54 protein-coding genes and 1 tRNA gene (2 of these 55 running past the window's edge) are annotated in these 55476 nt (G+C 65.8%); 27 read left to right on the top strand and 28 right to left on the bottom strand.

Features of this window, described 5'->3' with window-relative positions; translation table 11 throughout:
• The 4 genes from gor to AC1DVR_RS08435 all read left to right on the top strand — a co-directional run.
• Positions 1 to 1192, top strand: partial view of a glutathione-disulfide reductase gene (gene gor, locus AC1DVR_RS08450; RefSeq protein WP_478000112.1) — the 3' portion only. The gene continues 176 nt to the left of window position 1, outside the view; 1192 of the gene's 1368 nt are visible here — the last part of the coding sequence; its start codon lies beyond the left edge, outside the window; its stop codon occupies positions 1190 to 1192.
• A 129-nt stretch (positions 1193 to 1321) separates the two neighbouring features.
• Positions 1322 to 2470, top strand: a complete 1149-nt coding sequence (gene hflK / locus AC1DVR_RS08445; RefSeq protein ID WP_478000111.1) for an FtsH protease activity modulator HflK — start codon at positions 1322 to 1324, stop codon at positions 2468 to 2470.
• On the top strand, positions 2470 to 3441 hold the full coding sequence (gene hflC / locus AC1DVR_RS08440; RefSeq protein ID WP_478000110.1) for a protease modulator HflC: 972 nt from the start codon (positions 2470 to 2472) through the stop codon (positions 3439 to 3441). Before hflK ends, hflC begins: the two co-directional genes overlap by 1 nt.
• Positions 3442 to 3661: 220 nt before the next feature.
• Positions 3662 to 5092: a DegQ family serine endoprotease gene (locus AC1DVR_RS08435; protein ID WP_478000342.1), complete on the top strand. Its 1431-nt coding sequence runs from the start codon at positions 3662 to 3664 to the stop codon at positions 5090 to 5092.
• Between the two features lie 58 nt (positions 5093 to 5150).
• On the opposite strand, the gene AC1DVR_RS08430 is transcribed toward AC1DVR_RS08435, so the two are convergent.
• Positions 5151 to 5720 carry a peptidoglycan-binding domain-containing protein gene (locus AC1DVR_RS08430; protein ID WP_478000109.1) on the bottom strand — a complete coding sequence of 190 codons (570 nt, stop codon included), beginning with the start codon at positions 5718 to 5720 and terminating at the stop codon, positions 5151 to 5153.
• Between the two features lie 86 nt (positions 5721 to 5806).
• Complete coding sequence (locus AC1DVR_RS08425; RefSeq protein WP_478000108.1) at positions 5807 to 6208, bottom strand: OB-fold nucleic acid binding domain-containing protein; 402 nt, start codon at positions 6206 to 6208, stop codon at positions 5807 to 5809.
• A 127-nt stretch (positions 6209 to 6335) separates the two neighbouring features.
• Between AC1DVR_RS08425 and AC1DVR_RS08420 the strand changes: the two genes are divergently transcribed.
• A complete protein-coding gene (locus AC1DVR_RS08420) occupies positions 6336 to 6659 on the top strand; it encodes a 2Fe-2S iron-sulfur cluster-binding protein (RefSeq protein ID WP_478000107.1) in 324 nt (107 codons plus the stop codon).
• A 65-nt stretch (positions 6660 to 6724) separates the two neighbouring features.
• On the opposite strand, the gene AC1DVR_RS08415 is transcribed toward AC1DVR_RS08420, so the two are convergent.
• The 10 genes from AC1DVR_RS08415 to AC1DVR_RS08370 form a co-directional block, all read right to left on the bottom strand.
• A complete protein-coding gene (locus tag AC1DVR_RS08415; protein WP_478000106.1) occupies positions 6725 to 7165 on the bottom strand; it encodes a DUF1178 family protein in 441 nt (146 codons plus the stop codon).
• 96 nt (positions 7166 to 7261) lie between these two features.
• Entirely contained in the window at positions 7262 to 7777 is a 516-nt protein-coding gene (locus tag AC1DVR_RS08410) for an NUDIX hydrolase (protein ID WP_478000105.1), read from the bottom strand.
• 117 nt (positions 7778 to 7894) lie between these two features.
• Positions 7895 to 9124, bottom strand: a complete 1230-nt coding sequence (locus AC1DVR_RS08405) for a 3-deoxy-D-manno-octulosonic acid transferase (RefSeq protein ID WP_478000104.1) — start codon at positions 9122 to 9124, stop codon at positions 7895 to 7897.
• 56 nt (positions 9125 to 9180) lie between these two features.
• A complete protein-coding gene (locus AC1DVR_RS08400) occupies positions 9181 to 10593 on the bottom strand; it encodes an amidase (RefSeq protein ID WP_478000103.1) in 1413 nt (470 codons plus the stop codon).
• A gap of 128 nt (positions 10594 to 10721) precedes the next feature.
• On the bottom strand, positions 10722 to 11747 hold the full coding sequence (locus AC1DVR_RS08395; protein ID WP_478000102.1) for an extracellular solute-binding protein: 1026 nt from the start codon (positions 11745 to 11747) through the stop codon (positions 10722 to 10724).
• A gap of 67 nt (positions 11748 to 11814) precedes the next feature.
• Complete coding sequence (locus tag AC1DVR_RS08390; protein ID WP_478000101.1) at positions 11815 to 12648, bottom strand: ABC transporter permease; 834 nt, start codon at positions 12646 to 12648, stop codon at positions 11815 to 11817.
• Positions 12638 to 13549: an ABC transporter permease gene (locus AC1DVR_RS08385; RefSeq protein ID WP_478000100.1), complete on the bottom strand. Its 912-nt coding sequence runs from the start codon at positions 13547 to 13549 to the stop codon at positions 12638 to 12640. Before AC1DVR_RS08385 ends, AC1DVR_RS08390 begins: the two co-directional genes overlap by 11 nt.
• Positions 13550 to 14614 (bottom strand): ABC transporter ATP-binding protein, encoded by a 1065-nt coding sequence (locus AC1DVR_RS08380; protein WP_478000099.1) that lies wholly within the window; start codon positions 14612 to 14614, stop codon positions 13550 to 13552.
• Between the two features lie 68 nt (positions 14615 to 14682).
• A complete protein-coding gene (locus AC1DVR_RS08375) occupies positions 14683 to 16113 on the bottom strand; it encodes an amidase (RefSeq protein ID WP_478000098.1) in 1431 nt (476 codons plus the stop codon).
• Between the two features lie 205 nt (positions 16114 to 16318).
• The gene (locus AC1DVR_RS08370; RefSeq protein ID WP_478000097.1) at positions 16319 to 16648 is read right to left on the bottom strand and encodes a DUF6476 family protein; all 330 of its coding nucleotides are present in this window, start codon (positions 16646 to 16648) and stop codon (positions 16319 to 16321) included.
• On the opposite strand from AC1DVR_RS08370, the gene AC1DVR_RS08365 reads away from it, so the two are divergent.
• Positions 16647 to 17702, top strand: coding sequence for an RluA family pseudouridine synthase (locus tag AC1DVR_RS08365; protein ID WP_478000096.1), 1056 nt, complete (start codon positions 16647 to 16649; stop codon positions 17700 to 17702). The two genes, AC1DVR_RS08370 and AC1DVR_RS08365, sit on opposite strands and share 2 nt — an antisense overlap.
• A gap of 243 nt (positions 17703 to 17945) precedes the next feature.
• Positions 17946 to 18839, top strand: coding sequence for an RNA polymerase sigma factor RpoH (gene rpoH, locus AC1DVR_RS08360; protein WP_478000095.1), 894 nt, complete (start codon positions 17946 to 17948; stop codon positions 18837 to 18839).
• A 16-nt stretch (positions 18840 to 18855) separates the two neighbouring features.
• On the opposite strand, the gene AC1DVR_RS08355 is transcribed toward rpoH, so the two are convergent.
• Positions 18856 to 19812: an alpha/beta fold hydrolase gene (locus AC1DVR_RS08355; RefSeq protein WP_478000094.1), complete on the bottom strand. Its 957-nt coding sequence runs from the start codon at positions 19810 to 19812 to the stop codon at positions 18856 to 18858.
• 8 nt (positions 19813 to 19820) lie between these two features.
• On the opposite strand from AC1DVR_RS08355, the gene AC1DVR_RS08350 reads away from it, so the two are divergent.
• The 3 genes from AC1DVR_RS08350 (at position 19821) to AC1DVR_RS08340 (ending at position 22521) form a co-directional block, all read left to right on the top strand.
• A complete protein-coding gene (locus tag AC1DVR_RS08350) occupies positions 19821 to 20684 on the top strand; it encodes a phosphatidylserine decarboxylase (RefSeq protein ID WP_478000093.1) in 864 nt (287 codons plus the stop codon).
• 1 nt (position 20685) lies between these two features.
• On the top strand, positions 20686 to 21462 hold the full coding sequence (gene pssA / locus AC1DVR_RS08345; protein ID WP_478000092.1) for a CDP-diacylglycerol--serine O-phosphatidyltransferase: 777 nt from the start codon (positions 20686 to 20688) through the stop codon (positions 21460 to 21462).
• A 66-nt stretch (positions 21463 to 21528) separates the two neighbouring features.
• Positions 21529 to 22521 (top strand): Gfo/Idh/MocA family protein, encoded by a 993-nt coding sequence (locus AC1DVR_RS08340; protein ID WP_478000091.1) that lies wholly within the window; start codon positions 21529 to 21531, stop codon positions 22519 to 22521.
• 47 nt (positions 22522 to 22568) lie between these two features.
• Here the strand turns inward: AC1DVR_RS08340 and AC1DVR_RS08335 are convergent, their stop codons facing one another.
• Complete coding sequence (locus tag AC1DVR_RS08335) at positions 22569 to 23114, bottom strand: carbonic anhydrase (protein ID WP_478000090.1); 546 nt, start codon at positions 23112 to 23114, stop codon at positions 22569 to 22571.
• 211 nt (positions 23115 to 23325) lie between these two features.
• On the opposite strand from AC1DVR_RS08335, the gene AC1DVR_RS08330 reads away from it, so the two are divergent.
• On the top strand, positions 23326 to 23718 hold the full coding sequence (locus AC1DVR_RS08330) for a baeRF12 domain-containing protein (protein WP_478000089.1): 393 nt from the start codon (positions 23326 to 23328) through the stop codon (positions 23716 to 23718).
• A gap of 22 nt (positions 23719 to 23740) precedes the next feature.
• Here AC1DVR_RS08330 and AC1DVR_RS08325 read toward each other — a convergent pair whose 3' ends face one another.
• The 3 genes from AC1DVR_RS08325 to AC1DVR_RS08315 form a co-directional block, all read right to left on the bottom strand.
• Entirely contained in the window at positions 23741 to 25573 is a 1833-nt protein-coding gene (locus AC1DVR_RS08325; RefSeq protein ID WP_478000088.1) for a M3 family oligoendopeptidase, read from the bottom strand.
• 104 nt (positions 25574 to 25677) lie between these two features.
• Positions 25678 to 26448, bottom strand: a complete 771-nt coding sequence (locus tag AC1DVR_RS08320; protein WP_478000087.1) for a hypothetical protein — start codon at positions 26446 to 26448, stop codon at positions 25678 to 25680.
• Positions 26445 to 27440 carry a ligase-associated DNA damage response exonuclease gene (locus AC1DVR_RS08315; protein ID WP_478000086.1) on the bottom strand — a complete coding sequence of 332 codons (996 nt, stop codon included), beginning with the start codon at positions 27438 to 27440 and terminating at the stop codon, positions 26445 to 26447. The genes AC1DVR_RS08320 and AC1DVR_RS08315 overlap by 4 nt, the downstream gene beginning before the upstream one ends.
• A 164-nt stretch (positions 27441 to 27604) precedes the next feature.
• Here AC1DVR_RS08315 and AC1DVR_RS08310 point away from each other — a divergent pair, with 164 nt between their 5' ends.
• The 4 genes from AC1DVR_RS08310 to AC1DVR_RS08295 are packed head-to-tail and all read left to right on the top strand — an operon-like array spanning position 27605 to position 31532.
• Positions 27605 to 29017, top strand: a complete 1413-nt coding sequence (locus AC1DVR_RS08310) for a circularly permuted type 2 ATP-grasp protein (RefSeq protein ID WP_478000085.1) — start codon at positions 27605 to 27607, stop codon at positions 29015 to 29017.
• Between the two features lie 3 nt (positions 29018 to 29020).
• Positions 29021 to 29968 carry an alpha-E domain-containing protein gene (locus tag AC1DVR_RS08305; RefSeq protein WP_478000084.1) on the top strand — a complete coding sequence of 316 codons (948 nt, stop codon included), beginning with the start codon at positions 29021 to 29023 and terminating at the stop codon, positions 29966 to 29968.
• Positions 29968 to 30777, top strand: a complete 810-nt coding sequence (locus tag AC1DVR_RS08300) for a transglutaminase family protein (protein ID WP_478000083.1) — start codon at positions 29968 to 29970, stop codon at positions 30775 to 30777. Before AC1DVR_RS08305 ends, AC1DVR_RS08300 begins: the two co-directional genes overlap by 1 nt.
• 29 nt (positions 30778 to 30806) lie before the next feature.
• A complete protein-coding gene (locus AC1DVR_RS08295; RefSeq protein ID WP_478000082.1) occupies positions 30807 to 31532 on the top strand; it encodes a proteasome-type protease in 726 nt (241 codons plus the stop codon).
• 5 nt (positions 31533 to 31537) lie between these two features.
• Here the strand turns inward: AC1DVR_RS08295 and AC1DVR_RS08290 are convergent, their stop codons facing one another.
• Both AC1DVR_RS08290 and AC1DVR_RS08285 read right to left on the bottom strand, forming a co-directional pair.
• Complete coding sequence (locus AC1DVR_RS08290; RefSeq protein WP_478000081.1) at positions 31538 to 32467, bottom strand: alpha/beta fold hydrolase; 930 nt, start codon at positions 32465 to 32467, stop codon at positions 31538 to 31540.
• The gene (locus AC1DVR_RS08285) at positions 32464 to 32760 is read right to left on the bottom strand and encodes an SCP2 sterol-binding domain-containing protein (RefSeq protein ID WP_478000080.1); all 297 of its coding nucleotides are present in this window, start codon (positions 32758 to 32760) and stop codon (positions 32464 to 32466) included. Before AC1DVR_RS08285 ends, AC1DVR_RS08290 begins: the two co-directional genes overlap by 4 nt.
• A 62-nt stretch (positions 32761 to 32822) precedes the next feature.
• Here AC1DVR_RS08285 and AC1DVR_RS08280 point away from each other — a divergent pair, with 62 nt between their 5' ends.
• The 6 genes from AC1DVR_RS08280 (at position 32823) to cobT (ending at position 39120) form a co-directional block, all read left to right on the top strand.
• A complete protein-coding gene (locus AC1DVR_RS08280; protein ID WP_478000079.1) occupies positions 32823 to 33383 on the top strand; it encodes a tetratricopeptide repeat protein in 561 nt (186 codons plus the stop codon).
• The gene (locus AC1DVR_RS08275) at positions 33384 to 36422 is read left to right on the top strand and encodes a helicase-related protein (RefSeq protein WP_478000078.1); all 3039 of its coding nucleotides are present in this window, start codon (positions 33384 to 33386) and stop codon (positions 36420 to 36422) included.
• Complete coding sequence (locus AC1DVR_RS08270; RefSeq protein WP_478000077.1) at positions 36423 to 36752, top strand: RNA-binding S4 domain-containing protein; 330 nt, start codon at positions 36423 to 36425, stop codon at positions 36750 to 36752.
• A gap of 52 nt (positions 36753 to 36804) precedes the next feature.
• On the top strand, positions 36805 to 37143 hold the full coding sequence (fdxA, locus tag AC1DVR_RS08265) for a ferredoxin FdxA (RefSeq protein WP_478000076.1): 339 nt from the start codon (positions 36805 to 36807) through the stop codon (positions 37141 to 37143).
• Between the two features lie 309 nt (positions 37144 to 37452).
• Positions 37453 to 37962, top strand: a complete 510-nt coding sequence (locus tag AC1DVR_RS08260) for a CarD family transcriptional regulator (RefSeq protein ID WP_478000075.1) — start codon at positions 37453 to 37455, stop codon at positions 37960 to 37962.
• 135 nt (positions 37963 to 38097) lie between these two features.
• Positions 38098 to 39120: a nicotinate-nucleotide--dimethylbenzimidazole phosphoribosyltransferase gene (gene cobT, locus AC1DVR_RS08255; RefSeq protein WP_478000341.1), complete on the top strand. Its 1023-nt coding sequence runs from the start codon at positions 38098 to 38100 to the stop codon at positions 39118 to 39120.
• A 27-nt stretch (positions 39121 to 39147) separates the two neighbouring features.
• On the opposite strand, the gene AC1DVR_RS08250 is transcribed toward cobT, so the two are convergent.
• Both AC1DVR_RS08250 and AC1DVR_RS08245 read right to left on the bottom strand, forming a co-directional pair.
• Complete coding sequence (locus AC1DVR_RS08250; RefSeq protein ID WP_478000074.1) at positions 39148 to 41052, bottom strand: cation:proton antiporter domain-containing protein; 1905 nt, start codon at positions 41050 to 41052, stop codon at positions 39148 to 39150.
• A 161-nt stretch (positions 41053 to 41213) separates the two neighbouring features.
• Positions 41214 to 44510, bottom strand: a complete 3297-nt coding sequence (locus tag AC1DVR_RS08245) for a hypothetical protein (RefSeq protein WP_478000073.1) — start codon at positions 44508 to 44510, stop codon at positions 41214 to 41216.
• A 166-nt stretch (positions 44511 to 44676) separates the two neighbouring features.
• On the opposite strand from AC1DVR_RS08245, the gene AC1DVR_RS08240 reads away from it, so the two are divergent.
• On the top strand, positions 44677 to 45366 hold the full coding sequence (locus AC1DVR_RS08240; RefSeq protein WP_478000072.1) for an SIMPL domain-containing protein: 690 nt from the start codon (positions 44677 to 44679) through the stop codon (positions 45364 to 45366).
• A gap of 71 nt (positions 45367 to 45437) precedes the next feature.
• On the opposite strand, the gene AC1DVR_RS08235 is transcribed toward AC1DVR_RS08240, so the two are convergent.
• From AC1DVR_RS08235 to AC1DVR_RS08225, 3 genes are all read right to left on the bottom strand, one after another.
• Positions 45438 to 46739, bottom strand: coding sequence for an O-acetylhomoserine aminocarboxypropyltransferase/cysteine synthase family protein (locus AC1DVR_RS08235; RefSeq protein ID WP_478000071.1), 1302 nt, complete (start codon positions 46737 to 46739; stop codon positions 45438 to 45440).
• A gap of 185 nt (positions 46740 to 46924) precedes the next feature.
• Positions 46925 to 48334: a DUF5939 domain-containing protein gene (locus AC1DVR_RS08230; protein WP_478000070.1), complete on the bottom strand. Its 1410-nt coding sequence runs from the start codon at positions 48332 to 48334 to the stop codon at positions 46925 to 46927.
• A 117-nt stretch (positions 48335 to 48451) separates the two neighbouring features.
• Complete coding sequence (locus tag AC1DVR_RS08225; RefSeq protein WP_478000069.1) at positions 48452 to 48904, bottom strand: Lrp/AsnC family transcriptional regulator; 453 nt, start codon at positions 48902 to 48904, stop codon at positions 48452 to 48454.
• 72 nt (positions 48905 to 48976) lie between these two features.
• Here AC1DVR_RS08225 and AC1DVR_RS08220 point away from each other — a divergent pair, with 72 nt between their 5' ends.
• Positions 48977 to 49573 carry a LysE family translocator gene (locus AC1DVR_RS08220; protein ID WP_478000068.1) on the top strand — a complete coding sequence of 199 codons (597 nt, stop codon included), beginning with the start codon at positions 48977 to 48979 and terminating at the stop codon, positions 49571 to 49573.
• Here AC1DVR_RS08220 and AC1DVR_RS08215 read toward each other — a convergent pair.
• From AC1DVR_RS08215 to AC1DVR_RS08200, 4 genes are all read right to left on the bottom strand, one after another.
• Entirely contained in the window at positions 49570 to 50784 is a 1215-nt protein-coding gene (locus AC1DVR_RS08215) for an alpha-D-ribose 1-methylphosphonate 5-triphosphate diphosphatase (RefSeq protein ID WP_478000067.1), read from the bottom strand. The two genes, AC1DVR_RS08220 and AC1DVR_RS08215, sit on opposite strands and share 4 nt — an antisense overlap.
• 67 nt (positions 50785 to 50851) lie before the next feature.
• Positions 50852 to 51847, bottom strand: a complete 996-nt coding sequence (locus AC1DVR_RS08210) for a hypothetical protein (protein ID WP_478000066.1) — start codon at positions 51845 to 51847, stop codon at positions 50852 to 50854.
• Between the two features lie 72 nt (positions 51848 to 51919).
• Complete coding sequence (locus tag AC1DVR_RS08205) at positions 51920 to 52732, bottom strand: dimethylarginine dimethylaminohydrolase family protein (protein WP_478000065.1); 813 nt, start codon at positions 52730 to 52732, stop codon at positions 51920 to 51922.
• Between the two features lie 69 nt (positions 52733 to 52801).
• Positions 52802 to 52885, bottom strand: a tRNA-Tyr gene (locus tag AC1DVR_RS08200).
• 91 nt (positions 52886 to 52976) lie between these two features.
• Between AC1DVR_RS08200 and rlmB the strand changes: the two genes are divergently transcribed.
• The 4 genes from rlmB to AC1DVR_RS08180 form a co-directional block, all read left to right on the top strand.
• Entirely contained in the window at positions 52977 to 53795 is an 819-nt protein-coding gene (gene rlmB / locus AC1DVR_RS08195) for a 23S rRNA (guanosine(2251)-2'-O)-methyltransferase RlmB (RefSeq protein ID WP_478000064.1), read from the top strand.
• Between the two features lie 217 nt (positions 53796 to 54012).
• Positions 54013 to 54432: a CoA-binding protein gene (locus AC1DVR_RS08190; RefSeq protein WP_478000063.1), complete on the top strand. Its 420-nt coding sequence runs from the start codon at positions 54013 to 54015 to the stop codon at positions 54430 to 54432.
• 137 nt (positions 54433 to 54569) lie between these two features.
• Positions 54570 to 55238, top strand: coding sequence for a phosphoribosylformylglycinamidine synthase subunit PurQ (gene purQ / locus AC1DVR_RS08185; protein WP_478000062.1), 669 nt, complete (start codon positions 54570 to 54572; stop codon positions 55236 to 55238).
• Between the two features lie 56 nt (positions 55239 to 55294).
• A protein-coding gene (locus tag AC1DVR_RS08180) for a sensor histidine kinase (RefSeq protein WP_478000061.1) crosses the window boundary here: on the top strand, positions 55295 to 55476 show its 5' portion. Its footprint extends 1633 nt past the window's final position; the window shows 182 of its 1815 coding nt (coding positions 1-182); the start codon lies at positions 55295 to 55297; the stop codon falls past the right edge of the window.

Below are 55476 nucleotides of genomic sequence, written 5' to 3'. Positions count from 1 at the left end.
CTTTCCGCAGGCGATGCGCGATGCGGTGGCCTATGGCTGGGAGATCGCGCCGGGGCCCTTCGACTGGCCCAAGTTCCGCGCGACGCTGGAATCCGAGCTGGACCGGCTGGAGGGCGCTTATCGCAACACGCTGAAATCGGCCGGGGTGATCGTGCATGACACCCGCGCCGTGGTGCTGGATGCCCATACCGTCCGGCTCGACAGCGGCGAGAGCGTCACCGCGAAACATATCCTGATCGCGACCGGCGGCTGGCCTTTCAAGCCCGAGATTCCGGGCGCCGATCTTGCGGTGACCTCGAACGAGATGTTCCACCTGCCGGCCCTGCCGCGGCGGATGCTGGTGGTGGGCGGTGGCTATATCGCCAGCGAATTCGCCTGCATCCTGAACGGCCTCCGCACCGAGGTCACGCAGGTTTACCGCGGCGACCAGATCCTGCGCGGCTTTGACGACGAGGCGCGCATCCATGTCGCCAATGCCATGCAGGCCAATGGCATCACGATCCGCACCGGCACCGATGTGACGCGGCTGGAGCGGACGGCGGAAGCGATCCGCGCCAGTCTGACCGACGGCAGCAGCGCCGAGTTCGACCTCGTGCTCTATGCCACCGGCCGCCGGCCCAATGCCAAGGGCCTCGGGCTGGAGGCGCTGGGCGTGCAGATGGGCCCTCTGGGCGAGATCATCGTGGACGAATGGAGCCAGACCTCGGTCCCCTCGATCTATGCGGTGGGCGATGTGACCAACCGGGTCAACCTGACCCCGGTCGCGATCCGCGAGGGCCATGCCTTTGCCGATACGGTGTTTCGCGGCGTGCCCGCCAAGGCCGATCACGCCATGGTGGCCTCGGCCGTCTTCACCCAGCCGGAACTGGGTTCTGTCGGCCTGACCGAAGAGCAGGGCAAGGCGCGCGGCGGGGTCGATGTCTATGCTGCGAGCTTCCGCCCGATGAAAAGCCTGTTTGCCGGGCGTCAGGACCGCGTGCTGATGAAGCTCATCGTGGATTGTGCGACCCGCCAGGTGCTGGGCTGCCATATCGTCGGGCCGGATGCCGGCGAGATGATCCAGATCGCGGCGATTGCCGTGAAGATGGGGGCGACCAAGGAGGACTTCGACCGCACGGTCGCGGTGCATCCGACCATCGCCGAAGAGCTGGTCACGATGCGCAAGCCGGCACGGCATCACCCGGCCCATTGATCCGGCCTATTGACCGGGGCGCCCGAACCTGTGACGCCGGGCGCATTAACCCGGGTAGATTGACCCGGGATGTCTTGATTTTCGATGGGCAATGCCCAGTTTACCCATGAACATCAGAGAGGATAACCGATGGCAGGTGGGAATGGCCCCTGGGGCGGCGGAAACGGTCCCGAGGACGAAAAAGGGCGTGGCGAGCGGCGCAAAGAGGAAGAGCGGCGCGGTCAGGGCCCCCAGATTCCCGAACTGGACGAGGTGCTGCGCAAGGGTCAGGAGCGTTTGCGCGTGATCATGGGCGGCGGTGGCAATGGCAACCGCGGCACCGGTGGTCCGTCGGGCGGCGATGGCAACTGGCTGTTCACCCGGCAGGGGCTTCTGGCCTCGGCGATCGGTCTGGGCCTCGTCTGGTCCTACATGTCCTTCTATACGGTGCAGTCGAACGAAACCTCGGTCGAGCTGTTCCTCGGCAAATACTCGCAGCAAAAGGGTCAGGGCCTGCATGTGGCGCCATGGCCTGTGGTGACGGCGGAAATCGTCAACACCAGCCAGCAGCGCACCACCGACATCGGCACCGGCGGCGAACTGGACAACGGGCTGATGCTGACCGGTGATCAGAACATCGTCGATCTGGAGTTTCAGGTGGTCTGGAACATCAACGATCCGGCCAAGTTCCTGTTCAACCTGAAGGACCCCGAGGACACGATCCGCGCCGTGGCGGAATCGGCCGCGCGTGACATCGTGGCGCGCAGCCAGCTGGCGCCGATCCTGAACAAGGACCGCGGCGAGGTCAAAGACGACCTCGAACGCGAGGTGCAGGCGACGCTTGATACCTATGACAGCGGGATTTCGGTCGTGCGCGTCAACCTTCTGAAATCGGACGTGCCGGCCGAAGTGGCCGACAGTTTCCGCGCGGTGCAGGCCGCCCAGCAGGAACGCGACCGCTTGCAGAAAGAGGCCAATGGCTATGCCAACAAGGTGACGGCGCAGGCGCGCGGTCAGGCCTCGCAAACCGGGCAGGAGGCGCAGGCCTATGCCGCCCAGGCCATCAACCAAGCCGAGGGTGACGCCAGCCGCTTCGTCTCGGTCTATGCCGAATATGCCAAGGCCCCCGAAGTCACCCGCAAGCGGCTGTATCTCGAAACGATGGAGCAGGTGCTGGGCGGCAGCAACAAGGTGATCATGGACAATTCCAGTGGTCAGGGCGCCGTGCCCTATCTGCCGCTGAACAGCCTGATCCCGGCCAAGCCGGCCACACCCGCCGCGACCGGAGGAAGCAACTGATGAAGATGGTCTATGTTCTTCCCGTTCTGGCCATCGTGGGGGCTGCGGCCCTGTCCTCGGTCTTCATCGTCGATGTGCGCGAAAAGGTGCTGGTCGTCCAGTTCGGCGAGGTCAAGCAGGTGGTCGACGAGCCCGGCCTCTATTTCAAGGTGCCCTTCATCCAGGAGGTCTTCCGTTACGATGACCGCATCCTGGGTCTGGTGACGGATTCGCAGGAAATCACCTTTGCCGACAACCGGCGTCTGGTGGTGGATGCCTTCGCCCGCTGGCGGATCGTCGATCTGCAGAAGTTCCGTCGTGCCGTGGGCATGGGCGGCATCGAGGCGGCGCGCGACAACCTGTCCAAGATCGTCAGCCCCGAGGTCAAGGACGTGCTGGGCAAGGTGCAGCTGCAGTCGGTGCTGTCGGATGACCGCGTCGGCCTGATGAACAAGATCCGCGACAATGCGCGTCTGAAGGCGGCCACCCTCGGCATCGACGTGATCGACGTGCGGCTGACGCGCACCGACCTGCCCAAGCAGAACCTTGATGCGACCTATTCGCGGATGCAGGCCGAACGGCAGCGCGATGCGACCGACGAGATCGCACGTGGTAACGAGGCGGCCCAGACCCTGCGCGCCGAGGCCGATCGCCAGGCGGTGGAAATCACCTCGGAGGCCAACAAGCAGGCCGAGATCATCCGCGGTCAGGCTGATGCCAAACGCTCGGCGATCTATGCCGAGGCTTACGGCAAGGACCCGGAGTTCTACGCCTTCACCCGCTCGCTTTCCGCCTATGCCACGGCCTTCAAGCCGGGCAACACGGCCTTTGTGATGGCGCCGCAGGGCGAGTTCTTCCAGTACCTCGGCTCCGATCAGGGCGTGGCCGCGACGCCGGGTTCGGCTTCCGTGATGCCGGGCACCTTGCCGAACACCGGGGCGACCGGCAACGGCAGCACGGTGGCTGGCGGGAGTGCGCCGAAACTGCCCTAAGGTCACGGCGGAAAACAGCGCACGGCGGTCTCACGCGGCTTTGACGTATTGCGAGCGGGATTGCATTGCAAAAAACCTCTTGCGGCGTTTGATGGTGCCCATATCACTCCCGGCCCCGCCTCGCGGTGGCCGGGACATCGAGAGGAGTTCGAACGTGTTAGCGACCACCAAGATTACCAGACTTGCCCCGGCGCGCCCGGCTGCGCCCAAGCGCCTGCTGATGGCGCTGGGCATGGGCCTTGCCCTGACGGTCAGTCCCCTGGCCGGGGCCAGCATGGCCCAGACCGCACCTGCCAGCTTTGCCGACCTTGTGCAGAAATTCTCCCCCGCCGTGGTCGACATCACCACCTCCTCGATCGTTGCCGCCAAGGGCGACGGCCAGATGCAGGTGCCGCCCGGCTCGCCCTTCGAGAAGTTCTTCAAGGACTTCAACGACCAGAACGGCGGCGGCGATCAGGCCCCCGATCAGCAGATGCAGCGCTCCGAGGCTCTGGGCTCGGGCTACATCATCTCCGCTGACGGTTATATCGTGACCAACAACCATGTCATCGACGGCGCCGATGACATCGAGGTCGAAACCTTTGGCCACAAGACCTTCAAGGCCAAGCTCGTCGGGCGCGATCTGAAAACCGACGTGGCGCTGCTGAAGGTCGACAGCAAGGACCCGCTGCCCTTCGTCTCTTTCGGCGACAGCGACAAGATGCGCGTCGGCGACTGGGTCGTCGCCATGGGCAACCCCTTGGGCCAGGGCTTCTCGGTTTCGGCCGGGATCGTCTCTGCTCTGGGGCGCGAGCTGAACGGCACCTATGACAACTTCTTCCAGACCGACGCCGCGATCAACAAGGGCAACTCGGGTGGCCCCTTGTTCAACGTGAACGGCGAAGTCATCGGGATGAACACCGCGATCCTGTCGCCCTCGGGCGGGTCGATCGGGATCGGCTTCTCGATGGCGTCGAACGTGGTGTCGAAGGTCGTCGACCAGCTGAAGCAATATGGCGAAACCCGCCGCGGCTGGCTGGGTGTGCGCATCCAGGACGTGAGCCAGGATGTCGCCGATGCGATGGGCCTGCCCGCCGCCAAGGGCGCCCTGGTGACCGATGTTCCGGATGGTCCGGGCAAGGATGCCGGCATCCTCTCGGGTGACGTGATCGTCAGCTTCAACGGCAAAGAGGTCAAGGATTCCAAGGAGCTGGTTCGCGTCGTGGCAGACTCTCCGATTGGCGAGACGGTTCCCGTCGTCGTGCTGCGGGACGGCAAGTCGCAGGATCTGAGCGTCAAGCTGGGTCGCCGCGAGGATGCCGAGGCGCAATCCGAACCGGCGGCGGATAAGTCCACCACGCCCGAAAAGCCGCAAACCGGCATCGTGCTGGGCCTGACCCTGCAACCCTTCACCGATGACATGGCCGCCGATCTGGGCATGAAAGAGGGCGACAAGGGTCTGGTCGTGATGAAGGTCGATGTCGCCTCGGAGGCCTATACCAAGGGGCTGCGCGAAGGGGACGTGATCTCCGAAGCCGGTCAGCAGAAGGTGGCGACGCTGAAGGACCTGAAGGCACAAGTGACCGAGGCCAAGGATGCCGGGCGCAAGTCGCTTCTGCTTCTGGTCCGCACCCAGGGCGATCCGCGCTTCGTGGCGCTGTCGCTGGAATAATCCGGCAAGCCAGACGACAAACAGGCGGCGGGGTCACACCCGCCGCTTTTTTCATGGCCTATTGCAGCGTGCTGCGGTCCACCGGCACCAGCCCCAGCGCCCGTGCGGCCGTCAGGGTCAGGACCGGCGTGTCGAGCCCGTGATCGGCCTGATAGCGCCGCACCGCGAGGCGCGTCGCGCCATCCATCACCCCGGTCAGGGCTGCGGTGAAATAGCCGCGCGCCTTCAGCGCCCGTTGCAGGGTGGCGATGGTGTCGGGGGTCAGGTCCTCGGGGCAGGGGGTGCGCAGCCACAGGGTCTGGCGGTCATGCACCATGCGCTGGTGGGCCACGCTGTCATAGCTTGCCGGCCGGGTGATCTTGCCCGCAGCGTCGCGCACTTCGGCCTGGGCGAGGACGGTTTGCGTCACCGTCTCGATCACCGCGGGGATCGTGTCATGATCCCAGCAGGCGCCGGCAGGCGTGGCGGGCGGCGGGCTGCCCTTGCCATAGGGCACGCCCTCGTGGCTCAGGTCTTCGGTGACGGGGGCCTGCACCGCGATCTGCGGCGCGCAGGCGCCGATCCACAGGCTGGCGGCCAGGGCCGGAAGCAGTTTGGGCGCCAAAGCCGCCCATGTCTCACGTCTCATCCTGCCGTGCCCCGCTTTTGTTGCGGGCAGCATAGGGGCAATCCGTGGCGTGGAAAAGCCTTGGCAAAGGGCCGCGAGACCGGCGTTCAGGGCTGGTCGCCGGCCCGCGCCAGATCGGTGTGGAAGGCGGGTGACAACAGCTCGTCCAGCAGGGGGGACATGTCCTCGATCAGCTCGGCCACGACATGGACCACCTCGCTGTCGCGCTGCAGCCGCCCGGTGACCCGCAACAAGCGCCCGGCAATCACCGCGCGGCGAAAGCGTTCGTAGACCTTGGCCCAGACCACGACATTGGCGACCCCGGTCTCATCCTCCAGCGTCAGGAAAATCACCCCCTTGGCGGTGCCGGGCCTTTGGCGCACCAGAACCAGACCCGCGACACAGACCCGCGCGCCCTGCGACGGCTCGTTCAGCCGCGCGGCCGGCAGGGCCGCGGGCGGGCGCGGCCAAGTGTTGGGCAGGGGCGTGGGGGTCAACCAGTCTGACATGGAACAAATATAGAACATTCCCGCGCGCCGGGCAAGGATCAAAGCCGCGTGGCCCCTGATGCGGAAGGGGTGGAACCCCGCGCCCGCCTGCGCTAGGAAGAGGCGACGCGGCGCACACGAGGGCAAGATGGCGAAGATCACTTATGTCGAATTCGGCGGCAAGGAACACACGATCGAAGTGGCCAATGGCCTGACCGTGATGGAGGGGGCGCGCGACAACGGCATCCCCGGGATCGAGGCCGATTGCGGCGGCGCCTGCGCCTGCTCGACCTGCCATGTCTATGTCGATCCGGACTGGGTCGACAAGCTGCCGAAGAAAGACGCGATGGAGGCCGACATGCTCGACTTCGCCTGGCAGCCCGACCCGGTGCGCTCGCGCCTGACCTGCCAGCTCAAGGTCTCGGCCGCGCTGGACGGGTTGCGCGTCCAGATGCCGCAAAAGCAGATCTGAGCCTTTCATCCAGACTTGAATATCCATCCGCGCGGCCGGCCTCGGGCGCGCGGTGATAGCGCGCCTCAGTTCGTCTTGCGCGACGGCATGAAGGGCAGGGGCGCCACCGGCACGCCGTCCTCCAGAAGCTTGATCACCTCATCGGGCCGCGCCTCGCCATGGATGGCGCGTTCGGGCGCGTTGCCTTCGTGCATGTTGCGCGCTTCGGTGACAAAGCGCGCGCCGACATAATCCGAGTTCTCTTCGACGCGGCGGCGCAGTTCGGCCATGGCGCGCTCCATCTCCGAGGCGGGGGCGCTCAGATCGCCGCGCGCCGGTTCGGGCGCATCCGCCCCGGTCTCGCCATGCGAGACCCGCGGCGCCATCAGCGCCTTTTCGACCTGGGTGGCGCCGCAGACCGGGCAGGCGACATGGCCCGCGCCGGCGAGCGTGTCATAGGCCTCGGCAGACTGGAACCAGCTGTCGAAACCATGGTCGGATGCGCATTTCAGGGTATAGCGGATCATCTTCTGGACTGCCGGAGTTCATGCCACGGGCGAGTGTGGCCGGAGGGCGTGCCAACACCTGGCACAGACTCCTAACTGGCGGGTTTCCGCCAGAAGTCAAGTCGCGGCCTTGGCCCTTTTTGCAAGCGGCGCCAGCAGTTCGGGCGCATCGGACAGGCGCAGGAGCAGATCGGCCAGCTCGGGTTCGGCCACGAGATGGGTGGCCTCCTCGGCCGTGAACCATTTGCGGCGGCGTTCCTTGCGTTCGGGGAAGCTGCCCTTCAGGGTCTGGACGCGCAGCGGAAAGACCTTGACCGAACAGGGCATCGGGTTCCGGTTGCGCAGGATTTTCTGATAGCCATAGCAGCCGATCGCCTCGGGGCTGATCTTGCCCTCGACCCCGGCCTCTTCCCAGGCCTCGCGCTGCGCCGCGATCTCGGGCGCATGGCCCAGCATCGGCCAGCCCTTGGGCAAAACCCAGCGCCCGGTCTCGCGGGAGGTGACCAGAAGCACCTGTGCCCGGCCCTTGCGCAAGCGCCAGCACAGCGCCGCAACCTGACCTGCCGCAAAAGCGGCTGGAGGATTTTGCAATACTGTCCCCTCCGCCAGAGGGGTTGGGTCAGAATAGGTCATGTCCGCCTGCGGGTTCAAAATTGCCCATCCTTGCCTGGTGTTGCGCACCAATGCCGGGGCTGCTGCTGTTCACAAGCCTGCCACAATGGCACCACAAGGCAAGCGGCAATCGTGGGGTCAGGGCCTTTTGACCGTGAGAATATCGTGAATAAGGGCCGCGCCGCTGCCTGTGGTGCGCAGGCGTTGGGCAGCACGCAGCGCAAGCGCATCTTGCCGGTCGGCATCAAGCCCCTGCAGCGCCGGGCCCAGATCGCCCGGGTCCGCCAGCGAAATCGCGCCCTGCGCCGCGGCGAGGTCGGCATAGGGTGCGGCAAAGTTCTCGACCGAGGGGCCATGCAGGATGGCGGCGCCAAAGCGCGCCGGCTCCCAGGGCGTATGGCCGCCGCGCCGGGCAAAGCTGCCGCCGACAAAGCAGGCGCCGGCGGCCGCGTACCACAGGTCCATCTCGCCCATCGTATCGGCCAGCAGCACCTCGGCCGCGCCCAGTTGCGCCCCCGCGGAACGCCGGGCGAGGGTCAGCCCGCGTGCCGTCACCAAGGCCGCCACCGCATCGCCGCGGCGCGGGTGGCGCGGGGCGAGGATCAGCCGGTCGAACTGCCCGCGCGCGGCGAGGAAGGCGTCCAGCACGACCTCCTCCTCGCCCTCATGGGTCGAGGCCGCCAGCAGGACCCGCGCCCGTGCCGCCCGTGGTGGCACCTCGGGCGCGGGCAGGGCGCTGATCGCCACGGCCTTCAGGTCGCAAAGCGCGGCCATCACCCCGGGCTTCAGCCCCAGCGCCTGCAACCGCCTGGCCGAGGCTTCATCCTGCGCCGAGGCGAGGCTGACCGCGCCCAGGGCCCGCGCCATCACCGGCTGCAATTCCATCCAGCCGCGATAGCTGCGCTCCGACATCCGGGCGCCGATCAGGATCAGGGGCACCCCGGCGGCCGCACAGGCGGCAAAGCGGCGCGGGTAGACCTCGCCCTCCACCGTGATCAGCGCCTCGGGCTGCCAGCGGGTGAGCAGGCGCTTCAAAGGCCGGGCCAGATCCAAGGGCGCAAAGGCTGCCGTCACACCAGGCAGCGCCCAGCCCTGCACCATGGCGCGGGCGGTGGCGGTGTTGGTGGTCACCAGAACCGACAAGCCGGGCCTTGCCGCCAGAAGCGCCTCGATCACCCAGCGGGCCGAGGCGAGTTCCCCATTCGACGCGCCATGGAGCCACAGCGCCGGGCCGTTCGGGCCGCGGCCTTGGCCCAGCCGCTCGGCCAGGGCCGCAGCAGGCTCGCGCCCGCTGATCCGGCGCCAGACCGCGATGGCCAGCATGACCAGCGGCACCAAAGGCAGCAAAAGCCGGAACAGATGGCGCATGAACCCTCTCTTTCTGCAGGGTCTTTAGGGCGGCGCGGCTGTCAGGGCAAGCGCGGCTACAGCGCGGGCGGCCGCTGGCCCGGCCAATCGGTCGCCTCATGCCAGGCCTGACCCAGGGCCAGCACCTTGGCATCGGCCCCGACCGGCCCCGCCAGCTGCATCCCCATCGGCAGGCCCTGCGGCCCGAAGCCCACCGGCACCGACAGGGTCGGCAGGCCGATCAGGCTCGCCGGGATCACCACTTCCATCCAGCGGTGGTAGGTGTCCATCTTGCGGCCCGCAATCACGTCTGGCCAGCGCATCTCGACGGCAAAGGGCCAGACCTGCGCCGTGGGCAGCGCCAGCGCGTCAAAGCGAGAAAAGAGCCGCGCCATATGGGCATAATAGCGCGAGCGGATCACGCTGGCCTCATAAACCGCCTGGGCCGAAAGGGTCAGGCCCTGCTCGATCTCCCAGACCGTCTCGGGCTTCAGAAGGGCGCGTTTGGCGGGGTCGTCATACAGCGCCCGAAAGCCATTGGCGTTGAGCATGGCGCGCAGCGTCACCCAAGCGTGCCAGAGCTTCTCGGCCGGGAAGGGCGGCGCGATCTCCTCGACCACGGCGCCCATCGCTTCCATCTGGCGCAGGGCGGCGCGGCAAAGGTCGAGTATCCCCGGCTCCATCGCATAGGCCCCGCCCCAGTCGGCGGCAAAGGCGATGCGCTTGCCTTTCAGGCTGGCGCCCTGCAGCCCGCTGACATAGTCGCCCGCCGGCCGGTCGAAAGGCACCTCCGGGTTGGGCCCGGCCTGGACCTGCAAGAGGCGCGCCACGTCCTCGATGGTCCGGCCCATCGGGCCCTCGGTGGCAAGCGTCGCCAGATAGGTGTCGCCCTCGGCATCCGAAGGCACGAGGCCCCAGGAGGGCCGAAAGCCGTAGACGTTGCAAAACCCCGCCGGGTTGCGCAGCGACCCCATCATGTCCGAGCCATCCGCCACCGGCACCAACCGCGCGGCCAGTGCCGCCGCCGCCCCGCCCGAGGACCCGCCCGCCGTGCGGCCCGGATCGTAGGGGTTGCGCGTCGCCCCGAAGACCGTGTTGAAGGTGTGGCTGCCATGGCCCCATTCGGGGGTGTTGGTCTTGCCGATGAAGATCGCCCCGGCGCCACGCATCCGCGCCGCCAGCAGGTCGTCCTTCGCAGGGATTAAATCTTTGAACAGAGGCGAGCCCCAGGTGGTGCGCAGACCCTTGGTCGCGCAAAGATCCTTCACCGCCAGCGGCATCCCGTGCAGTGAGCCCTTGGGTTCCGCGTCATCCGCCGCCCGCGCCTCGGCCATCAGCGCATCGCCATCGCGCAGCGACACGATCGCATTGACGCCCGGATTGACCGCCGCAATCCTTGCGAGATAGGCAGCCATCACTTCGGAAGGCGCCACTTTCCGCCCCGCGATCAGCCGCGCCAGATCCGATGCCGATAGCTGCCAAAGATCCATTTGCACTTTGTCCAAATACTCTCGGAAGGGGTGTGGGGAGGGCAGACAGCCCTCCCCACGCGTGAGGGGTCCGGGGAGGGGCAAGACCCTCCCCGGCAGGCCCGGGGGAGCAAAGCCCCCGCGCAGGATTACTTGTTCAGCTCGGTCCAGATCGCGGTGATATAGTCCTGGGCCTTGCCGGTGCAGCCCAGCAGGAAATGACCCTTGTCCTTGAACTCGGCCGGAATGACGATCTCCGGCGCGTCCTTCATGTCGGCGGGCATGAAGGCCTCCGATCCGGAAATCCCGTTCGCATAGCGCGCGAAGGCCGAGATCAGGGCGGCATTCTCGGGCTCGGCGATGAAGTTCAGGAACTTGTAGGCCTCATCGACGTGCTTGGCGTCCTTGAGCAGGGCAACCTGGTCCATCCACAGCGGGAAGCCCTCTTTCGGATAGCCGTATTTCACATCCGGGTTGGCCAGACGGGCGCGGAAGATCGCACCGTTCCAGTAGAGCGAGGCCATGACGTCGTTGTTCGACATCTTCTCGGTCATGCCATAGTCCATCGACAGCCATTTCGGCTTGGCTTCCATCAGCTTGTCGCGGACCTTCTTCATCAGTTCGGGGTCTTCCGAACAGGGCTGGCCGCCCATGTACATGGTGGCCATCGACAGGACGTCGTTCATTTCCGGCGTCACGTTGACCTTGCCCACCAGTTCCGGCGGCGGGTCGAGGAAGATGGCCGAAGTGTTGATGTCGCCCGAATAGGCCTTCTGGTTCACCGCCATGCCGGTGGTGCCCCATTGCCACGGAATCGTATAGGCGCGGCCCGGATCATAGGCCACGTCCATCCACTCGGGCGCGATGTTCTTGTGGTTCGGGATCTTCGACAGATCCAGCGGCACGATCAGGCCCTTCTCGACATAGATCTTCACGAAGTTGGCCGAGGGCACCACAAGGTCAAAGCCCGAGCCGCCGGCCTCGACCTTGGCGAGCGCAGTGTCGTTGCTGTCGTAATCGGTGACGGTGACCTTGATGCCGGTCTCGGCCTCGAATTTCTTCAGAAGCTCGGGGTTGGTATAGTCGCCCCAGTTGTAAAGCTGCAGCTCGCCTTCGGCATGGGCAAGGCCCGCGGTCGCCAGCAGCAAGGCCACGGTCGAGAGTAGTTTCTTCATCTCAGTCTCCCTGTGTTTTTTATCGGTTCGTCGTCTTTTGGGTCGTTGGATCAGTCGTCTTTTCGGATCAGTCTTTCTTGCGCGTCATCAGGAAAAACAGCGTCAGCAGCAAGACGGTCAGGGCCAGCAGCACGGTCGAGATCGCGTTGATCTCGGCGGTGACCTGGCGGCGGATCTGGGCCAGCATATAGGTCGGCAGGGTGTCCTGCCCGGCGGATTTGACAAAGACCGTGATCACCACGTCATCGAGCGAGGTGACGAAGGCCAGCATCATCCCGGCAAAGATCCCCGGCAAGAGCAGCGGCAGGGTGACGTAGCGAAAGGTCTGCCAGGAACTGGCGTAAAGATCCGCGGCGGCGGTTTCCAGCGTGGTGTCCATGCCCTCCAGTCGCGCCCGGATCGGCAGATAGGCGAAGGGGATGCAGAAGGCAGCATGGGCGGCGATGAGGTATCCCATGCCCGAATAATCCGTCGCCTGCTTGATCATCGCAAAGAAGATCAGCAAAGCCACGGCCGAGACGATCTCAGGCACCATCAGGGGCTGGTTGATCATCACATAGATGAAGGTCTGGCCCTTGAAGGCCTTCCTGCGCGTTGTACCGAGGGCAGCCAGCGTCGCCACGAAGGTCGAGATCACCGCCGCCGACAAGGCGAGGTAAAGCGAGCGGATCGTGGCATCCTGCACCTCAGCATTGGCCCAGGCGACGCTGTACCATTGCAGAGAGAACCCCTCCCACTGCGACACCGACTTGCCGGCGTTGAAGGAGTAGATCACCAGCATCAGGATCGGCAGGTACAGGGCCACGAAGACCAGCACCGCCACCGTGTTGAACCCCGGAAGGCGCGAGATGACAAAGCCCTTCCGGGGCGCCATCTTCTGGGCCATCACGTCACTGGCCATGTTTGACCTCCCGGTTGGCGTAGCGGACATAGACCAGAAGCGCCCCGGTCACGATCACCAGCAGCGTCACCGACAGGGCGGCGCCCAGCGGCCAGTTGCGGCCCTGGCCGAACTGCAGTTCGATGTAATTGCCGATCATCATGTTCTTGCCACCGCCGAGCAGCCGCGGCGTGACGTAAGCCCCCAGCGAGGGCACGAAGACCAGGATCGAGCCCGCGATGATCCCCGGTTTCACGATCGGCATGATCACCCGGCGCAACACCTGAAACGGGTTGGCGTAAAGATCATAGGCCGCTTCCAAGAGGCGCATGTCGAAACGGTCGAGGGCGGCGAAGAGCGGCAGCACCATCAGGGGCAGGTAGACGTAAGTCATGCCGACAAAGACTGCCATGTCGGTGTAGATCATGTCCAGAGGCTGGCTGATCAGGCCCAGATGCGTGAGGACCGTGTTCAGAAGGCCCTCTTTCCGGATGATCTCGTTGATCGCGAAGGTGCGGATCAGAAGGTTGGTCCAGAAGGGAATCGTGATCAGGAACAGCCACATGGCCCGCGACTTCGGCGACCGCGTCGCGATGAACCAGGCGGTCGGGAAGCCGACCAGAAAGGTGAAGACCGTGGTCAGGATCGACAGTTTGACCGAGCGCCAGAAGATCGTCAGGTTCGCATCGGCCCAGGCCAGCGAATTGTCGAAGATGTCCCGCGTGAACAGGATCCCCTGCCAGGCATCCAGCGAGAACTTCCACTCCACATTGCCATACTTGCCCGGCTGCAGGAAGGAATAGACCACCACGATCAGAAGCGGGCCCACCGCCGCCAGGGTCAGAAGCACCAGCGCCGGGGCCGACAGAAGCCAGCCATTGCGGGTGGATTGGCTTTCCTTGGCCTGTTCAGCGGGGCTCATTCAATCCTCCAGCACTTGGAGGGCTTCGGGCACGAAGCGCAGACCGACCCTTTGGCCGATGGCCAGATCCGCCTCGCCATTGGCCGGGCTTTGCAGCCGGGCCACGACCTCGGTGCCATCGGGCAGCGCCAGGTGGCAATGGGTGTCGGTGCCGAAATAGACCAGGTTGGTGATCTTGGCGGGCAGGGCGTCAGGCTCGTTCTCGGCCACAAGGCGGACCTGTTCGGGCCGCACGGTCAGGGTGACGCGGCCGGTATTGCAGGGCGGGGCCGCGATCAGGATGCCGCAGTCGAGGCGGTAGAGATCGCCCTCGCGCGTGGCGGGCAGAAAGTTCGTCTCGCCGATGAAGCTGGCGACAAAGCGGTTGACCGGTTTGGTATAGATCTCCTTCGGCGAGCCCACCTGTTGCAGCTTGCCGGCCGACATGACGCCGATCCGGTCGCTCATCGTCAGGGCTTCTTCCTGGTCGTGGGTCACGAAGATGAAGGTGATCCCGGTTTCCAGCTGCAGCCGCTTCAGCTCGATCTGCATTTCCTTGCGCAGTTTCAGGTCGAGCGCGGACAGCGGCTCGTCGAGCAGCAGCACCTTGGGCGAGGGGGCCAGCGCCCGGGCCAAAGCCACCCGCTGTTGTTGGCCGCCCGACAGCTGGCTGGTCTTGCGGTTGGCCATCGCCTGCAGTTTGACCAGGGCCAGCATGCGGGCGACGGTGGCCGTGACCTCGGCCTTGGGGCGGCCCAGCATCTGCAGGCCGAAGGCGATGTTCTGCGAAACGGTCAGATGCGGAAACAGGGCATAGCTTTGAAACACCGTGTTCACCGGCCGCTTGTTGGGCGGCAGGGTGGTGATATCGGCGCCCTCCAGAAGGATGGTGCCATCCGAGGGCATCTCGAACCCGGCGATCAGGCGCAACAGCGTGGTCTTGCCGCAGCCGGAAGGCCCGAGCAGCGTGAAGAACTCGCCCTTGCGGATCTGCACCGACACGTCATCCAGCGCCCTGACGGAGTGATCGCCCTGGCCGAAGGCCTTGACGATGTTCTTGGCTTCGACAGCAAGTATCTCTGTCACCGCGTGCTCCCTGTTATTTTGATCATATTGCGCGGGGGCTTTTGCCAGTTGCAAATGATTCTTTCCTGTCAGGCAACAAGTTTGGGCCTGAGCGCCGCCCAGGGTTGTGCCAGCTCCAGTTCTGCACAAAGCGCGATCAATTCCTCGTCCGCGCCGTAAGGGGTGGCGAGGTGGATGCCGATCGGCAGCCCGTCGCTCGACATGGCCAAAGGCAGCGAGGCTGCAGGCTGGCCCGAGGCGTTGAAGATGGCGCAGAAGGGCGAATAGGCGAAAATCCCTTGCGGCCCAACACGGTAGTTCAGGTAATCGGTCGTGGTATGCGCAAAGCGCCCGACCTTGGCCGCAGGTTCGGCGAGCGTGGCCGACAGGATCACGTCGCAGGCGTCAAAGGCATGGGCCATCTGGCGGCCAAAGGCGTGGATCTCGCCCACCGCCTCCAGATAGCGCAGGGGGGACAGGCTTTCGGCATGGGCGACAGCGCCGCGGCCCACGCCCTCAACCAGATCATCGGTCAGGGGCCGGCCATGCAACCCGCCGCGCACCGACAGGGCGGTGCCGACGGCGACGATATCGGTCCAGGCCCGCATCATCATCGGCACATCGGCTTTCGGCAGGCCTTGGGTGACGGTGTGGCCCAGGCTTTCCAGCAGGCGTCCGGTGGCGCGGACGGCCTCGGCCACTTCGGGGTGGATCTTCTCGCCGGTGAAGCTGGTGTCGCAGAGCATCACCCGCAACCGGCGCGGCGGGCGGCTGATCGCATCGGCATGGCTGGTGGCAAGCGGCGGGGCGACATAGGGCGCGCCAAGATCGGGGCCGGAACAGGCATCGAGCATCCGCGCCGTATCGCGGACCGAGCGGGTCAGGAACCCGTCGATCGACATGCCCGCCCAGCCTTCGCCGGAAAAGGGCCCGTCGGGCAGGCGGGCGCGGGTGGGTTTGAAGCCGAACAGCCCGCAGGAGGCAGCGGGAATCCGCACCGAGCCGCCGCCATCCGATCCATGGGCAAAGGGCACGATCCCGGCGGCCACCGCAGCCCCCGCGCCGCCCGAAGACCCGCCCGAGGTATGGTCCAGGTTCCACGGGTTGCGCGTCGGCCCGCCATAGACGGCGCTTTCGGTGGCGGCGCCGATGCCACCCTCCGGGCTGGTGGTGCGCCCGAAAGTGACGACTCCGGTCTCGCGGATCCGTTCAAAAATCGCCGAGTCGCCGGAATAGACCGTGTTGGCGAAGAGGCGCGAGCCGTTGTGCGAGGGGAAATCCACCGCCTCGCAGCCGAGGTCCTTCAGAAGGAAGGGCAATCCGCGGAACGGCCCGCGCGGCAGGCCCTTGGCTATGGCGCGGCGGGCGGCGTCTTCCTGCACCAGAACCACGGCGTTGAGCGCGGGGTTGACCGCCGCAACCTTGGCCAGGGCTGCGTCCAGAAGCTCGGTCGGCGTCACCTCACCCGAGGCCACCATGCCGGCCAAGGCCGTGGCGTCCTGTGCCAGAAAGTCGATCATCAGAAGTCCCCTTCGCTGTCATGCCGCGCCGCCGTCCTGTGGGAAGGCACGCTTTTGGGGGATCGTGGGGGCTGAGACCTGCAGAGTCCGCCCCGCTTGCGCCGTGAAATGTCGCATTCGGTCCCCGATGGCCGGCAGCTTGGCCGCTTGCGGGATGCGGCGCAACCCTGTGACAGATCGGGTTCTCCGATCAGGGGGGCCGGGATCAGGGGGCGGGCGGCTTGACCGCCACCTCCTGCCAGAACTTGCCATCCGCGCCGAAGACCATGATCCGGTTGTCGGTCGTCACCACCGCGACCCAGCCCGACCCCATCGTCACCGCCGCCGCCGTGGCCCCCGCCGGCATCTGTAGGGCAGGCGGCAAGGACGGATGCGCGCCCGGATAGGCGCCCGGCACCGGCAGTCGCGTGACAAGCAGCCAAACCACCGTTATGACACCGCCGATCAGGCTGAGCGTCAGGGCAATCACCAGCGCTTGCAGCCAGCGCAGGGCGGGCGGAAGCCTCACCTCGGTATCTTCAGGAGTTTCGGCCATGGTCCCCTCTTTCGCAAATGACGACCTGCCCGAGGAGGATGCACTCTACATCACCATCCCCGAGGACGCGCCTGCGCGCCTTGATAAGGCGCTGGCGCTCTTTGTGCCAGAGGAGGCGGCGCTGTCACGCTCGCGCCTGGCCCGGATGATCGCCGAAGGCGCGGTAAGCCGCGAGGGTCAGCCCGTCACCGATGGCAAGGCCAAGGTCGCCGAGGGCGAGACCTACCGCATCCAGCTTGACCCCGCCGTGGCGGTGGAGACCTTGCCCGAAGATATCCCCCTGTCGGTGATCTGGGAGGATGGCGACCTGATCGTGATCGACAAGCCCGCTGGGATGGTGGTGCATCCCGCCCCCGGCACGCCGAACGGCACGCTTGTCAACGCGCTGCTGTTTCACTGCGGCGATACCCTGTCCGGCATCGGCGGCGAGCGGCGCCCCGGCATCGTTCACCGCATCGACAAGGACACCACCGGCCTGCTGGTCGTGGCGAAATCCGACCGCGCGCATCATGGATTGGCCAAGCAGTTCGAGGAACATACCGTCGCCCGCCGCTACCTCGCCGTGGTCCACGGCAAGCCCGACGCCGGCGACCCCCGCCTGCGCGGGTTGCGCGGCATCACGGTCGAGGCGGGGGGAATCATCCGCATCGCCACCGAACTGGCCCGCCACAAGACCGACCGCCAGAAACAAGCCGTGGTCTGGGATGGCGTGGGCCGCCATGCCGTCACCCGCACCCGGGTCATGGAGAGCTTCCACGGCGCGGCCTCGCTGGTCGAATGCTGGCTGGAAACCGGGCGCACCCACCAGATCCGTGTGCATATGGCCTATGCCGGCCACGGGCTGATCGGCGATCCGACCTATGGCGGCACCCGCAAGCTGGCGCCCAAGACCTTTGGTGCTGCGGCCGATGTCGCAGCCAACTTCCCGCGTCAGGCCCTGCATGCCGCAACCTTGGGCTTTGACCACCCGGTGACCGGCGAAAGGCTCGACTTCGCCTCGCCCCTGCCGGCCGATTTCACCGCCCTTCTGGAGGCCCTGCGCGGCACGGTGTAAGGCCAGCCCCGCCCCTCGTGCATTTTCGCACCAAGACCCTGCCGGCTCGCGCAGATTGTGCGCTGGTATTTAGACTCGAACCAGTTCACACTTTGTCAACTCATACATGCATACCGTTCCGCAGAAGTCGGAATACAGGCATGTTAGGGCAGGGGTCTTGAACCATGGGTCAGTGGTTCATACCTGATCAACTCTTTATCCCGGGGGCGCTATCGCACCGGAATGTCACAGGGGGCGTCGAATATGAGCACCTATGCAAATCTGCCGGCACCAAGCCCGGAACAGGGGCTTAACCGGTATATGCAGGAAATCCGCAAGTTCCCGCTGCTGGAACCTGAGGAAGAATACATGCTGGCCAAACGGTGGGTCGATCATCAGGACACCCAGGCCGCACACAAGATGGTCACCTCGCACCTGCGCCTCGCGGCCAAGATCGCCATGGGCTACCGCGGCTACGGGTTGCCGCAGGCTGAGGTGATTTCGGAAGCGAACGTTGGCCTGATGCAGGCGGTCAAGCGCTTTGATCCCGAAAAGGGCTTCCGTCTGGCCACCTATGCCATGTGGTGGATCCGCGCCTCGATCCAGGAATATATCCTGCGCTCGTGGAGCCTGGTGAAGCTCGGCACGACCTCGGCCCAGAAGAAGCTGTTCTTCAACCTGCGCAAGGCCAAGGCCAAGGTTGGCGCCCTGGAAGAGGGCGACCTCAGGCCCGAAAACCTGGCRCAAATCGCCAAGGACCTGTCGGTCAGCGAGGCGGAGGTCATCTCGATGAACCGGCGCCTGTCGGGCGGCGATGCCTCGCTCAATGCCACGGTCGGCAGCGAAGAGGGCGGCAGCCAATGGCAGGATTGGCTGGAAGATGAAGACAGCGATCAGGCCGGCGACTATGCCGAAAAGAACGAATACGACACCCGCCATGCCCTGTTGACGCAGGCCATGTCGGCGCTGAACGAGCGTGAGAAAGATGTGCTGACCAAGCGCCGCCTGGCCGATACCCCGGTCACGCTGGAGGAGCTGTCGGAAGCCTATGGCGTCAGCCGCGAGCGCATCCGCCAGATCGAGGTGCGCGCCTTTGAAAAGCTGCAGGAGCGGATGCGCCAGCTGGCCCTGACCAAGGGCATGGTGGTTCCGGCCTGAACCGGGACGCCGCGCTTCAGATCCCGCGCAGAAAATTGGTCACGGCGCCAAAGACTTCGGCGTCGTGACCGACCCAGACATGGCCGCCGGTCGGGTAGATCACCAGCTTGGCGCCCTGCACCTGAGCCGCGATATGGCGCGCGGCCTCGGCGGTGCCGAAGCGGTCATCCTCCACCGAAATCGCCAGCGTCGGTGCCGTGATCCGGTCCAGATCCATGGGTTTCGGGTTCCCCGCCAAAGCCGCATCGTTCAAAAGACCGCGCCGCTTGGCGCTGACCGGCAAGATGCCGCGCAGGATGGCGCGCACCCGGGCCTGTTCGGCTGCCGGGGCCGCGTGGATCAGCGCAGGGTCGGTGGCCAGAAGCGTGGCGAAAAGCGGGTCCTCGGCCAGTTCCATCCCGGCCCAGAACAGAAAATCCGACCCCAGCGCGTATTCCATGATCGCTGCCCCGAGCTTCGTGGGCCGCATCGGCTTGCGCCCCGGCACGAAAGTGGCCGGCACGATCGCGACCAGACCCGCACAGCGCGCGGGGTGGCGGATCGCGAACTGGATCGCACTCAACGCGCCGGCGGAACCGCCGAGCACCGGCACCCGGTCCAGCCCCAGCGCATCCAGCAGCGCCGCCAGCGCGTCTGCCTGCGCTTCGGACGAGGCATCCGCCGGAAAATCCGACCCCAGATAACCAAAGCGCGAGGGGGAGATGACGCGAAACCCCGCCCGCGCCAGGGGGGCGGCAAACAACAGCCCCTGATCAAAGCCGCCGCCGGTGCCATGGACCATCAAGGCCGGAGGGCCTTGGCCCGCCTCGGCATATTCCACCGCGCCGAACCGGGTCGCAATGACCTGACTGGCGCCCGTAATCTTGGCCCGCGCCCGGGCCAGATCCGCCACAAACCGGTGCCGGACCACTCCGCCCGACACCGCTGCCAGCGATCCCAGACCCAGAAGGAACAAGGCCATGCGTCGGTTCATCAGATCCCATGCTCCGCAGATTGCCCTCAGCTTGGCCCCGGAGCGTGACCCGCGCCTTGATTCAAATCATCGGGGCAAACCCGTGGCGCCGCCCGGCCCGCGCGCCCCCTCCGGCGGGAGTTTCGATTGAACTTCAGCCCGCCCCCGCGTATCACCGCCCCAACAGCCAGGAGCCGCCCATGACCATGTTGGAGACTTTCATCAAACCGATGCACCGCGAGGGCTGGCGTTTTGTCGGCATCTTTGCGGTGATCACGCTTGTGCTGTTCCTGATCTGGGAGCCGTTGGGTTGGCTTGGCGTCGGGCTGACCGTCTGGTGCTATTACTTCTTCCGCGACCCCAAACGCTCGGTCCCGCTGGATGATACGCTGATCCTGTCGCCGGCCGATGGCGTGATCTCCTTGATCGAGCCGGCGGTGCCGCCGGTGGAACTGGGCATGGGGCCGCAGGCGCTGACCCGGGTTTCGGTCTTCATGTCGGTGTTCAACTGCCATGTGAACCGGATGCCGGTGGGCGGCAAGATCGAGGCGATTGCCTATCGCCCGGGCACTTTCGTCAATGCCTCGCTCGACAAGGCCTCGGAAGACAATGAGCGCAATGCTTTGCTGATCTCGATGGAGGATGGCACCAAGGTCGCCGTCGTGCAGATCGCGGGCCTGGTGGCGCGGCGCATCCTGTGCTTTGCCAAGACCGGGCAGTCCTTGCGGGCGGGCGACCGCTTCGGGCTGATCCGCTTCGGCTCGCGACTGGACGTGTACCTGCCGCCGGGTGTGGCGCCTCTGGTGGCGCTGGGTCAGACGATGATCGCTGGCGAAAGCATCATCGCCGATCTGTCGGCGCAATCCCCGGCGCGTCTGGCGCGGAGGGAATGAGATGAGCGAACAGCCCCGCAGCGGATCCGAACTGAACCTGGTGCAATTGCTGCCCAATCTGATGACGATTTCGGCCATGTGTTCCGGCCTGACCGGCATCCGTTTCGCGGTGACGGGGGATTTCAAGGCCGCGGTGGGCATGATCCTGGTGGCCGCCGTGCTGGACGGGCTCGATGGCCGGGTGGCGCGGCTTTTGCGCAGCGAAAGCGAGATCGGGGCCGAGCTCGACAGCTTGGTGGATTTCGTCAACTTCGGCGTGGCCCCGGGGCTGATCATCTACCTCTGGGGCCTGCATGGGCTGCAAAGCGGCGGCTGGATTGCGACGCTGATCTACGCGACCTGCTGTCTTCTGCGCCTCGCGCGGTTCAACATCGGCAACCGGATGCAGATCGAACGCGCGGCCGAGAACCCGGGGGAGAAACCCTCGGGCAACTTCACCGGCGTGCCCTCGCCCGCAGGCGCCATGCTGGCACTTTTGCCCTTGTGCTTCGCCTTCATGGCGCCCGAGACCGCCCCGCTTCCCGCGCCCCTGCTCGCGGTCTGGATGGTGCTGGTCGGCGGGCTGATGATCAGCCGGATCCCGACACCCTCGTTCAAATCGGTCACCGTCTATGCCGAGAATGTCCGTTTCGTCATCGTCGGTTTCGTGGCCTTGGTCGCTGCACTTCTGACCTTCCCCTGGGAGACGATGGTGGTGATCGAGATCGGTTACTGCGCCATTGTGATCAAGTCGCTGTGGCTTTTCCGCAAGAACCGCAAGGGTTTGCGCGGGCTTTAGCGACTTGCCGCTTGCCGAAGCCGCGCGAAGTTCCTAGCCTGCCAAAACCCTTGGGAGGAGACAGCAATGGCTGCGGTGAAGTGGGGCGTCCTGGGCGCCGCGAAGTTTGCACGGGAACATATGGCGCCGGCGATCCATGCCGCCAAAGGGGCCGAGCTTTTCGCGCTGGCCACCCATTCGACCGAAAAAGCCGCGCCTTTCATCGAGTTCTGCCCCGGCATCAAGATCCACGATTCCTATGACGCGCTTCTGGCCGACCCCGAGGTCGAGGCGGTCTATATCCCGCTGCCCAACCACCTCCACGTCATCTGGACTCTGAAGGCCTTGGCCGCGGGCAAGAACGTGCTGACCGAAAAGCCGATTGCGCTGCATGCGCGCGAGATCGACCAGATCATCCACGCCCGCGACGCCGCGAAGAAACTCGCCGCCGAGGCCTATATGATCGTCTTCCACCCGCAGTGGCAGCGCGCCAAGCAGCTGGTCGAAGAAGGCGCCATCGGCAAGATCACCCATGTCGACGCGGCGTTTTCCTATGACAACCGCTCTGACGTGACGAATATCCGCAACCGCGCCGATGCCGGCGGCGGTGGCATCCGCGATATCGGCGTCTATACCTATGGCTCGGTGCGCTATGTCACCGGGGCCGAACCGGCCGAGCTGCAAAGCAAGGTCCGGCGCGAGAATGGCGTCGATGTCTGGGCCCAGGTCTTCAGCGTGATGGGCGGGCCGCAAGGCCGTTTCACCTATTCCGCCATGACCTCGATGCGGCTGTTCAACCGGCAGGAAGTGGTCTTCCAGGGCGACAAGGGCATGATCCGCGTCGCCAACGCGCCCTTCAACGCCGGGGTCCATGATCAGGCCCAGCTGGAATTGCATCAGCCCGGCCAGAAGGTCACGATCGAGCGGTTCCCCGGCGTGAACCAATATGTCAACCAGGTCGAGGCTTTCAGCCGCTCGGTCCGCAATGGCACGCCTTATCCCTGCCCGCTTGAGTTTGTTCGCGGCACGCAAGCCATGATCGACCGGGTGTTCCAAATGGAAAGCACCGTCACGCTGTAAGGCGCAACGGGTTGAAGAAGGCCGGGTAGGGTGCCCGGCCTTTGGCTTCAGGCGGTCGGGATGAGGTCCTGGACCGTGCCGTCCAGCGCCATCAGGAAGCCGCGCACCTTCAACTCGGGAAAGCGTTTGCCGGCTTCCTGCTTGAACGCCTCCAGCACGCGGGTATGGACGGCGGTTTCCAGTTCGGGCGTCGCCACGGCCTCCTCGCCATAAGCGAGCTTGTAGGCGCCGCAATCGCGGTGGTCGATCACCATGATCTCTTCGACCTTGTGCAGTTTGACCGCGAGGCCGACATGGTCCCAGAAGACCTGATGCCAGGCGGCGAATTTCTCGTGCATCGCGCCCAGCGAGGCCCCGGCGAGGACGACATGGTCGTATTCGTCATGCATGGCGTGGCCGTCCATATAGCGGACCAGGTCGTCCACCAGCCGGAAATCCATGCAGGACAGCATGATCGCCTCGGCCTTGCCGCTGGCGCGCAGGGGCGAGGCGACCGAGACCAGGCTCATCCCCGCACCAAGCGACATGATCTTCATGAAATTGCGCCGCCCGAGCTTGGCGTGCTGCTGGCAGCTGTCGTCATTCTGGCACATGGGTCCTCCCGGTTTTTGGCGGTCAAGGCCCCAGACTAGGGCAACTTCCTTGCGCAGTGGTAAATCCGGGCAAAGTGTTCGGCCTTTTACGCATTTCCCGCTGCAAGACCCGATGCAGATCAAATCAGATATCCAGTCCAAACATGCTCCAGATCAAGGCGGGCGGAGGGAGGCTCTGTCAGGGTCAGCGCAACCTAAACTGGAGAATGCCATGAAAAAACTGCGCAGCCTGTACCTGATTGCCGCCGATGACGGCTTCCGTCTTGTCCATACCCATGAGCCTGACCTGGCCGAGATTTCGCTGAACCGGGAGGAAGCTTCGGCGGGCGGGGCGCCGGGGCTGGAGGCCGGCGGGTCCGACACCAAGGTCGACGAGGAGCGTCAGCGCTTCTGCCGCCATGTCGTGGCCGCGCTGGAGGCGGAATGGGCCAAGGGCAGCTACGATCAGATCGTGATCGCCGCCGGCCCCAGGCTTTTGGGTCTGTTGCGCGCGGCCCTGCCCAAGGCGCTGCATGCCCATGTGGCGGCAGAACTGCACAAGGATCTGCTGAACATCCCGCTGCACGATCTGCCGTCACATTTCAAAGAAGTATCAGAGGCTTGAAGCCAAGTCTTGAAGCAGTGGATTAAGCCTCCATCGCCTCAAGCTCGTCGATGAAGCCTGCGATCATGCTCAACCCGCGGTCCCAGAACTTGGGGTCGCTGGCGTCCAGACCGAAGGGCGCCAGAAGCTCCTTGTGGTGCTTGCTTCCACCCGCCTTCAGCATCTCGAAATACTTGTCCTCAAAGCCCGGCAGCCCCTCGGCATAGGTGGCGTAAAGCGCGTTCACCAACCCGTCGCCGAAGGCATAGGCATAGACGTAGAACGGCGAGTGGATGAAGTGGGGGATATAGGACCAGAAGGTCTCATACCCGTCCATGAAGTCGAAGACTGGACCGAGGGATTGCGCCTGCACCGACATCCACAAGGCGTTGATGTCGTCGGGCGTCAGTTCGCCATCGGCGCGGGCGGCGTGGAGTTTGCATTCGAAATCGTAGAAGGCGATCTGGCGGACGACCGTGTTGATCATGTCCTCGACCTTGCCGGCGAGGAGGGTCTTCCGTTCAGCAGGGGTCTTGGCGTTGTCGAGAAGCTTGCGGAAGGTCAGCATCTCGCCAAAGACGCTGGCGGTTTCGGCCAGCGTCAGGGGGGTGGAGGAGAGAAGCTCGCCTTGCCCCGCCGCCAGGACCTGGTGGACACCGTGACCGAGTTCATGGGCAAGGGTCATCACGTCGCGCGGTTTGCCGAGGTAGTTGAGCATCACATAGGGATGCACAGTGGTCACGGTCGGGTGCGCGAAGGCGCCGGGGGCCTTGCCGGGTTTGACGCCGGCATCGATCCAGCCCTTGGTGAAGAAGGGCTCGGCAATCTCGGCCATGCGCGGGTCAAAGGCGGCATAGGCGGAGCGGACGGTTTCCACCGCCTCCTCCCAGCCGACGAGGCGCGGGGTTTCCTCGGCCAGGGGCGCGTTGCGGTCCCAGACCTGCAGGCGGTCAAGGCCCATCCATTTCGCCTTCAGCTTGTAGTAGCGGTGCGAGAGCTTCGGGTAGGCCGCCACGACGGCATTGCGCAAAGCCTCGACCACTTCGGGTTCGACGTGGTTGGCGAGGTGGCGGCCAGCCTGCGGCGAAGGCATCTTGCGCCAGCGGTCGTGGATTTCCTTTTCCTTGGCGAGCGTATTGTGGATGCGGGCGAAGAGTTTGACATTCTTTTCAAAGACCTCGGCCAGGGCATGGGCGGCAGCCTCGCGCTTCGGGCGGGCCGTGTCGGTCAGAAGGTTCAGCGTCGCTTCCAGCGACATCTCCTCCGGCTCGCCTTTGACCGAGAACATGAGACCCGCCATCGTCTCGTCAAAGAGCTTGTTCCAGGCCGAGGCGCCGACGACGGAAGTGTCGTGCAGGAACTGTTCCAGCTCGTCGGACAGTTGGTGCGGGCGCATCGCGCGCATCCGGTCGAACACCGGTTTGTAGCGGGCGAGGGCAGGGTTCTCGGCCAGAAGATTGGCCAGATGGTCGTCTTCCAGCCGGTTGAATTCAAGGGAGAAAAAGACGAGCGAGGCGGTGAAATCGGTGATTTCGCCCTCGGCATCGGCCATGAACTTGGCGCGGTCGGAATCCAGCGTGTTCTGGTAGTAGCGCAGGCCGGCATAGGACATGACGCGGCCACCGGTGGTCTCGATCCGCTCATAGGTCTGGACGCAGTCGAGCATGGCTTCGGCTGAGAGGGTGGCGAGCTTGCCCTGATAGGTTGCGGCAAAGCCGGCGCAGCTTTGCTTCAGCCAGGACATGTCGCGGGCGAATTCGGCGCTGTCGGGGCTGGGATAAAGGTCGGTCAGGTCCCAGTCGGGCAGCGGGCCGAGGTTGCCGGGGGCGGAGCCTGCGGCGCTGGCATCGAGAAGCGGGCGGAATTTGGTGAACATCGGAACCTCATCTGGCTTTGGTCCTATGTAGGGGGGCGGGGGCGGATTTGAAACCGCGATTTGCCACAGTTCGGCGTGAACGGCGGGCCGGGGAAGATGGATATTCAGATCTGGATGAAATGGGAGAGCGGCGTGGCGCGGTCGGGGGTGAGGGCGCGGTGCCAGGCGACCAGCTGGGGTTCGATGAGGTCGAAGCCGGATTTGCGGCGGGTGTTGGGGGTGGTGCCCTGGTGGGCGATCTCGAAGACGAGGGTCGGGGTGACCTGGCGCAGGGGGCCGAAGCGGTCGGTGGTGTTGGCGCGGACCCAGGCCAGGATCTCGGGCGTCTCCGGCAGGGTGAGGCGGAGTTTGGTGAGCGGGATCAGGCCGTTGCCGTGGGGCAGGGCGAAGGTGGCCTCGGGGGCGGCGGGGTTGATCAGGGTCAGGATGGCGAGGCAGGTGCCCGGGGTTTGCGGTGCCTCCTGCGGGGGGGGCAGTTTCGCGCGGAAGGTGCCGGCGGCGAGGCGGTTGAGGATCAGCCGCGCCGAAGGGGGCAGGCGGCGGGCGAGGGCGAGGTAGGGCGCGGGGCCGGTGAGTTGCGTGAGGGACTCGGTCAGGGTCGGGGGCGTGCCGGTTGGGGCGGGGAGGAGCAGGGCCGCGAGTTCCGCCTTGTCGGGGCAGGCGTGCAGGCAATGGTCCAGCAGGAAGGGCGGGGTATCGGTCGCCTCCGCCACCCAGGCCAGCAGCATGACGGCGGAGGCGATGCGTTTCGGGCGGCTGCCGGAGAGGAGGGCGCGGGCGGCTGCGGCCTCCTGTGCTCCGACCTCGGCCGCATAGGCTTTGAAGCGGACTTCGGTCGGGGTGCCTGTGGCGAGGAGATCTGCGAAGCGGATCATGGCAGGGCGCGAGACTGCAGGCCCTGGGCTGCGAGGTGCTGGCTGAAGGCTTCAGTATAGCCGTGCATGGTCAGGACCTGGGCCGCGCCGGTGGCCTTTACGGCGGCATTGAGGCCGGGCCAGTCGGCGTGATCGGACAGGGTGAAGGCGGCGGAGGTGCCTTTGCGCCGGGCGGCAAGGGTCATCCAGCCCGAGGCGGCAGCGGTCTCATGCGGGCCAAGGCCAAGCGCCCAGTCGCTGGCCATGGCGTTGGGCGTTGCGATGACGAGGGCGCCGGCGGGCGGCGGGGCATCGGTCAGGGGCAGGGTCGGCGGCAGGGCATAGCCTTGAACGCGCAGGATTTCTGTTACCGATTCCACCACGGGATGGGTGCAGATCGGGCCAAGGCCGGCGAGCCCTGCCATCAGGCGCTGCGCCTTGCCGAAGGAATAGGCGAGGAGGACGGAAGCCCGGCCCTCGGCGGCATTCCTTTGCCACCATTGGGTTATTTCGGCCAGAACCTCCGCCTCCGGCCGCCATTGGAAGATCGGCAGGCCGAAGGTGCACTCGCTGAGGAAGGTATCGCAGCGCAAAGGCTCGAAGGGTTCGCAGAGCGCATCGGCCTCGGTCTTGTAGTCGCCCGAGACGACCCAGACTTCGCCTGCATGCTCGATCCTGATCTGTGCGGAGCCGGGGACATGGCCGGCGGGATGGAAGCTGACGGTGACTTCGCCGATCTGGCGCCGCGCGCCATAGGCCAGACCCTCCGCGCTGATCTTGCCCAGACGGTGGCGAATCACGGGAAGTGCCTGATCGGTGCAGAGATAGGCGCCCATTCCGCGCGCCGCATGGTCGGAATGGCCATGGGTGACAAGGGCGCGCGGCACCTTTCCCATCGGGTCGATGTGGAAATCCCCCGCCGGGCAATAAAGCCCCTGTCGGGTCGGAATGATCAGCGGGCTGGGCGACATTGCGGCAGTATAAAGCGCATTTGCCGGGCATTTCACCCGCATTCGGCGGCCCTCCGTCGCAATGCCTTGCGGGAGCCGCAAGATTTCAGGTGCTTGTTGCGTAACTTTTGGGCAGTGTTGAAAGAAAACGCTGTTTTCTCGCGCCTTCCCCTTCCCGCTGGCGCAACGGGTGGGTTTACTGGCCTCAGACAGGAAAGGTCGCCAACATGACCAAAAGCTTCAACGAGATGTATCTCGAAAACGCCGTGCGCCCGCCTTATGCCCAGCTTGAGGCCTGGATGCGCACCATGCCCGCCGAATTGCGCATCCAGAAACAGGCCGAGGCCGAGGCCTTGTTCCGCCGCATCGGCATCACCTTTGCGGTCTATGGCGAGGGCGGTGACCCGGACCGGTTGATCCCCTTCGACATGTTCCCGCGCGTCTTCACCCATAACGAATGGGCGCGGCTGGAACGCGGCATCAAGCAGCGGGCCCGGGCGCTCAACGCCTTTCTGGTCGATGTTTACGGAAGGGGCGAGATCATCCGCGCCGGGCGCATCCCTGCCAACCTCGTCTACCAGAACGCGGCTTATGAACGCGCTGTTGTGGGATTCGTGCCGCCGATGGGGGTCTATTCCCATATCGTGGGCATCGACATCGTGCGCACCGGGCCGAACGACTTCTTCGTGCTCGAGGACAATTGCCGCACGCCCTCAGGCGTTTCCTACATGCTGGAAAGCCGCGAGATGATGATGCGGATGTTCCCCGACCTGTTCCGCGAAAACCGGATCGAGCCGGTGGACCGCTACCACGAACTTCTCCGCCGCACGCTGACCTCGGTCGCGCCGATGAAATGCCAGGGTGACCCGACCGTGGTGATCCTGACGCCGGGGCATTACAATTCGGCCTATTACGAGCATTCCTTCCTCGCCGACCTGATGGGGGTCGAACTGGTCGAGGGGCAGGATCTGTTTGTCGAGGGCGAGTTCGTCTACATGCGCACGACGCAGGGGCCGAAGCGCGTCGATGTGATCTATCGCAGACTTGATGATGCCTTCATCGACCCGCTGTGCTTCCGCCCGGATTCGATGCTGGGCGTGGCGGGGCTGATGGATGTCTACCGTTCGGGCGGGGTGTCGATCTGTTCGGCGCCGGGGGCCGGGGTGGCCGACGACAAGGCGGTCTACACCTATGTGCCGGAAATGGTGCGCTTCTATCTGGGCGAAGAGCCGATCCTGAACAATGTGCCGACCTGGCAATGCGCCAAGGCCGACGATTGCAAATATGTGCTGGAACACCTGCCGGAGCTGGTGGTCAAGGAGGTTCACGGCTCGGGCGGCTACGGCATGCTGGTCGGGCCGAAATCGACCAAGGCCGAGGTCGAGATGTTCCGCGCCAAGATCGAGAAGGACCCTTCCAACTACATCGCCCAGCCGACGCTGGCCCTGTCCGCCACGCCGACCTTTGTCGAAGAGGGTGTGGCGCCGCGTCATGTGGACCTGCGGCCCTATTGTCTGGTAGGCGAGAGGATAGAGTTGGTGCCGGGGGGGCTGACACGGGTGGCCCTGACGGAGGGATCACTGGTCGTGAACTCCTCTCAGGGTGGCGGCGTCAAGGATACCTGGGTTTTGGCGGAGTAAGTCATGCTATCAAGAACCGCTGATAACCTTTACTGGATCGCCCGCTACATGGAACGCGCCGAAACGGCGGCACGCTCGCTGGAGGTGGGGGCGCGGATCTCGCTTCTGCCCTCGGCGCAGGGCTATCGCAACGAATGGGATTCGATCCTGCAATCGACCGGCACGCAGGAGGCCTTTGCCCGCAAATATGACGAGGCGGTGCAGCGCAACATCGAAAGCTTCCTGTTCTTTGACCGCGACAACCCGTCTTCGGTGGCCTCCTGCATCACCCAAGCCCGCGAGAATGGCCGGATCGTGCGGACGGCGCTGACGGGGCAGGTGTGGGACGCGCTCAACACCGCCTTTCAGGAGTTGCGCCAGATCGAGCGCACCCCGCGCAGCCAGCTGGAACTGTCGCGCCTGACCGACTGGACGATGAAACACGCGGCCATGGTGCGCGGCGCCATCGACGCGACCCTCTTGCGCAACGACGGCTACGACTTCCTGACGCTCGGCTACGCTTTGGAGCGGGGCGATGCGACGGCGCGGCTGATGGATGTGAAATACTACGTCCTTCTGCCGCGAATGGGCGTGGGCTCGGGCGTGGACAATGACCAATGGGCGATGATGCTGCGCGCCCTGTCCTTGAACCGGGCCTTCCATTGGGCCTATGGCGGCGAGGTCACGGCGCAGAAGATCGCGCATTTCCTGATCCTGAACCCGCACTGCCCGCGCGCCCTGATCACTTGCGTGACGGATGTGAACCAGCACCTGAGCCGGATCGCCAAGATCTACGGCAAATCGACCGAAGCACAGGACAAGGCCGCGGCCCTGCAGGCCGAGCTGGACGGGCTGACCTCGGAAGCGATCTTTGAAGAGGGCCTGCACGAGTTCCTTGGCCGGTTCATCATCAACACCGCCGAAATCGCCGGGATGGTCCACAACACCTACCTTTCGGGAGACATGCGCTGATGCTGCTGCTCATCGACCATGTGACGCTTTACCGCTACGACAGCCCGGTGCGCGGCGTGGTGCAAAGCCACCGCCTGATGCCGACGGTCCACGAAGGCCAGCAGGTGCTTGACTGGGAGGTCACCGTCTCGGGCGGGGTCAAGGGCGGCGGCTTCCGCGACGGGGCTGGCGATTGGGTGCAGGGCTGGAGCGTCAAGGGCCCGGTCAGCGAGATCGAGGTGCGGGTGCGCGGCCGGGTGGCAACCTCGGATACCGCGGGCGTGCTGCGCGGTCACCGCGAACTTGCCGCCCCCGAATGCTATCTGGGCGAGACGACCGCCACCGAACTGACCGGCGGCCTGATCACGCTGGCCACCGTGGCCGAGGGGATTGATAACCGTTTGGCCATGGCCCACGCCCTGTCGCGCGCGGTGTCCGAGGCGATCGCCTATCGCCCCGGCTCCACCCATGCCCGCACCACCGCCGCCGAGGCGCTGGAGCAGGGCGAGGGCGTCTGTCAGGACCACACCCATGCGCTTTGCACCATCGCAAGGGCCAACGGGATTCCGGCGCGCTATGTCTCGGGCTATCTTCTGGCTGACGCCGAGGGCGAGCCGCACGAAGCGGCACACGCCTGGGCTGAACTGCATATCCCGGGTCTCGGCTGGGTCGGATTCGACCCGTCAAACGAGTGTTGCCCGGATGACCGCTACGTCCGGTTGGGTTCGGGCCTTGATGCCCGCGAAGCCGCCCCAATTCGCGGCTCTGCGCGCTCCAGCGGGGCAGAAAGCCTTGATGTGACGGTTGCGGTTCTGGCAACGCAGCAATAGGGTCACCCCATCGAACCGGGGAAGTAAGAATGACCTATTGCGTGGGGCTGCTGCTGAACGAAGGCATCGTGATGCTGTCCGATACCCGCACGAATGCGGGGCTCGACAATATCTCGACCTATCGCAAGATGTTCTTCTTCGAGGAACCGGGCGAGCGGATCATCTGCATCATGACGGCGGGTTCGCTGTCGGTGACCCAGACCACCATCGCCCGGCTGCAGGACGCGGTCGAAGACCCGGATTCGACGGAGGAAACCTCGATCCTGAAGGCGCCGACCATGCTGAAGGCCGCCACCATCATCGGCAACATGCTGGCCGAGGTGCGCGGCGAGATCGACGAGAAGCTGAACGCGATGAAGCAGGGCGCCACCGCCAGCATGATCGTGGCCGGCCAAAGGCGGGATGGCCCGATGCGGTTGTTCCTGATCTATCCCGAGGGCAATTTCATCCAGGCGACCGAGGACACCCCCTTCCTGCAGATCGGCGAGCACAAATACGGCAAGCCGATCCTTGACCGCGTGGTGAAGATGACGACCTCGCTGGCCGATGCGCAGAAGGCGGTGCTGTTGTCGATGGATTCGACGCTGCGCTCGAACCTGTCGGTCGGGATGCCCCTGGATCTGTGCGTGATCGCCAAGGACGCGCTGAAGGTCACCAGCCGCCGCCGCATCGAAGCCGGCGACGAGGCGTTTCGCGAAATGAGCGAGGCCTGGAGCCGGGCTTTGCGCGACGGCTTCACCCAGATCAACATCTGACGGCCTCAGCCCCGGGCGTAATGCGCCACGGCTTCGGTCAGAAATCCCTCGCGCAGGGCAGGGCGCTCCATCAGAACTTCGTGTTCGGCGCCCTCGACCAGCATGAGCTTGCCGCCGGGCCAGTTTTGCATCCTGCGGAGGATTGGCCGCGGGTCAACCACCCGCTCCTGACTGCCCAAGGCGCAGAGGCAGGCGATACCCGGCGCAGGCAAGAGGCTGAGCGCGTGGCATTCGACCAGCGCCGCCCGCAGCCAGCCGAGGCTCGGGCCCCCCAGCGACAGTTCGGGATGGGCCAGCGCCTGCTGCTTCATGTAATCCCACATCACCGCATCGGTGGTCAGCGTGTTGCCGGCAAAGGGCACGTCGGTCACATAGGTCTTGGGCCCGGTGCCGGGGGTGTAAAGGTGGTCAAAGCGCAGGTGCCGCGACAGGGCCGAGAGGACCTCGGCCAGGGGTTTCTGCCAGGCGGGGATCAGGATGCCCCACATCGGCGCGGTGAAGGCCGCCGTCCGGAAGGGCAGGTTGCGCATCAGCCCGCGCAGGCCGATGCAGCCCCCCATCGAATGGGCCATCAGATGCCAGGGCTCGGGCAGGCCGCGGGCGCGGGCAAAGGTCAGAAGCGCGTCAAGATCGCTCTGATATTCCGCAAAATCAGAGACATGACCGACCATCCGGTCCGGCAGGGCGCGGTCCGACATGCCCTGACCGCGCCAGTCGATCGACAGGGTCGCATAGCCCGCCTGCGCCAGAAATTCCGCGGTGCGGCCGTATTTCTCGACATATTCCGACCGGCCCGGCAGCAGAAACACCGTGCCCCGTGCAGCACTGGCGTTCCACAAGCCTGCGCGCAGACGGGTGCCGTCGGCGGCGTGCAGCCAATCGGCCTCGGCCTCCTCCGGGCCCTCGGCCAGCGCGTTGTAGAGCGGGGCGCTCAACTCAGGACCTGTCCCAGCTTCATCGCCAGACCCATCGAACCATCCACGCTCAGCTTGCCCGACATGAAGGCGCTGGTGGCCGAAAGCTCGCCCGCGATCAGGGCCTGAAAGACTTCGGTCGTGGCGGTCAGGGTCACATCGGCCGGTTCATCCCCCGCCCGTGCGCCGTTCTGGTCGAACATGATCGTGCCTTCGCCGATCAGGACGAATTTCGCGACACCGTCAAAGCCCGCGGCCTTCTCGGCGGCCTTTGCCGAAAGCATTTCCACCGCCGCGTCGATCACTTTGCTCATTCCTGTCTCCTTCGTGAGGTGGGGGCTCTGGCATTTCCGGCGCCATGCGTTACCTTGGGGTTATGAAAGCCCTGCGACGCCTTGCCAATGGCCTGCTTGTCACGGTTCTGCTGATTGTAGCAGGGCTGATGCCGGCCCTTGCCGATTCCAAGCGGCTGGACGACCTGTTTCAGCAGCTGCAGACCGCGACTGATGAAGAAGCGGGCCAGATCACGCAGGAGATCCTGCTGGAATGGTCGAAATCCGGCTCCGCCTCGATGGACCTTCTGTTGCGGCGCGGCGAGGGGGCGATGGCGGATGGCGATGCCAAGACCGCGATCAACCATCTGACCGCCCTGATCGATCACGCGCCCGACTTTGCCGAGGGCTATAACGAACGCGCCATCGCCTATTACCAGATCGGCCAGTTCGGTCTGGCGGTCGCCGATATCGCCAAGACCCTGTCGCTCAACCCGCGCCATTTCGGCGCGCTGGCCGGGCTGGGGATGATTTTTGAACAGCTGAACGAGCCTGACAAGGCATTGGAAGTCTACCGCGAGGCCCTGAAGCTGAATCCCCATATGACGGATGTGGCGAAGTCGGTGAAACGGCTGGACGCCAAGCTCGGCGGTCAGGAGCTGTAAGTGCAAGAGCCTTCACGGGTGACGGCGGTCCTTGGGCCGACCAACACCGGCAAGACCCATTATGCCATCGAAAAGATGCTGTCGCACCGCACCGGGGTGATCGGCCTGCCGTTGCGCCTGCTGGCGCGCGAGGTCTATGACCGCGTGGTGGCGCTGCGCGGCCCCTCGGTGGTGGCGCTGATCACGGGCGAGGAGCGGATCATCCCCGACCGCCCGCATTACTGGGTGGCGACAACCGAAGCGATGCCTCTCGAGATTGGCGCCGATATCGTCGTGGTCGACGAGATCCAGCTTTGCGCCGACCCTGAACGCGGCCATGTCTTCACCAACCGGCTTCTGCATGCGCGGGGGTTGATCGAGACGCTGTTCTTAGGCTCGGACACGATGCGCCCGGCGATTGCGGGGCTGATCCCCGGCGTGCAGTTCGAAAAGAAGCAGCGGTTTTCGACCCTGACCTTCGCAGGTTCGAAAAAGATAAGCCGTATGCCGGAACGCTCGGCCATCGTCGGCTTCAGTGTTGAAAATGTCTATGCCATCGCCGAGCTGATCCGCCGCACCAAGGGCGGGTGTGCGGTGGTGATGGGCGCGCTTTCCCCGCGCACCCGCAATGCGCAGGTCGCGATGTATCAGAACGGCGATGTCGATTACCTCGTCGCCACCGATGCCATCGGCATGGGGCTGAACCTTGATATCAAGCATGTGGCCTTCGCCTCAACCTCGAAATTCGACGGGCGGCGGATGCGGATGCTCAACACGCAGGAGATCGGCCAGATCGCTGGCCGCGCTGGGCGCCATACCGAAAACGGCACCTTTGGCGTGACCGGCGAGGCGCGCCCCTTCGACGAGGAAGAGATCGAGGCGATCGAGGCGCACAAGTTCGATCCGGTGCGCAAGCTGATGTGGCGCAATGCCGATCTGGACTTCGGCTCGGCCGAAAGGCTGATCCGCTCGCTGGAACTGCCGACCTTCAACCCCTGGCTGTCGCGCGCCAGGGATGCCGATGACGTGCTGGCGCTGAAATACCTCTCGGGCCTGCCGGAGGTCGTAGGAAAGCTGACCAGCCCGCAAAGGGTGCGGCTCTTGTGGGATGTCTGCCGGGTGCCGGACTTCCGCAACGCCTCGGACAACGAACATCTGACGCTCCTCGCCCGAATCTTCGACTTTCTCACCGGGCGCGGCCTGTCGCAGACGCGCATCCCCGCCGATTGGCTGAAGAAAGCCATCGAACGAATCGACAAAGCCGGCGGCGACATTGATACAATCTCCAAACGATTGGCCTATATCCGCACCTGGACCTATGTTGCGCAACGCAAAGGCTGGGTCGAAGACGAAAGCCATTGGCGAGACGAGACGCGTGCAGTAGAAGACCGCCTGTCAGATGCCCTGCATCTGGCTTTGACGCAAAGATTTGTTGACCGGCGCACGTCAGTGCTGTTGCGGCGGTTGAAGCAGAAGGAGACCCTCGTGGCCGAGGTGAATGACAAGGGTGAAGTCACGGTGAGTGGCGAATTCGTGGGTAAGCTGGACGGGTTCCGGTTCCGGCAAGACGCGACCAAGTCACCGGAAGAGGCGCAGACCCTGCGCACGGCAGCCCTTGCGGCATTGAAGCCCGAATTCCATCTGCGCGCAGACCGCTTCTACAACGCCCCGGACACTGAGATGGATTACACCACTCAGGGCGGGCTGATGTGGGGCAACTCTGCCGTGGGCAAGCTGGTCAAGGGCGGTGAATCGCTCCGCCCGCAGGTCGAGGTTTTTGTCGACGAGGAAGCCGGCCCCGATGTGGCCGACAAGGTGCGCCGCCGCGCGCAGCATTTCATCGACCGCAAGATTGCCGCCCTCTTCGAGCCCCTCGCGGCGATGAGCCGGGACGAGGCGCTGACCGGGCTGGCCCGCGGCTTCGCCTTCCGTCTGGTCGAGGCGATGGGCGTCATCCCGCGCGATGAGGTCGCAAACGATGTCAAGGCGCTGGATCAGGACGCCCGTGCCGCCCTGCGCAAGCATGGCGTGCGGTTCGGCCAGTTCACCATCTTCCTGCCGCTGCTGCTGAAACCGGCGCCGACGCGGTTGCGTCTGGTGCTGTGGAGCCTTTGGAACGGCTTGCAGGACTTCCCCGAAAGCCCGCCTCCGGGCCTCGTGACGATCCCGAACCTGGCCGAAGTGCCGCGCAGCCATTACACGTTGTCGGGCTACCACCCCTCGGGCACCCGGGCGATCCGCATCGACATGCTGGAACGTCTGGCCGACATCCTGCGCACCAAGGACAGCCGTGTGGGCTTTGAGGCCACGCCGGACATGCTGTCGATCACCGGCATGACGCTGGAACAGTTCGTCGATCTGATGGGCGGTCTGGGCTACAAGGGCGAGAAGGGCGAACGCGTCAAGGTCAAGGCCGCAGCCCCGGTGGTTGAGGTCAAGGCCGAGGAGCCGGTCTCGCTGAACCCGGTGCCCGAAGAGGTCTCGCTGATCAACCCGGTGCCGGAAGAGCCTGTCGTGGTGGCCGAAGCCGTCGAAGGCGAGGCTGCGGCGGAACCTGTCGCCGAACCGGCGCCGGAAATGGAAAGCTTCGTCACCTTCACCTGGGCGCCTAAGCCGCGCCCGCGCCCGGAACGCGCCGAGCGTCCGGCCCGCCCGGCCCGCACCGAACAGGCGGGCGAGCCGCGCGGCGACCGCGCCCCGCGCTCGGGTGGCCCGCGCAACGATCGCGGCCAGCGTCGCGATGCAGCACCCGCCGCGCCTGCGGTCGAGGGCGAAGCCGCCGCAGTCCCCGCCGAGGCCAAGCCGCGCCGCGAAGGTGGCGACCGGGGTGGCTACAAGGGCAAGCCGCGCGATGGCCAGGGCGAGCGTCCGCAAGGCGATCGCGGGCAGGGCGAGCGTTCTCAGGGCGACCGCAAGCCGCGCCCGAAGGATGGCAAGTACGACGCCAAATCCGATGCCAAGCCGCAGCGCAGCTTTGAAGCGCGGCCGCCGCGGGCGGAAAAGCCGGTCGATCCGGACAATCCCTTCGCTGTTCTGGCAGCGCTCAAGCTGAACAAGTGATTGGCGGGGCCCGGGGCAAAATCTCGGACCTTTGACAGCCCGAAACTGCGGCTGGACAAATACCTGTGGCAGGCGCGCTTCTTCAAGGGGCGCGACCTCGCCGCCGAGGTGGTGACCGGCGGCCATCTGCGCCTCAATGGGCAAAGATGCGTCAAGCCGGGCCATGCGGTCGGCCCGGGCGATGTGTTGACCTTTCCGCAGGGCAACCGGATCCGGGTGATCCGCATCCTGTCTTTGGGGCTCCGACGCGGCCCGGCGCCCGAAGCGCAGGCACTCTATGCCGACCTTGATGCGCCAGAACCGCCGGAAGAAGCTTCGTCTCTTGAATGATCGCCGCGCCTCGTCTAGTCAGACGACGCGGAATTCTGAGGATTGAACGGCCATGACCTATGTGGTGATCGACAACTGCATCGCCTGCAAATACACCGACTGCGTCGAAGTCTGTCCGGTGGACTGCTTCTACGAGGGCGAGAATATGCTGGTCATCCATCCGGATGAATGCATCGACTGCGGCGTTTGCGAGCCCGAATGCCCCGCCGACGCGATCCGCCCCGATACCGAGCCGGATCTGGACCATTGGGTCACCTTCAACCGCAAATATGCCGAGATGTGGCCGGTGATCGTGACCAAGAAAGACCCGCTGCCCGAAAGCGCCGAACGTGACGGCGAAAAGGACAAACTGAAGAAATACTTCTCCGAACTCGCCGGCCCCGGCGGCTGAGGCCTCCGGCGGGTTTACGCCTTAAGGCGTACCCGATTCGCTCACTTTGCTGTGGGTATTGAAACTTGGTGTGAAAGAATCCTTGGGGAACAAGCCCCAAGCGGGTGTTAGCGCATGATGCGGTTCTTGGAATTTCGCATTTTTTGTGTTATACACATGTCACAATCAATGAAGGATGCCTGATCTGTCTCAGAGCTGCTCGCCTGGGAACTGATTTTCCGACGACTGTGAGCCCTGAAAACGGCGTGGTTTAGGCCACGCACGGTGAATTTTCGTCTGTCCGGGCCATGCCCCATAGGAAGTGACTGAATGACCAAGATGAAGAAGCCCGACTTTCACCCGAATGATTTCGTGGTGTACCCGGCGCATGGCGTCGGCAAGATCATGTCCATCGAAGAGCAGGAGATCGCCGGTCTCCGTCTGGAGCTTTTCGTCATCTCCTTTGAAAAGGACAAGATGACCCTGCGGGTTCCGACCCATAAGGCGACCGAGATCGGCATGCGCTCGCTGTCGACCCCTGATGTGGTGACCAAGGCGCTGGACACCCTCAAGGGCAAGGCCCGGGTCAAGCGCGCCATGTGGTCGCGCCGGGCGCAGGAATACGAACAGAAGATCAACTCGGGCGACCTGATGGCGATTGCCGAGGTCGTGCGCGACCTCCACCGCTCGGATGACCAGCGCGAGCAGTCCTATTCCGAACGCCAGCTTTACGAAGCGGCGCTGGAGCGTCTGACCCGCGAAGTGGCCGCCGTCGCTGGCGTCGATGAAGCTGGCGCGCAGAAGAAAGTCGGCGAAGTTCTGGTTGGCCGCGCTGCCTGAACCGGCGCTGCTCAACACCACGGCATGAAGGGCGGTCCTGCGGGGCCGCCCTTTTCGCATGTCGGGAACGGGTGGCAAAGGGTCCGCTGTGTCTGGCCATTTGCCCGCCATCGGATTACCCCTTTGCCACCTGTCATGGAGGCTCAAGTGACCGATACGCCCGCCACACTCGCTGATTTCCGCCAGATCCTCGCCACGCTGCCCGCCGCAGATGCCGGCGCCCTTGCCGCCGCCGAGGCGCGCAATGGCCAGCTGACCAAGCCGCCGGGCTCGCTGGGCCGGCTGGAGGAGGTCGCGGTCTGGCTGGCCGGTTGGCAGGGCACCGACCGCCCGCGCATCACCTCGCCGCAGGTCGCGATTTTTGCCGGCAATCATGGCGTCGTGGCGCAAGGCGTTTCGGCCTTTCCGCCCGAGGTGACGGTGCAGATGGTGGCGAACTTCACCCATGGCGGCGCCGCGATCAACCAGCTGTCGCGCACCTTCGGGGCCGATCTGACGGTGACCGCGCTGGAGCTGGACCGCCCGACCGCCGATTTCACCCAAAGCGACGCGATGAGCGAGGCCGATCTGGTCGCGGCGCTTCTGGCCGGCTGGAACGCGGTCAACCCCAAGGCCGACCTTCTGGCCCCGGGCGAGATGGGGATCGGCAACACGACCTCGGCTGCCGCAATCGCCTGCGCGCTTTTTGGCGGCGCGGCGGAGGATTGGGTCGGGCGCGGCACCGGCGTGGATGACAAGGGCCTTGCGCGCAAGGCGGCGGCGGTCAGGGCAGGGGTAGGGCGCCTTACCTCGCGCGAGCCTCTGGCGGTGCTGGCGGCGCTTGGCGGGCGCGAGGTGGCGGCGATGGCCGGCGCCATGCTGCGCGCCCGGGTGCTGCGCGTGCCGGTGATCCTTGACGGTTTCATCGCCTGTGCGGCGGCAGCGGTGCTGCACAAGGCGGCACCGGGTGCGCTTGACCACTGCATCGCGGGCCATGCCAGCGCCGAGGCGGCCCATATCCGCCTGCTGGAGGCCCTGGGCAAGGCGCCGCTTCTGTCGCTGGGTCTGCGGCTCGGCGAGGGGTCGGGCGCGGCCCTGGCCATCGGCATCGTGCAGGCGGCCGCCAATTGCCATTCCGGCATGGCGACCTTTGCCGAGGCGGGCGTGGCCGGGGGCTGAGTCCCCGGTCGCGGGCCCTGCGGCCCGCTAGTCGCTCACATCCATTGGGCGCAGGTCGTAGATCTCCTGGATCAATGCGGTTTCCAGGTCGCGGTCCAGCTTCTTGGCGCGCTCGATATAGGCCGGGTTCTGGTCCACCGGTTGGCCCGGCACCCAGACCTCGGCCAGATCGCGCATCGCGGCGCGGTCGAGGCGGAAATAGGCTTTCGACAGGTTTGAGGCCTCGTATTCCGAAAAACCCATGTTCTCCAGCACATAGCGCCCGGCGCGCAGCGAGCTGTCGAAGGTCTCGCGCACGATGTCCGAGGCACCGGCCTTGTACAGCTCATAAACATGGATCCGGTCATAGGCGCGCACCACGATGTGGATATCGGGCCGGCGAGAGCGGGCATAGCGGACGATCTGTGTCGCTCGCGCCGGTTCATCCACCGCCACGACCAGCACCTGGGCTGTGGCGAGGCCTGCCGCCTCCAGAAGTTCGGGGCGCGAGGGGTCGCCGAAATAGCCCTTGATGCCGAAGCGGCGCATCGTCTCGATCAGCGAAAGGTTGTCGTCCAGCACCACCGTCGGCAGACCGGAGTGGCGCACCAGCCGGTTGACGACCTGACCAAAGCGACCGATGCCGCAGATGATGACGGCGCCCTTCTCCTCGATCGTGTCGGCGGGGCGCTCGGTCTGTTGCCGCCCGCTGAAGCGGCGCGACAAGGCCTCGTAGACCAGGAACAACACCGGCGTCAGCAGCATCGACAGCGAGATCACCAGCTGCGCCATCTGCCCCGCCACCACCGGCATCGCCCCTTCGGAACGCGCGATCGAGATGATCAGAAAGCCGAACTCGCCGCCCTGCGCGAGGCCGAGGGTGAACAGCGCCCGGTCGCGCAGCCTGAGGCGGAAGATCGTGCCGATCAGGAACAGCACCACCGCCTTGATCAGGATCAGGCCCACCACCAGGCAGACCACCTTGACCGGCTCGCGCAGCATCAGGGCGAAGTTGATGCCGACGCCCACCGTCATGAAGAAGATCCCCATGAGCAGGCCCTTGAAGGGCTGCAGATCGGCCTCAAGCTGGTGGCGGAACTCCGAGTTGGCCAGAACCACCCCGGCGACAAAGGTGCCAAGCGCGGGGGAGAGGCCGACCAGCATCATCAGGAAGGCGATGCCGAGGACCAGCAGCAGGGAGATGAAGGTTGACATCTCGGGCAGGCGGGCGGCGTGGACGAAGCGGAAGATCGGCCGGGTCAGGTAATGCCCGGTCAGGATGATCGCCGCGACGATGGCCAGCGTCAGCGCCGTGGTCTGCCAGGCGGGCAGGGTCTGGATCAGGTTCAGCAAGGGCTGGGCCACATCGGTGCCATGGCTTTCGACCACGGTGACCGGATTGGTCACGCCGAAGGTCTGGGCGGTGATGCCCTGCACCGCCTCCATCGCCAGAAGCGGCATGACGGACAGGATCGGGACCACGGCCAGATCCTGCGTCAGAAGCACGGCAAAGCTCGCCCGGCCGCCGCCGGTCCGCATCAGGTTCTTTTCTGCCAGGGTCTGCAGCACGATCGCGGTCGAGGACATCGCCCCGATCATCCCCATGATCAGCGCGACCTGGACCTGCATCCCCGAGGCGTAAAGCGCCCCCGCCACGGCTGCCATGGTCAGGGTGACTTGCAGGCCGCCCATGCCCAGAAGCTTCATCCGCATGTCCCACAGGGCCTTCGGCTCCAGCTCCAGCCCGATCAGGAACAGCATCAGGACCACGCCGAATTCAGCGAAATGCTGCAGGTCGGTGGTGCCCGCCCCGGCGAGCCCCATCACCGGCCCCATCAGGATGCCGGCGGCCAGATAGCCCAGCACCGAGCCGAGGCCCAACCGCACCGACAAGGGCACCACCAATACGGCGGCGCCCAGGTAAATCGAGGCTTGCAGCAGAAAGCTTTCCATCCGGGTCCTTCAGGGAGTCAAGGCATCAAAAATCCGGTGCGGCCCGGATGACGGGCCGACCGGATCAGGTTTTGGTAGAACATTCGGGCCACAGGATAGAAAGACCTGATGACAGTGGAAACTGCCGCGTCACAGAAAATTGCGATTTTCGCGAAAAATGCTCAACCCGAGGGCAGGGAGAGCGTCACGATCCGGCCGCCGCGCTGGTACTGCACGCTGTTGTCCGAGATGGCGGCGACGCGCCCGCCGTCGATATTGTCGCCGACCTTGACGCGCTTGACCGCGCCATTGGCCTGACGGACCATTGCAAAGCGGGAGGAGGGCGTGCCGAACACCGCCAGCAGTGCGATCTGCGAGGTGTTGAGCCCGCGCTTGACCGTCGCCTGTTTGGCGACCGAAGCATTGGTCGGCAGGTTCGGCGCGGGGGATTCGAGATCCGGCTCGTCCAACGGCTCGGCTGTCGTGTTGGCGGCGACCTGGGCCTTGGCGGCGGGCTGCACTTTCACCGTGGCTTGCGGCTGCGCCTGGTTCAGCGCGGCCTGCACCGCGTCATTGACGACGGCCTGATCCATCCCCGAGGGGCGGGCCTGCGGCTTGGGCGAGGTCAGGAGCGTGGCGCCGTTGGCCGCCAGCGAGGCCGAGGCCGCCGTGGCATCCGCCCCGGTGTCAGGGGCCAGAACGGCGGTCTTGGCGCTGGCCAGTCCGGCGGGACGGGCCTGCGGGCGAAAGCCTGCAAGCCGGCTGTCGGCGACGGGGACATCGGTGGTCGACTGGCTCAGGGCGCCCTGCTGGTCGCTCGGGACCGAAAGGGCGGCGGGTCGCGCCTTGGGGCGCTTGCCCGCAAGGGTCGGGTCTTGCGCCAAAGGCTCGGGCGCTGCGGCGGCAGGTGCCAGGAGCGCCGGGGAAACCGGGGCCGGAAGCGAAGGCGCGGGCACGGCGGCGGCTGATCCGATGGCGCCCGGAGCCGGGGTGCTGGCCGGGGTGCTGGCGGTCGTGGCGGCATCGGCAGGATTGGCTGGTGCCGTCGCCGTGGCGACATTGGCGCTCGGGGTCGCGGTTGCCGGGGCCCCTGCCGGGGCGCTTGCCGCCGCAGCGGCATCGCTGGCAGTTGGCGGGGTGGTCAGCACGGACAGCGCCGCCGGACGGTCAGGCGGCAATTGCTTGGGCTTGCCCGCAACGAGCAAAACGCCCTCGGGCGTCATGATTCCTTCGGGCGTCGGGATGATGCGGCCGTCCGCGTCGAACTTGTAGACCGTGCCGAAGGGCGGTGGTGGCGGCTCGGCGGCGGGGCTCGCGTCGGCACCCGCCGCGAGGCTGGGTGGCGGCAGGGCACCGGCAATCCGCGGCGGCGCATCCACGCCGGCCAGCACGATCCCGTCCTTGCCGGCGTTGTCCGCCAGGGCCGCGGGGTTGGCAACCGACCCGGACGTCCCATCCCCCGGCGCGGCGGCGGCGGAGGCCAGCCCCTCGGGCGGCGGCACCGCAGCTTCCATCGCCGAGGTCGCGGTTCTGGCCGCAGCATCGGCGGGCAGGGCCGCTTGAGCGGTGTCACCCTCGGGCGAGGGCGAGGCTGCCGGTTGGCCGGGTGTTGCCTCGGGCTGCGGATCGACAGCGGCGCTTTGCGGGGCCGCCGCAGTTGCGGTGGTATCCGTCGCGGTGGTCCCGTTCGCCGGGAGGGCCGTCTCGGGGGGCACCGGGGTCGCGGTCGTCTCGGCCGGCGTCTCGGTCGGCGGCGCGGTGACGCTCGCGGTCTGGCTGGTGCTGGTCTCGGGCGTCAGGGCGCCGGTCGCGTCATTGGTGCCGATGAAGAAGCTGGACCAGGCGGCGACAGCCGCCAGAAGCAGCAGCAAAAGCCCGGTCAGGATCAGGCCCAGGTAGCGCGGCTTGCCTTTGGTCGCGACCGGGCGGCTGCCCAGACCGGTCTGCGGCTTGGCCGCGGCGCGGCGGGCGGCGATCTCGGGCGTCTCGGCGGTGGTCGCGGCGACGGTGGGACGTTCGCGCTTGGCGCCCAGAATGCCCGGCGCGGTGACCGAGGCCCCGGTCGCGCCGGCGCCGACCTTGGCGGTCTTGCCGATCGGCGGCCGGATCGTGCTGGCGCCGGGTTTGGCCGCGGCGGGTTGCGCCGGGGCGGCTGCCGGGCGGGCGAGGTTGGGACGCGGCACCGCGGCACGCGGGTTGGGCGCAGCCCCGACCGCGGGGATCTTCGAGGCGGCGGGCTTGGCCACACCTCCCGCCGCGATGGCGGCGGTGCGGCGGCTGGCGAAGGCCGCGACGATTTCGGCCGCAGGCGCCGGGGGCACATCATCCTCATCGGGCAGGATCGCCTCGGGGGCGACATCCATCGCCATCGGCGCTTCGGGAACCGGCGCCTTGGCGCCAGGCTTCGGTTCGGCGCTGAAGGCGGCGCCTTGCGGCGGCAGCGGTGCTGCGGGCATCGGCGGCGTCGGCTTGGCCGCAAACTCGGCCACCGGCGGGCGCGGCGCTGTGGGCGGCTCGGCCCTGGCCGATTCGGTGGCCAGGGGCTGGGCCGGTGCAAGCGTTTCCGGCGCGGGCGTCAGGCTCTTGGGCGGCTCCGCCGGGGCAGGGTCGGGCTGGGCCAGATCGGACCGGGTCAGATCGGACCGGGTCAGTTCAGATTGCGCCAGTTCGGACTTGGGCAGCTCGGATTTGGGCAGTTCGACAGGGGCCGGCTCGGGCCGTGCCGGAACCGGCTTGGCCGAGGAATAGGCCGAGGGCTTGAAATATTCTTCCATCGGCGCCGGCTCTGCCGCCGGTTCGTCGAAGGGCAGGGCAGCTGCGGCCTCGATTTCGGAGGGCGCGGCGGACGGCGGAGCGGGGTCTGCGGCCACGGGAGCAGAGGTCTCGGGCGCCGGCGCTTCGGTGACAGCTGCCGCTTCGCCACGCGGGAAGTCGCGGGCGATGACGGCCACGGCGACCTGATCGCGTTCGACCTTCTCGCCCTCGGTCAGCAGGGTCTCGGACAGGGCGGTTTGACCAAAGAATGCCTCGCCCGGATAGGCTTCGCCCTCGGGGACCCCGACAAAGGACACCGGGTTGAAGCGGTGCTCGATGGCGAAAGCCTCGGCCTCGGCCAGGGTCTCGCGCGCCACGACGGCGACATTCACCTCGGGCCCGGGACCGGACCAGTCATAGACCAGATCCTCGATGCCATAGGGGGTCCGCCCCTCCAGCCCCGCCTTGATCTGGCGGCGGCGCTTGGCCAGTTCGGGGCCGGGCGCGTGGACATGGGTGTACAGGATCTGATCATTCGGGATGATCAGCTTGGTGGTGATGCCCCGGGGCGACAGGCCAAGCGCGGTCGAGCGCAGGTAGCCCAAAGCTTCGGCAAAATCCGGGGTATCAAAGGCCGCGGACCCCACCTGGCTCCAGCCACGCGAGGTTCGGTGAAGCAGGGTGACGAGACCGCCACGGAAGTCGAGCGCAAAGGATGGTTTCATGAGGAGCGTCTAGCACAGCCATCAGATCGCCGGGAACGTCCCCCCGGTTTCGCGGCCTTCCTACAGCAGGAAATTGCCGAATGAAAGCAAAAGCCAGACCGACGCCAAGGATCAGCTTGCGACCGCCGTTCGCACAGGCAATGACGGGGCCATCATGGAGGTTCCAATGCGTATTCTGACAGCTCTTGCCCTTTCCACGGCCTGCCTTATGCCGATTCCCGTTTTGGCCGATGCGGCGGCGGGCACCATCAGCGTGACCGGCAGCGCCACGGTCAATGTCGTGCCGGACATGGCGACCATCACTTTGGGCGTCACCACCAATGGCGACACCGCCGCCGCCGCCATGGCGGCCAACAACGAGGCGGTCTCGGCCGTCATCGCGCGTCTGATCGCGGCCAAGGTCGCGGACCGCGACATGCAGACCTCCAGCCTCTCGGTCAATCCGAACTGGGTGACGAATGCCGCCGGTACCGGGCAAGAGGTCAAGGGCTATGTCGCCTCCAACATGCTGACCGTGCAGATCCGCGCGCTGGACACCACCGGCGCCGTGCTGGATGCCGCGATTGCCGATGGCGCCAACACGCTGAACGGCCTGACCTTTGGCGTCGCCGAAGAGCGCCCGGTCGAGGATGAGGCCCGCAAGCGCGCGGTGGCCGATGCGGCCGCCCGTGCCAAGCTGCTGGCCGAGGCTGCGGGCGAAAAGCTCGGCCCGATCGTCTCGATCACCGAGGGTGGCAATGCCCAGCCCTTCCCGGGCGTGATGTTCAAGGCCGCCGATTCCGCCCGCGTGCCGGTTGCGGCGGGCGAGGTAGGGATCTCCTCCTCGGTCACCATCGTCTGGCAGCTCAGCCACTGAGCCAGGGGGCGTGAAATCACGCACCCGGCGGAGATCGTCGGGTGCGTGTCAGTGCTGAAGGGTGCGTGATCTCACGCACCCTTTTGTATTGAGGCGGTGGCTTTGGTCAGCGCCTGATCGAGATCGCCGATGATGTCGCGCAGATCCTCGATCCCGATCGACACCCGCACCACATTGGGCGCCGCCCCCGCCGCGATGCGCTGGTCATCCGACAGCTGGCGGTGCGTCGTCGAGGCGGGATGGATGATCAGGCTGCGCGTGTCGCCCAGGTTCGCCACATGGCTGAACAGCTTGAGGTTGTCGACCAGCTTGACGCAGGCGTCATAGCCGCCCTTGACCGCGAAGGTGAAGAGCGCTCCCGCGCCGCCCGGCGTGATCATCTTGGCGAGGTTGTGATAGGGCGAGGATTTGAGGCCCGGATAGGTCACCGCCTCGATGCGGGGGTCGCTCTCCAGCCACTCGGCCACCGCCTGGGCGTTCTGGACATGGCGTTCCATCCGGAGCGGCAGGGTCTCGATCCCCATCAGAGTGTAATGCGCGCCCTGCGGGTTCATCGTCATGCCAAGGTCGCGCAGACCGACGGCGATGGAGTGGAAGGTGAAGGCCATCGAGCCCAGGGCCGCGTGGAAGTTCAGCCCGTGATAGGCAGGCTCGGGGGCGGCGAGCGAGGGGAACTTGCCCATGGCCGACCAGTCGAACTTGCCCGAATCGACCACGACCCCGCCGGTGACGGTGCCATTGCCGGTCAGGTACTTGGTGGCCGAATGGACGACGAGGGTGGCGCCATGTTCAATCGGGCGGCAGAGGAAGGGCGTGGCGGTGGTATTGTCCACGATCAAGGGCACGCCGGCCAGATGGGCGACCCGCGCGATGGCGTCGAGGTCCGAGATGGCGCCGCCAGGGTTGCAGATCGTCTCGCAGAACAGCGCCCGGGTGTTTTCGTCAATCGCCGCCTCGATGGCGTTCAGGTCGTCGAAATCGACGAGCTTGGCCGACCAGCCGAACTTGCGGATCGTGTTGGTGAATTGCTGGATCGTGCCGCCGTAGAGCTTGGTCGAGGCCACCACATTGCAGCCCGGCCGCATCAGGGGAAACAGCGCCATCAGCTGCGCCGCATGACCCGAGGAACAGCAGACAGCACCGGCACCGCCCTCCAGCGCCGCAACGCGGTTGGCGAGTGCCGAAACCGTCGGGTTGGTCAGACGCGAGTAGATATAGCCCACTTCCTGCAGGTTGAAGAGTTTGGCGGCATGTTCGCTGTCGCGAAAGACATAGGCCGTGGTCTGATAAATCGGCACCTGACGCGCGCCGGTGGCGGGGTCGGGCTCGGCGCCGGCATGGATGGCAAGGGTGTTGAAGGCATAATCGGACATGGAATCCTCCCTGAATGTGGCGGCAGGCTAGGGCCTTGGGCGCTTGGCATCAATCGGGAACATTGGGGGATTGCACGCGTGCAATCTGAGGCAAGCCCCTGATTTGAAAGGAAAGAGAAAAAATTGTTAACCTTTCGGCAGGATTTGGAACCCGGTTTCCCGGGCCTGAGGGCAGGGCCGATCGGTCAGCCGACCGCGTAAACCGGGATGTTGCGGGCGATGCCGCGCAGGTTCACTTCCTTCAGGACGGGTGTCATGTGCATCTCGGCAAAGAGCCGGGCGGCGTCGCTGTCCTCGACGATGGATTTGGTGGCAAAGATCGCCTGGGCATCGGCCAGGCCCTGCACCCGGGAGGCGATGTTGACGGTCTGGCCGAAATAATCCTGCCGCTCGTTCAGCGAGACCGCGATGCAGGGGCCGGCATGCAGGCCGATCTTCAGCAGAAGGTCGTCCCGGCCGCTTTGCGCGTTCAGATCGTTCATCGCCTGCCGCATCCGAAGCGCGGCGGCGGCCGCCCGGCCCGGCATGGCAAAGGTCGCCATCACGGCATCGCCGATGGTCTTGACCACCGCACCGGCCTCGGCGGCCACGATGTCCTGCAGCACTTTGAAATGGGCCTGCACCAGATCGAAGGCGGCCAGATCGCCGACCCTTTCGTAAAGCTCGGTCGAGCCGCGCAGATCGGTGAAGAGAAAGGTCAGGCTGGTGATCTTCAACCGCTGGTCGATGGTGAGGGTGTTCGTGCGGTAAAGGTCGCGGAAGGTCTGGTTGGACAGCAGGCGCTTGGCGGTCAGATAGGGCCGCCGCGCGCCGAGAAAGGCATGCAGCGCGTGGCCGGCCAGCATCACGGCGGGCAGGGCGCGGGTCTCGGTCCGGTTTTCCAGCGTCAGGCGCACCGGACCGGGCCGCAAGGGAATCTCGCGGCTGTGCTGGTGGTCGCGGTCGTAGAGGATGCTCAGCGATTGCCGCTCGCGCACGGGTTCGCCTGATACGGGCACGAATTGCACGCCATGGGTCACCGGGTCGAACACGATGACATAGCCCTCGGGCAGGGACAGCGACATGACGGCGCGTTCGCCCGGCGCCAGTTCCATCGTATCGAGCACGGCCTCGTCGAGCAGGGTTTGCATGCTCTCATCCGTGACGTCGACCCAGGAGCCGAGGTACATGCTGCGCATGAATTCGACGAAGGGCAGATCCTCCGGACGGTGCGCCGCGATGCGGCGGATCCGCGGACTGACCGTGAAGGTCACCTCGATCAGGTCGTCCAGGGTCGGAGCGTAATCTGCGGAACAGAGCGCGCAGTTGTATTCGGGTTTCGCCAGCGTCTTGAGCGAGGCGTTGGTGTCCAGCACGCCGCCGCATCCCGGGCAAAGCACATTCCAAGACATCTCGAACAGGCCGAGGGCGGTGGCATGCAGGAAGCCGTTGATCGCCAATTCTTCGTTCAGCCCCGTCCGGCTGGCAAAGGCGGGCACATTCACCCGGTTCAGGTCGCGGTCCGCGCCGTCGCGAATCAGGGCCTCGATGGCGGTCGCAACGCCGGGATCTGCGGCCTGCCGCAACAGCCCGAAAAGGGCGTCGGTGTCTTCCATTCTGTCATCCTCCACGTCGGCCCGCGCGGCGGCGCCACCCTTCCAGTCATGGCCCTTCGATGATGCGCCCTTGGCCACCGAAAAGCAATTCCGGCGCCATGGGGAAGCGGCTGCGCCTTACGCCCGGTCGTCCTTGGGACTGTCCATCACGACAAAGGTGGTGATGGCATGGACCTGCGGCAGGGTGCCGAGAATTTCGGTGTGCCAATGCTTGTAGTGGGCAAGGTCGCGGGTCTCGACCCGCAGGAGATATTCGACGGTGCCGGTGACGTTGTGGCACTCGCGCACCTCGGCCGCGCGGGAGACGGCGCGTTCGAAAGCCTCTTGCGCGGCCTTGGTGTGGCTGTTCAACCCGACCGTCACATAGGCCGCAAAACCGGCGCCGACCTTTTCGCGATCGATCACGGCGCGGTAGCCGGTGATGACGCCGGACCGCTCCAGCTCCTGCACGCGGCGCAGGCAGGCCGAGGGCGACAGGCCGACCCGATCCGCAAGATCGAGGTTGGAGATGCGGCCATCCTGCGACAGCACGCGCAATATTCGGGTGTTTATCTCATCCATCTTCGTCATTTGTTGCGAATATTCCGGCAGAGCCCGCGTGATTGCAACCAAATGCACCGAAAGGCGCGGAAGAATTGCGCCATGACACATGAAATCCTGCTCGCACTTCTGTCCTTTGCCCTTGTGACCTCGATCACGCCGGGGCCGAACAACCTGATGCTGATGGCCTCGGGGGTGAACTTTGGCTTCAGGCAGACCCTGCCGCATATGCTGGGGGTCAGCCTTGGTCATGGGCTGATGGTGTTTCTGGTCGGCCTTGGCCTCTCGGGCATTTTCGAGGCGCTGCCGGCGAGCAAGCTGGTGCTGAAGGTGGCCTCGGTCCTCTATATGCTCTGGCTGGCCTGGAAGATCGCCCATGCTGCGGCCCCGGGCGCAGGGCGCGGGGCTGTCGCAGCGCGACCGATGACCTTTCTGCAGGCGGCGGCCTTTCAATGGGTGAACCCCAAGGCCTGGGCCATGGCTTTGGGGGCGATCAGCGCCTATGGCCAGGGCGGGATCGGCGCGGTTCTGGTGGTCTGCGCGGTCTTTGCCGCGGTCAACCTGCCCTCGGTCTCGCTCTGGGCCTTTGCCGGCGAGCGGTTGCGCGCGGTCCTGTCCAACCCGCGCCGCCTGGCCGGGTTCAACTGGACGATGGCGGCGCTGCTGGTTCTGTCCTTGTGGCCGGTGCTGGAGATCTAGACCGCAGACATCGCCGCATAGGCGCTGCGCCCGGCGACAAGGGTCCGGCGCGGGGCCGGGGTGCCGCCTTCGGGCCAGTCGAGCAGCACAAGGTCGGCGCGCTGGCCCGGCGCAATCTCGCCCCGGTCGGTGAGGCCGCAGGCGCGGGCCGGGTTGGTGGCGACCAGCTTCCAGAGGTCGGGCAACGTGCCCTTGCCATCGGCTTTGAGCTTGGCGACAGCGGTCAGCATGGCGGGGTAGAAATAGTCCGAGGCGAGGATATCGCAAAGGCCACGCTCGATCATCTCGCCCGCGCCGGGCGAGCCGAGGTGGCTGCCGCCGCGCGCCGCATTGGGGGCACCGAAGATGATCCAGTCGCCGCCTTCGCGCGCCGCAGTTGCTGCGGCCATGTTCATCGGGAACTCGCAAAGACGCGCGCCAAGGCCTTGATAATAGGCGCGGGTTTCGGTTTGCGTGTCGTCGTGGCTGAGCATGGGGACGCCCGCCGCGCGGCCCTTGGCCGCGACATCGGCAATCGCCGCGGGTACGTCGGGACGGCGGGCCCAGATCCGGGTGATGAGGTCGACATAGGCGGGCTGGCTCAGCCCCGAGCGTTTGGCGCGGTCGGCCATCTTGGCGGCAAAGGCCTCGCCCGCCATGTCGGTCACCGGAAAGCCGGGGTCATGGTCGAAGGGGCGCTGCTGCAAGGGCGTGCCGGGGTGGAGGACGGCCATCGAGGTATGGTCGTTGAAAGCGATCGCCGGGGCCAGGCTGCCGGCGAGGGCCTGCTCGATCAGCGGCAGCGCCTCGAAACAGAAGGTCTCCCAGCGCAGCTGGACGCGGTTTTCCACCGTCAGGCGCGGCGCAAGCCGTTCGAGCCCGTCGACCACCGCCCGCGCGGTATCAAGCGAGCGCAGGCCCGGCTCCCAGCTCAGCGTCAGGGCGTGGTAGGCGGTGGCGATGCCATTGGCGGCAAGCTGGCGGTCGGTCTCCAGCAGGGCGGCCTCCAGCGGGAAATCGACGCCGGGGCGCGGCATCAGCTGGCGTTCGAAGGCGTCGCCGTGGATGTCGACCATGGCGGGGGCGAGGATCTGGCCCCTGGCATCGACCACACGGGCGCCGTCGCGCGGCCCGTCCAGTGCGGTGATCACCCCGCCCTCAACCCGGACCGCGACCTCTGCCATGCGGTCCGGCAGGACCACGCTCGCGCCCTCGTAAACTACGGCTTCCATGCTGTTCCCCGATTTCCAAGGCTGCTCTTGTGCTGCAATGCCATGACAGCAGGATGACAAAGCGCGCTTAGCGCAGCCAAAGCCCCTCGCGTTTCAAGGTGTTGCGGATTGCCTGTTCCTTGTGGGGCAGGTTCTCGCGGTCAAAGAGGGCGCGGGCCTTGGCGCCCTTGCCCTGATAGAGCATGCGACGGAAGGGCTCGTAATCCTTGATCACCTTCTTGACCGCATTGCGCCCGGCGACCTGTTCGAGTGCCTCCACCGCAAGGTCACTTTCGCGGGCATAAAGCAGCGGCAGGGTGCGGTAATGGCAGGTGACATCGCCGTCCATCCCGGCAAGCTCGGGCCCCGGACGCCCGCCGCCGAAGGAATGGATGACAAGGGGCAGGGCGACCTGATCGAGCCAGGGGTTCATCTCCTGGCAGACCAGGGTCTCGGGCGGGTTGCGCATGATCTCGGCGGCATAGGTCTGGAACCTTTGGCCGAAAGCATGCGGGCTTTCATGGAAGAACCAGCCGGCGTTGAAATACAGATACCGCTGCCAGTATTCGTCGGGTTGGCCAAGGTCGAGCGAGCTGTCGAAGTCGAGCCCGAAGCGGTCGTAGAGCGATTTCCAGATTTGCGCGTAGCCCGGCCCGTAAAGTTCGATCTGCGGCCAGGTCCCCTCGCGCCGCATCGAGGCGGCGGGGCGGGTGAAGTCGAAGCGGACGCCGTCGAAGGGGTTCAGGATCAGCGTGTCGCTGTCGAGAAACAGGAAAGGCGCGTCGGGCAGTTCGGTCAGCGCCTCGATCTTGTTGCCATAGGGGTAGCTCGCGCCGAAAAGCTGCGACTCAAAGGGCAGGAAAGTCGCGCCCAGATCGGTCAGCAGACCGCGAAGTGCTGGGTCGGTCAGGCGCGGGTCATCGGACCAACGCGGGCCGGGCTGGGGTTCGGCGATGAAGACCTCGCCGGGAAACTCCGGATCGCGGGCACGCAGCGAGGCCAGCAGAAGCGCCGCCTCATAGGCCAGCCGCCCGGATTGGGCGATGGCCACGATGTTGAAATTCTGCCGCGCCGTCTGGGTCATGCCTGCGCCTCCGCTTGGGCGCCATCTCCCGGGTAGAGCGGGGGGAAAGTCAAGACCTGCCCCGACTTAGGTTCAGGCTTTGGGGGTGAAACGCAGCGAGAGGCAGGACATGCCGCCGTCCAGTTTGGCACATTCGGAATTGCCGATCTCGCGCACGGTAAAACCTGCCGCCACCAGGCGGTCACGGGTAAGCGGGAAGCCTTGCGGCATGATCACCAGATCGTTGAAGCGGATCGCATTGGCGCAGGCCTCTTCCCCCGGCGCGGTAAGGATCACCTTGTAACCTTCAAAACAGCCCGAAGCGGCGAGCCTTGCGGTGGAAAGCACCGTCTCGGCGTCCAGAAGCGAGCAGTCGGTTTTGAAATGCAGGACACCGGGCGGGGTGAAGACTTCGCGCACCTTATGGCCCCAATCGGCGACCTTGGCCGAGAGTTCGGCAATCCCCGCGCCATTGGTGCGGGCGGAGCGGCCGACGAGGATCTCGCGCTCGGTCACAAGGATGTCCCCGCCTTCGATGAAGCTGTCGGGGCCCTCGATCCGGCGGATATCGCCGTAAAGGGCGGCGAGATGGGGGGCCATCTCGGCCGCCTCGCCCAGACGGGTCGGGGCGCCGGGGCGCATCACGACGGCGCCTTCGGGCAGGCAAAGGGCGGTGTCCTCGACGAAGACCGAATCCGGGAAAGCCTCCAGCGCGTCAAGTTCCACGACCGTCGCCCCGGTGGAGCGCAGGGCCGCGATATAGTCGGCGTGGTGCTGCGCCATCAGCGCCAGCGAAGGCGTGCCGGTGTCCACCGCGCGCAGGCCCTGAATGATCGAGGCGGCGGGTTTGCGGGTGATGGCATGGGTGAAACGGAAGGACCGGTCGGGCGTGACGAAATCAGACATTGCGAAAGCCTCATGAAGGGTCAGGGCTACTGCCCTGCCTCATGTTGCCTCGGCAATAAACCGGTAGAATGGTGGGCGACCCTGGAATCGAACCAGGCATGAGTCGCCTCGGGAGAGTTACAGTCTCCTGCCACACCTTGTAGCATGTCGCCCACTGAGCGGGGGGAATAAACAAGGGGCGCGGGGGCGTCAAGAGGGGCAATCGAGAAGGTTTCAGCTTGCGTGAAATCTTGTTGGGGGCCAAATGGAAGCCAAATGCGAGGGCGATATGAGCGGCTATACTGGCAATACCAAACCCAGCTGGGTTGTAGACAAGGAACGGACCAAGCGGGCCGAGGCGAAGGAAACCCTGTGGCTCTTCGGGATCCACGCGGTGCGCGACGCGCTTCTGAACCCCAACCGCGAGAAATTGCGGCTGGTCCTGACCAAGAACGCCGCCGACCGGCTGGCCGATGTGCTGCCGGGCGCCGGGATCGAACCGGAGATCCTGGAGCCGCGCAATTTCAAGGTGCCGATCGCCGAGGATTCGGTGCACCAGGGCGCTGCGATGGAGGTCAAGCCGCTCAACTGGGGCAAGCTTGAAGAGATCTGCATCTCGGGCAAGGGCAATGCGCTGGTGGTTTGTCTGGACCGGGTGACCGATCCGCATAACGCGGGGGCCGTCCTGCGCTCGGCCGAGGTGTTCGGCGCGCGGGCGGTGATTGCGCCGCGCCACCATTCGGCGCCGGAAACCGGGGCGCTGGCCAAGACCGCCTCGGGCGCGCTGGAGCGGCAGCCCTATCTGCGGGTGACCAATCTGGCCGATTCGATGCAGACCCTGCGCGAGATGGGCTATGTGCTGATCGGGCTGGACGGCGAAGGCACCGTGACTTTGGCGGAAGCCATGGCCAATGCCGGCAGCCGCGCCGTGGCGCTGGTGATGGGGGCCGAGGGGCCGGGCCTGCGCGAGAAGACCCGCGAGACCTGCGACGTGATCGCCCGCATCCCCTTTGCGGATGCGTTCGGCTCGCTCAACGTCTCGAACGCGGCGGCGATTGCGCTTTATGCAGCTTCGGTGCGGTGAAACGGCCGGCGGTGTGTGCTGAAACACGCAGGCGCGGAAAAGAAAAGCGGCGCACGGGTTTGTGATTGTTTTTAACATTCCTGCCCCTTTAAAGCCGCCCGCGCAACTTTATATCAAGGGGGAAGGTCGGCCCGGAACGCCCCCTTCTTTCACTGTCCCTCGTTCCGCACTGGCGCCCGGCCCCAAGCTCGGGCGCCTTTTTCTTGGGAATGGCCTGATGCCCGACGATACGACCCTCCGCAGAATTCTGACCGATACCAAAGTGATAGCTCTGGTCGGCTGGTCGCCCAACCCGGGCCGGCCGAGCCATGGGGTGGCGGCTTTCCTCGCGCGGCGCGGCTATCGGGTGATCCCGGTCAATCCCGGCCAGGCCGGCCATGTCACTGCCTGGGGCGAAACCGTCCGCGCCAGCCTGTCGGAAATCACCGAGCCGGTCGACATGGTCGACATCTTCCGCGCCTCCGACGCGGTCGGCGCCGTGGTTGCAGAGGCCCTCGCCCATCTCACCGGCCCGCGCGTGATCTGGACCCAGCTGGGTGTGGTCAACGAAGCCGCAGCCCAAGCCGCACGCGCCGCCGGGCTGGAGGTCGTGATGAACCACTGCCCCGCCATCGAAATCCCCCGCCTCGGCCTGTAAGCGCCCCCCGGCCTCTACCCCCCCCGGCCCCCCGCTTCCGGCGACGGGGACGGGAGCACAGCCGTCCTGCCGCTTCCCCCTCTGGCAAGGCGCGGCACTTTGCGCTAAGGAGCCTCATCCCAAAATGGAGCGCCCGGATGAAAGCCGCCGTCATCACCTTCCCCGGTTCCAACTGCGACCGCGATCTTGCGGTGGCCTTTGAAAAGGCGGGGTTCAAGGTCGCGCGTGTCTGGCACAAGGACACCGATCTGCCGGCCGGCACCGATGTGGTGGGCCTGCCCGGCGGCTTCTCCTTTGGCGACTACCTGCGCTGCGGCGCCATCGCGGCGCAGTCGCCGATCGCGACCGCGGTCAAGGCCCATGCCGAGCGCGGCGGCTTCGTCCTGGGCATCTGCAACGGTTTTCAGGTCCTGACCGAGATGCACCTGCTGCCCGGCGCGCTGATGCGCAATGCCGCGCTGAAATTCGTCTGCCGGACCGTGGGCCTGCGGGTCGCCACCACCCATTCCGCCTTCACCTGCGGCTATGGCCGCGGGCAGGAGATCGCGATGCCGATCGCCCATCATGACGGCAACTACACCATCGACGCCGAGGGCCTGAAGGCGCTGCGCGACCAGGAGCGCATCGCGCTGACCTATGTCGCAAACCCCAACGGGGCCACGGCGGATATCGCGGGCGTCCTGTCGGCCAACCGCCGGGTTCTGGGCATGATGCCCCACCCCGAACGCGCGGTCGAGGCGTCGCAGGGCGGCACCGACGGCGCCACCGTCTTCGCCAGCCTGATGGGCGGGATGGCGCTGGCCTGAGGCGGTTTGCCGGACCTCAGCTTGAGGTGACCCGGCGAGGGGCCTAGATTTCGGGCATGATCAAGACCGCTTCTCGCCCCTCTCGTCCTGAATCCTTCAGAGGCGACCGCCATCAGCGCAGCGCCTTCTGGGGCAAGCTGGTGGTTGTGGCCCTGGTTCTGGTCGCCATCGGCGTCATCCTGATCACCAACCGCTGGCTGTCGGAACGCTTCACCGAGACCACCCGCAACAAGGCCGA

Source organism: Rhodobacter sp. P2_H5 (genome assembly GCF_056403335.1).
Note: the sequence above shows the minus strand (reverse complement) of the source record. Positions and strands in the feature narration are given on the sequence as shown.

Excerpts from the sequence above, each read along its gene's own strand:
- AC1DVR_RS08205 (WP_478000065.1), bottom strand. The coding sequence starts at position 52,732 with ATGTCTGATTTCGTCACGCCCGACCGGTCCTTCCGTTTCACCCATGCC.
- AC1DVR_RS08280 (WP_478000079.1), top strand. The coding sequence starts at position 32,823 with ATGAAAGCCCTGCGACGCCTTGCCAATGGCCTGCTTGTCACGGTTCTG.
- AC1DVR_RS08240 (WP_478000072.1), top strand. The coding sequence starts at position 44,677 with ATGCGTATTCTGACAGCTCTTGCCCTTTCCACGGCCTGCCTTATGCCG.
- AC1DVR_RS08350 (WP_478000093.1), top strand. The coding sequence starts at position 19,821 with ATGCTCCGCAGATTGCCCTCAGCTTGGCCCCGGAGCGTGACCCGCGCC.
- AC1DVR_RS08320 (WP_478000087.1), bottom strand. The coding sequence starts at position 26,448 with ATGATCCGCTTCGCAGATCTCCTCGCCACAGGCACCCCGACCGAAGTC.
- AC1DVR_RS08340 (WP_478000091.1), top strand. The coding sequence starts at position 21,529 with ATGGCTGCGGTGAAGTGGGGCGTCCTGGGCGCCGCGAAGTTTGCACGG.
- AC1DVR_RS08305 (WP_478000084.1), top strand. The coding sequence starts at position 29,021 with ATGCTATCAAGAACCGCTGATAACCTTTACTGGATCGCCCGCTACATG.
- AC1DVR_RS08310 (WP_478000085.1), top strand. The coding sequence starts at position 27,605 with ATGACCAAAAGCTTCAACGAGATGTATCTCGAAAACGCCGTGCGCCCG.
- cobT (WP_478000341.1), top strand. The coding sequence starts at position 38,098 with ATGGAGGCTCAAGTGACCGATACGCCCGCCACACTCGCTGATTTCCGC.
- AC1DVR_RS08415 (WP_478000106.1), bottom strand. The coding sequence starts at position 7,165 with ATGATCCGCTATACCCTGAAATGCGCATCCGACCATGGTTTCGACAGC.
- AC1DVR_RS08425 (WP_478000108.1), bottom strand. The coding sequence starts at position 6,208 with ATGTCAGACTGGTTGACCCCCACGCCCCTGCCCAACACTTGGCCGCGC.
- AC1DVR_RS08210 (WP_478000066.1), bottom strand. The coding sequence starts at position 51,847 with ATGACCCAGACGGCGCGGCAGAATTTCAACATCGTGGCCATCGCCCAA.
- AC1DVR_RS08420 (WP_478000107.1), top strand. The coding sequence starts at position 6,336 with ATGGCGAAGATCACTTATGTCGAATTCGGCGGCAAGGAACACACGATC.
- AC1DVR_RS08435 (WP_478000342.1), top strand. The coding sequence starts at position 3,662 with ATGGCGCTGGGCATGGGCCTTGCCCTGACGGTCAGTCCCCTGGCCGGG.
- AC1DVR_RS08325 (WP_478000088.1), bottom strand. The coding sequence starts at position 25,573 with ATGTTCACCAAATTCCGCCCGCTTCTCGATGCCAGCGCCGCAGGCTCC.
- AC1DVR_RS08400 (WP_478000103.1), bottom strand. The coding sequence starts at position 10,593 with ATGGATCTTTGGCAGCTATCGGCATCGGATCTGGCGCGGCTGATCGCG.
- AC1DVR_RS08315 (WP_478000086.1), bottom strand. The coding sequence starts at position 27,440 with ATGCGGGTGAAATGCCCGGCAAATGCGCTTTATACTGCCGCAATGTCG.
- AC1DVR_RS08370 (WP_478000097.1), bottom strand. The coding sequence starts at position 16,648 with ATGGCCGAAACTCCTGAAGATACCGAGGTGAGGCTTCCGCCCGCCCTG.
- AC1DVR_RS08250 (WP_478000074.1), bottom strand. The coding sequence starts at position 41,052 with ATGGAAAGCTTTCTGCTGCAAGCCTCGATTTACCTGGGCGCCGCCGTA.
- AC1DVR_RS08295 (WP_478000082.1), top strand. The coding sequence starts at position 30,807 with ATGACCTATTGCGTGGGGCTGCTGCTGAACGAAGGCATCGTGATGCTG.
- AC1DVR_RS08335 (WP_478000090.1), bottom strand. The coding sequence starts at position 23,114 with ATGTGCCAGAATGACGACAGCTGCCAGCAGCACGCCAAGCTCGGGCGG.
- AC1DVR_RS08245 (WP_478000073.1), bottom strand. The coding sequence starts at position 44,510 with ATGAAACCATCCTTTGCGCTCGACTTCCGTGGCGGTCTCGTCACCCTG.
- AC1DVR_RS08365 (WP_478000096.1), top strand. The coding sequence starts at position 16,647 with ATGGTCCCCTCTTTCGCAAATGACGACCTGCCCGAGGAGGATGCACTC.
- AC1DVR_RS08285 (WP_478000080.1), bottom strand. The coding sequence starts at position 32,760 with ATGAGCAAAGTGATCGACGCGGCGGTGGAAATGCTTTCGGCAAAGGCC.
- hflC (WP_478000110.1), top strand. The coding sequence starts at position 2,470 with ATGAAGATGGTCTATGTTCTTCCCGTTCTGGCCATCGTGGGGGCTGCG.
- AC1DVR_RS08230 (WP_478000070.1), bottom strand. The coding sequence starts at position 48,334 with ATGGAAGACACCGACGCCCTTTTCGGGCTGTTGCGGCAGGCCGCAGAT.
- AC1DVR_RS08410 (WP_478000105.1), bottom strand. The coding sequence starts at position 7,777 with ATGACCTATTCTGACCCAACCCCTCTGGCGGAGGGGACAGTATTGCAA.
- hflK (WP_478000111.1), top strand. The coding sequence starts at position 1,322 with ATGGCAGGTGGGAATGGCCCCTGGGGCGGCGGAAACGGTCCCGAGGAC.
- AC1DVR_RS08190 (WP_478000063.1), top strand. The coding sequence starts at position 54,013 with ATGCCCGACGATACGACCCTCCGCAGAATTCTGACCGATACCAAAGTG.
- AC1DVR_RS08300 (WP_478000083.1), top strand. The coding sequence starts at position 29,968 with ATGCTGCTGCTCATCGACCATGTGACGCTTTACCGCTACGACAGCCCG.
- AC1DVR_RS08375 (WP_478000098.1), bottom strand. The coding sequence starts at position 16,113 with ATGATCGACTTTCTGGCACAGGACGCCACGGCCTTGGCCGGCATGGTG.
- AC1DVR_RS08385 (WP_478000100.1), bottom strand. The coding sequence starts at position 13,549 with ATGAGCCCCGCTGAACAGGCCAAGGAAAGCCAATCCACCCGCAATGGC.
- AC1DVR_RS08220 (WP_478000068.1), top strand. The coding sequence starts at position 48,977 with ATGACACATGAAATCCTGCTCGCACTTCTGTCCTTTGCCCTTGTGACC.
- AC1DVR_RS08330 (WP_478000089.1), top strand. The coding sequence starts at position 23,326 with ATGAAAAAACTGCGCAGCCTGTACCTGATTGCCGCCGATGACGGCTTC.
- AC1DVR_RS08355 (WP_478000094.1), bottom strand. The coding sequence starts at position 19,812 with ATGAACCGACGCATGGCCTTGTTCCTTCTGGGTCTGGGATCGCTGGCA.
- AC1DVR_RS08390 (WP_478000101.1), bottom strand. The coding sequence starts at position 12,648 with ATGGCCAGTGACGTGATGGCCCAGAAGATGGCGCCCCGGAAGGGCTTT.
- AC1DVR_RS08225 (WP_478000069.1), bottom strand. The coding sequence starts at position 48,904 with ATGACGAAGATGGATGAGATAAACACCCGAATATTGCGCGTGCTGTCG.
- AC1DVR_RS08395 (WP_478000102.1), bottom strand. The coding sequence starts at position 11,747 with ATGAAGAAACTACTCTCGACCGTGGCCTTGCTGCTGGCGACCGCGGGC.
- AC1DVR_RS08215 (WP_478000067.1), bottom strand. The coding sequence starts at position 50,784 with ATGGAAGCCGTAGTTTACGAGGGCGCGAGCGTGGTCCTGCCGGACCGC.
- fdxA (WP_478000076.1), top strand. The coding sequence starts at position 36,805 with ATGACCTATGTGGTGATCGACAACTGCATCGCCTGCAAATACACCGAC.
- AC1DVR_RS08260 (WP_478000075.1), top strand. The coding sequence starts at position 37,453 with ATGACCAAGATGAAGAAGCCCGACTTTCACCCGAATGATTTCGTGGTG.
- rlmB (WP_478000064.1), top strand. The coding sequence starts at position 52,977 with ATGGAAGCCAAATGCGAGGGCGATATGAGCGGCTATACTGGCAATACC.
- AC1DVR_RS08405 (WP_478000104.1), bottom strand. The coding sequence starts at position 9,124 with ATGCGCCATCTGTTCCGGCTTTTGCTGCCTTTGGTGCCGCTGGTCATG.
- AC1DVR_RS08235 (WP_478000071.1), bottom strand. The coding sequence starts at position 46,739 with ATGTCCGATTATGCCTTCAACACCCTTGCCATCCATGCCGGCGCCGAG.
- purQ (WP_478000062.1), top strand. The coding sequence starts at position 54,570 with ATGAAAGCCGCCGTCATCACCTTCCCCGGTTCCAACTGCGACCGCGAT.
- AC1DVR_RS08430 (WP_478000109.1), bottom strand. The coding sequence starts at position 5,720 with ATGAGACGTGAGACATGGGCGGCTTTGGCGCCCAAACTGCTTCCGGCC.
- pssA (WP_478000092.1), top strand. The coding sequence starts at position 20,686 with ATGAGCGAACAGCCCCGCAGCGGATCCGAACTGAACCTGGTGCAATTG.